Origin of the sequence: Nitrospira sp., from assembly GCA_030692565.1 — a bacterium.
Lineage (GTDB): Bacteria > Nitrospirota > Nitrospiria > Nitrospirales > Nitrospiraceae > Nitrospira_D.
Window position 1 is genome coordinate 57,672 of sequence record JAUYAO010000031.1, and the last position, 57,671, is coordinate 115,342.

The 57,671-nt window shown below is 60.2% G+C and carries 56 protein-coding genes (2 of these 56 cut by a window edge); 10 read left to right on the forward strand and 46 right to left on the reverse strand.

Features of this window, described 5'->3' with window-relative positions:
• The 5 genes from Q8N04_07730 to Q8N04_07750 form a co-directional block, all read left to right on the forward strand.
• Positions 1 to 233: the 3' portion of a hypothetical protein gene (locus Q8N04_07730; GenBank protein MDP3090549.1), read on the forward strand. Its footprint begins 22 nt before the window's first position; 233 of the gene's 255 nt are visible here — the last part of the coding sequence; its start codon lies beyond the left edge, outside the window; the stop codon is at positions 231 to 233.
• 279 nt (positions 234 to 512) lie between these two features.
• A complete protein-coding gene (locus Q8N04_07735; protein MDP3090550.1) occupies positions 513 to 743 on the forward strand; it encodes a hypothetical protein in 231 nt (76 codons plus the stop codon).
• The gene (locus Q8N04_07740; GenBank protein MDP3090551.1) at positions 740 to 997 is read left to right on the forward strand and encodes a hypothetical protein; all 258 of its coding nucleotides are present in this window, start codon (positions 740 to 742) and stop codon (positions 995 to 997) included. The genes Q8N04_07735 and Q8N04_07740 overlap by 4 nt, the downstream gene beginning before the upstream one ends.
• Before the next feature lie 12 nt (positions 998 to 1,009).
• Positions 1,010 to 1,189 carry a hypothetical protein gene (locus Q8N04_07745; GenBank protein MDP3090552.1) on the forward strand — a complete coding sequence of 60 codons (180 nt, stop codon included), beginning with the start codon at positions 1,010 to 1,012 and terminating at the stop codon, positions 1,187 to 1,189.
• A gap of 11 nt (positions 1,190 to 1,200) precedes the next feature.
• Positions 1,201 to 1,449, forward strand: a complete 249-nt coding sequence (locus Q8N04_07750) for a DUF2934 domain-containing protein (protein ID MDP3090553.1) — start codon at positions 1,201 to 1,203, stop codon at positions 1,447 to 1,449.
• Positions 1,450 to 1,559: 110 nt separating this feature from the next.
• Here the strand turns inward: Q8N04_07750 and Q8N04_07755 are convergent, their stop codons facing one another.
• From Q8N04_07755 to Q8N04_07820, 14 genes are all read right to left on the reverse strand, one after another.
• The gene (locus tag Q8N04_07755; protein ID MDP3090554.1) at positions 1,560 to 3,185 is read right to left on the reverse strand and encodes an NAD(P)-binding protein; all 1,626 of its coding nucleotides are present in this window, start codon (positions 3,183 to 3,185) and stop codon (positions 1,560 to 1,562) included.
• A gap of 9 nt (positions 3,186 to 3,194) precedes the next feature.
• Complete coding sequence (locus Q8N04_07760) at positions 3,195 to 4,184, reverse strand: thiamine pyrophosphate-dependent enzyme (GenBank protein ID MDP3090555.1); 990 nt, start codon at positions 4,182 to 4,184, stop codon at positions 3,195 to 3,197.
• Positions 4,185 to 4,196: 12 nt separating this feature from the next.
• Positions 4,197 to 5,450 carry a transketolase C-terminal domain-containing protein gene (locus tag Q8N04_07765; GenBank protein ID MDP3090556.1) on the reverse strand — a complete coding sequence of 418 codons (1,254 nt, stop codon included), beginning with the start codon at positions 5,448 to 5,450 and terminating at the stop codon, positions 4,197 to 4,199.
• Positions 5,434 to 6,036, reverse strand: a complete 603-nt coding sequence (locus Q8N04_07770) for a 2-oxoacid:acceptor oxidoreductase family protein (protein ID MDP3090557.1) — start codon at positions 6,034 to 6,036, stop codon at positions 5,434 to 5,436. The genes Q8N04_07765 and Q8N04_07770 overlap by 17 nt, the downstream gene beginning before the upstream one ends.
• 4 nt (positions 6,037 to 6,040) lie before the next feature.
• Entirely contained in the window at positions 6,041 to 6,388 is a 348-nt protein-coding gene (locus tag Q8N04_07775; protein ID MDP3090558.1) for a TraR/DksA C4-type zinc finger protein, read from the reverse strand.
• A complete protein-coding gene (locus Q8N04_07780) occupies positions 6,381 to 6,737 on the reverse strand; it encodes a YtxH domain-containing protein (protein MDP3090559.1) in 357 nt (118 codons plus the stop codon). The genes Q8N04_07775 and Q8N04_07780 overlap by 8 nt, the downstream gene beginning before the upstream one ends.
• Before the next feature lie 297 nt (positions 6,738 to 7,034).
• Positions 7,035 to 8,000, reverse strand: coding sequence for a TIGR00730 family Rossman fold protein (locus Q8N04_07785; GenBank protein MDP3090560.1), 966 nt, complete (start codon positions 7,998 to 8,000; stop codon positions 7,035 to 7,037).
• 422 nt (positions 8,001 to 8,422) lie between these two features.
• Positions 8,423 to 9,226, reverse strand: coding sequence for a DUF21 domain-containing protein (locus Q8N04_07790; GenBank protein MDP3090561.1), 804 nt, complete (start codon positions 9,224 to 9,226; stop codon positions 8,423 to 8,425).
• Between the two features lie 5 nt (positions 9,227 to 9,231).
• Entirely contained in the window at positions 9,232 to 9,480 is a 249-nt protein-coding gene (locus tag Q8N04_07795; GenBank protein MDP3090562.1) for a DUF21 domain-containing protein, read from the reverse strand.
• A 363-nt stretch (positions 9,481 to 9,843) separates the two neighbouring features.
• Positions 9,844 to 10,206 carry a cytochrome c gene (locus Q8N04_07800; protein ID MDP3090563.1) on the reverse strand — a complete coding sequence of 121 codons (363 nt, stop codon included), beginning with the start codon at positions 10,204 to 10,206 and terminating at the stop codon, positions 9,844 to 9,846.
• A 590-nt stretch (positions 10,207 to 10,796) separates the two neighbouring features.
• On the reverse strand, positions 10,797 to 11,681 hold the full coding sequence (locus Q8N04_07805; GenBank protein MDP3090564.1) for a YihY/virulence factor BrkB family protein: 885 nt from the start codon (positions 11,679 to 11,681) through the stop codon (positions 10,797 to 10,799).
• 30 nt (positions 11,682 to 11,711) lie between these two features.
• Positions 11,712 to 12,803 carry an AI-2E family transporter gene (locus Q8N04_07810; protein MDP3090565.1) on the reverse strand — a complete coding sequence of 364 codons (1,092 nt, stop codon included), beginning with the start codon at positions 12,801 to 12,803 and terminating at the stop codon, positions 11,712 to 11,714.
• A gap of 238 nt (positions 12,804 to 13,041) precedes the next feature.
• Positions 13,042 to 13,569 carry a hypothetical protein gene (locus tag Q8N04_07815; GenBank protein MDP3090566.1) on the reverse strand — a complete coding sequence of 176 codons (528 nt, stop codon included), beginning with the start codon at positions 13,567 to 13,569 and terminating at the stop codon, positions 13,042 to 13,044.
• 45 nt (positions 13,570 to 13,614) lie between these two features.
• Entirely contained in the window at positions 13,615 to 14,874 is a 1,260-nt protein-coding gene (locus Q8N04_07820; protein ID MDP3090567.1) for a cation:proton antiporter, read from the reverse strand.
• A gap of 192 nt (positions 14,875 to 15,066) precedes the next feature.
• Here Q8N04_07820 and Q8N04_07825 point away from each other — a divergent pair, with 192 nt between their 5' ends.
• From Q8N04_07825 to Q8N04_07835, 3 genes are read left to right on the forward strand one after another with little or no spacing between them, the layout of a single operon-like run.
• Entirely contained in the window at positions 15,067 to 16,815 is a 1,749-nt protein-coding gene (locus tag Q8N04_07825; protein MDP3090568.1) for a mechanosensitive ion channel family protein, read from the forward strand.
• Positions 16,812 to 17,744 carry a mechanosensitive ion channel gene (locus tag Q8N04_07830; GenBank protein ID MDP3090569.1) on the forward strand — a complete coding sequence of 311 codons (933 nt, stop codon included), beginning with the start codon at positions 16,812 to 16,814 and terminating at the stop codon, positions 17,742 to 17,744. The genes Q8N04_07825 and Q8N04_07830 overlap by 4 nt, the downstream gene beginning before the upstream one ends.
• Positions 17,741 to 18,934 (forward strand): outer membrane beta-barrel protein, encoded by a 1,194-nt coding sequence (locus tag Q8N04_07835; GenBank protein MDP3090570.1) that lies wholly within the window; start codon positions 17,741 to 17,743, stop codon positions 18,932 to 18,934. Before Q8N04_07830 ends, Q8N04_07835 begins: the two co-directional genes overlap by 4 nt.
• Positions 18,935 to 18,949: 15 nt before the next feature.
• Here Q8N04_07835 and Q8N04_07840 read toward each other — a convergent pair whose 3' ends face one another.
• From Q8N04_07840 to Q8N04_07975, 28 genes are all read right to left on the reverse strand, one after another.
• A complete protein-coding gene (locus tag Q8N04_07840; protein ID MDP3090571.1) occupies positions 18,950 to 20,203 on the reverse strand; it encodes a sodium:proton antiporter in 1,254 nt (417 codons plus the stop codon).
• Between the two features lie 179 nt (positions 20,204 to 20,382).
• Complete coding sequence (locus tag Q8N04_07845) at positions 20,383 to 21,309, reverse strand: mechanosensitive ion channel family protein (GenBank protein ID MDP3090572.1); 927 nt, start codon at positions 21,307 to 21,309, stop codon at positions 20,383 to 20,385.
• 49 nt (positions 21,310 to 21,358) lie between these two features.
• Complete coding sequence (locus Q8N04_07850) at positions 21,359 to 22,321, reverse strand: hypothetical protein (GenBank protein ID MDP3090573.1); 963 nt, start codon at positions 22,319 to 22,321, stop codon at positions 21,359 to 21,361.
• 142 nt (positions 22,322 to 22,463) lie between these two features.
• The gene (locus Q8N04_07855) at positions 22,464 to 23,441 is read right to left on the reverse strand and encodes a DUF481 domain-containing protein (GenBank protein ID MDP3090574.1); all 978 of its coding nucleotides are present in this window, start codon (positions 23,439 to 23,441) and stop codon (positions 22,464 to 22,466) included.
• A gap of 164 nt (positions 23,442 to 23,605) precedes the next feature.
• Positions 23,606 to 24,328, reverse strand: a complete 723-nt coding sequence (locus Q8N04_07860; GenBank protein ID MDP3090575.1) for a hypothetical protein — start codon at positions 24,326 to 24,328, stop codon at positions 23,606 to 23,608.
• Positions 24,329 to 24,336: 8 nt separating this feature from the next.
• On the reverse strand, positions 24,337 to 24,639 hold the full coding sequence (locus tag Q8N04_07865) for a lipopolysaccharide assembly protein LapA domain-containing protein (protein MDP3090576.1): 303 nt from the start codon (positions 24,637 to 24,639) through the stop codon (positions 24,337 to 24,339).
• Between the two features lie 40 nt (positions 24,640 to 24,679).
• On the reverse strand, positions 24,680 to 24,895 hold the full coding sequence (locus Q8N04_07870) for a hypothetical protein (protein MDP3090577.1): 216 nt from the start codon (positions 24,893 to 24,895) through the stop codon (positions 24,680 to 24,682).
• Complete coding sequence (locus Q8N04_07875; GenBank protein ID MDP3090578.1) at positions 24,892 to 27,786, reverse strand: cbb3-type cytochrome c oxidase subunit I; 2,895 nt, start codon at positions 27,784 to 27,786, stop codon at positions 24,892 to 24,894. The genes Q8N04_07870 and Q8N04_07875 overlap by 4 nt, the downstream gene beginning before the upstream one ends.
• Positions 27,783 to 29,129 carry a Na+/H+ antiporter NhaA gene (gene nhaA / locus Q8N04_07880; protein MDP3090579.1) on the reverse strand — a complete coding sequence of 449 codons (1,347 nt, stop codon included), beginning with the start codon at positions 29,127 to 29,129 and terminating at the stop codon, positions 27,783 to 27,785. The genes Q8N04_07875 and nhaA overlap by 4 nt, the downstream gene beginning before the upstream one ends.
• Positions 29,130 to 29,177: 48 nt before the next feature.
• A complete protein-coding gene (locus Q8N04_07885) occupies positions 29,178 to 29,747 on the reverse strand; it encodes a gluconokinase, GntK/IdnK-type (GenBank protein ID MDP3090580.1) in 570 nt (189 codons plus the stop codon).
• Between the two features lie 75 nt (positions 29,748 to 29,822).
• Positions 29,823 to 32,540, reverse strand: coding sequence for a glucosidase (locus Q8N04_07890; protein ID MDP3090581.1), 2,718 nt, complete (start codon positions 32,538 to 32,540; stop codon positions 29,823 to 29,825).
• A gap of 119 nt (positions 32,541 to 32,659) precedes the next feature.
• Positions 32,660 to 32,947: a hypothetical protein gene (locus Q8N04_07895; GenBank protein MDP3090582.1), complete on the reverse strand. Its 288-nt coding sequence runs from the start codon at positions 32,945 to 32,947 to the stop codon at positions 32,660 to 32,662.
• A gap of 30 nt (positions 32,948 to 32,977) precedes the next feature.
• Positions 32,978 to 33,139 (reverse strand): hypothetical protein, encoded by a 162-nt coding sequence (locus Q8N04_07900; GenBank protein MDP3090583.1) that lies wholly within the window; start codon positions 33,137 to 33,139, stop codon positions 32,978 to 32,980.
• Between the two features lie 38 nt (positions 33,140 to 33,177).
• Positions 33,178 to 35,016, reverse strand: a complete 1,839-nt coding sequence (locus Q8N04_07905) for a glycoside hydrolase family 15 protein (GenBank protein ID MDP3090584.1) — start codon at positions 35,014 to 35,016, stop codon at positions 33,178 to 33,180.
• Positions 35,017 to 35,055: 39 nt separating this feature from the next.
• Positions 35,056 to 35,631: a YihY/virulence factor BrkB family protein gene (locus tag Q8N04_07910; protein ID MDP3090585.1), complete on the reverse strand. Its 576-nt coding sequence runs from the start codon at positions 35,629 to 35,631 to the stop codon at positions 35,056 to 35,058.
• On the reverse strand, positions 35,568 to 35,933 hold the full coding sequence (locus tag Q8N04_07915; GenBank protein MDP3090586.1) for a hypothetical protein: 366 nt from the start codon (positions 35,931 to 35,933) through the stop codon (positions 35,568 to 35,570). The genes Q8N04_07910 and Q8N04_07915 overlap by 64 nt, the downstream gene beginning before the upstream one ends.
• 333 nt (positions 35,934 to 36,266) lie before the next feature.
• Positions 36,267 to 39,590, reverse strand: a complete 3,324-nt coding sequence (locus Q8N04_07920) for an AsmA-like C-terminal domain-containing protein (protein MDP3090587.1) — start codon at positions 39,588 to 39,590, stop codon at positions 36,267 to 36,269.
• 21 nt (positions 39,591 to 39,611) lie between these two features.
• Entirely contained in the window at positions 39,612 to 40,805 is a 1,194-nt protein-coding gene (locus Q8N04_07925) for a site-2 protease family protein (GenBank protein ID MDP3090588.1), read from the reverse strand.
• A 76-nt stretch (positions 40,806 to 40,881) separates the two neighbouring features.
• Positions 40,882 to 41,340: a cupredoxin domain-containing protein gene (locus Q8N04_07930; protein ID MDP3090589.1), complete on the reverse strand. Its 459-nt coding sequence runs from the start codon at positions 41,338 to 41,340 to the stop codon at positions 40,882 to 40,884.
• Between the two features lie 136 nt (positions 41,341 to 41,476).
• Positions 41,477 to 42,847 carry a glucose-6-phosphate dehydrogenase gene (locus tag Q8N04_07935; GenBank protein ID MDP3090590.1) on the reverse strand — a complete coding sequence of 457 codons (1,371 nt, stop codon included), beginning with the start codon at positions 42,845 to 42,847 and terminating at the stop codon, positions 41,477 to 41,479.
• Positions 42,848 to 42,873: 26 nt separating this feature from the next.
• Complete coding sequence (locus Q8N04_07940) at positions 42,874 to 43,545, reverse strand: cyclase family protein (GenBank protein ID MDP3090591.1); 672 nt, start codon at positions 43,543 to 43,545, stop codon at positions 42,874 to 42,876.
• 145 nt (positions 43,546 to 43,690) lie between these two features.
• Entirely contained in the window at positions 43,691 to 44,152 is a 462-nt protein-coding gene (locus tag Q8N04_07945) for a cytochrome c (protein MDP3090592.1), read from the reverse strand.
• The gene (locus Q8N04_07950; protein MDP3090593.1) at positions 44,152 to 44,550 is read right to left on the reverse strand and encodes a hypothetical protein; all 399 of its coding nucleotides are present in this window, start codon (positions 44,548 to 44,550) and stop codon (positions 44,152 to 44,154) included. The genes Q8N04_07945 and Q8N04_07950 overlap by 1 nt, the downstream gene beginning before the upstream one ends.
• A 30-nt stretch (positions 44,551 to 44,580) precedes the next feature.
• Entirely contained in the window at positions 44,581 to 45,018 is a 438-nt protein-coding gene (locus Q8N04_07955; GenBank protein MDP3090594.1) for a hypothetical protein, read from the reverse strand.
• A gap of 756 nt (positions 45,019 to 45,774) precedes the next feature.
• On the reverse strand, positions 45,775 to 46,458 hold the full coding sequence (locus Q8N04_07960) for a response regulator transcription factor (GenBank protein MDP3090595.1): 684 nt from the start codon (positions 46,456 to 46,458) through the stop codon (positions 45,775 to 45,777).
• Positions 46,455 to 48,428, reverse strand: coding sequence for a PAS domain S-box protein (locus tag Q8N04_07965; GenBank protein MDP3090596.1), 1,974 nt, complete (start codon positions 48,426 to 48,428; stop codon positions 46,455 to 46,457). Before Q8N04_07965 ends, Q8N04_07960 begins: the two co-directional genes overlap by 4 nt.
• Positions 48,429 to 48,632: 204 nt before the next feature.
• Positions 48,633 to 49,898, reverse strand: a complete 1,266-nt coding sequence (locus Q8N04_07970; protein ID MDP3090597.1) for a hypothetical protein — start codon at positions 49,896 to 49,898, stop codon at positions 48,633 to 48,635.
• A 51-nt stretch (positions 49,899 to 49,949) separates the two neighbouring features.
• On the reverse strand, positions 49,950 to 50,828 hold the full coding sequence (locus Q8N04_07975) for a hypothetical protein (protein ID MDP3090598.1): 879 nt from the start codon (positions 50,826 to 50,828) through the stop codon (positions 49,950 to 49,952).
• Positions 50,829 to 50,997: 169 nt separating this feature from the next.
• Here Q8N04_07975 and Q8N04_07980 point away from each other — a divergent pair, with 169 nt between their 5' ends.
• The gene (locus tag Q8N04_07980) at positions 50,998 to 51,222 is read left to right on the forward strand and encodes a hypothetical protein (protein ID MDP3090599.1); all 225 of its coding nucleotides are present in this window, start codon (positions 50,998 to 51,000) and stop codon (positions 51,220 to 51,222) included.
• Between the two features lie 393 nt (positions 51,223 to 51,615).
• Here Q8N04_07980 and Q8N04_07985 read toward each other — a convergent pair whose 3' ends face one another.
• From Q8N04_07985 to Q8N04_07995, 3 genes are read right to left on the reverse strand one after another with little or no spacing between them, the layout of a single operon-like run.
• Entirely contained in the window at positions 51,616 to 52,449 is an 834-nt protein-coding gene (locus tag Q8N04_07985) for a hypothetical protein (protein ID MDP3090600.1), read from the reverse strand.
• Positions 52,439 to 53,269 (reverse strand): trehalose-phosphatase, encoded by an 831-nt coding sequence (gene otsB, locus Q8N04_07990; protein ID MDP3090601.1) that lies wholly within the window; start codon positions 53,267 to 53,269, stop codon positions 52,439 to 52,441. The genes Q8N04_07985 and otsB overlap by 11 nt, the downstream gene beginning before the upstream one ends.
• A complete protein-coding gene (locus Q8N04_07995; GenBank protein MDP3090602.1) occupies positions 53,266 to 55,515 on the reverse strand; it encodes a trehalose-6-phosphate synthase in 2,250 nt (749 codons plus the stop codon). The genes otsB and Q8N04_07995 overlap by 4 nt, the downstream gene beginning before the upstream one ends.
• 48 nt (positions 55,516 to 55,563) lie before the next feature.
• On the opposite strand from Q8N04_07995, the gene Q8N04_08000 reads away from it, so the two are divergent.
• Positions 55,564 to 57,348, forward strand: a complete 1,785-nt coding sequence (locus Q8N04_08000; protein ID MDP3090603.1) for a glycoside hydrolase family 15 protein — start codon at positions 55,564 to 55,566, stop codon at positions 57,346 to 57,348.
• Between the two features lie 29 nt (positions 57,349 to 57,377).
• On the opposite strand, the gene Q8N04_08005 is transcribed toward Q8N04_08000, so the two are convergent.
• A protein-coding gene (locus Q8N04_08005) for a hypothetical protein (protein ID MDP3090604.1) crosses the window boundary here: on the reverse strand, positions 57,378 to 57,671 show its 3' portion. 117 nt of this gene lie beyond the right edge of the window; the window shows 294 of its 411 coding nt (coding positions 118–411); the start codon falls outside the window, past its right edge; its stop codon occupies positions 57,378 to 57,380.

Here is a 57,671-nt window from a genome sequence, read left to right on the forward strand (position 1 = left end):
TGCGGTTCTGTGTCGGATGCGGGTACTTCTGCGATGCCATTCAACCGGAAGGCGAGCAGGCCCCATGGATCGACGCCCATGCGTACCTCATGAAATACGGATTGCACTGGGACGATCTTGACCGAGTCGACGATACCTGCCCGCCTTGCGCGCGCGTGTTGGCATGCGCCAGGCGCGGGGCGGTGTCTGAGACGCAGGGGGAGAGAACCTGCGCCCTGATCGGACAGGAATAGCCTGACACGTGTCCCCGCGTGCGAACTCGTCCGAGCCGTGACTCGATGATACAAGGAAGGTTATTCGATGAGCCTGTGGCGCGAAAAACCTCATGAATAGTCCCTGCGCTGTAGCAATTGGCGTCGCAAAGACAGCGCCGACGAGATCGCTGACTTCACGCGTGATCGCTTCTACGCACATGATTTTTCGCTCATCGATCACAGTTTCGCTAGAGGACATTCGACCTGGCACAACCCCTGCTCGGGTAAGTGGCCATCGCGTTCATATTAGGGTGAAACATGAGACGTCCAGCCGTTCGATTGTGCGATGGGTGCGGACAGATGTTCGACGATGTGCAACCCGAAGGCGGGCAGGCCCCATGGATCGACGCCCATGCGTACCTCATGAAATACGGATTGCACTGGGACGATCTTGATCGAGTCGACGATGCCTGCCCGCCCTGCGCGCGCCTGTTCCAGGCGTCCGCGCACCATCCGCCGGCAGACGGCAAGGAGACGCTGACGTCATGAACCATCGAACGTCTTCCACCAGAAGTGGCGCGAGTGAGCATGCGACCTGCGCCCGGTGCCATGGCCTGATGGTGCCGGGTTTCACGGAATCCTTGTTGGTCGAAATCGCCGAGACATCTTCTGCGCTGGCCTGGCGTTGCGTGAACTGCGGCGAGTGGGTCGATGTAATGGTTGTGGCCAACCGGGACATGTGCCGCTCCGCCGAACCCAATCATGACTGCCAGCCCCTCGCCGGCCGGCGGCGGTGGAGGTGACTGCCCGACCTAGTGGCGGCGATGGGGGAGCTGACGGGCGTGCTCTGGAGCGATTGGGGCAAACCGGAACGGATCGCCGAAACGATCCGTCGCATCGGCAAAACCCCGGCGTTTCCCCTGCACTGCCTCGATCAACCGTTCACCCCACATCCGGTTCCGCAGACTGCGGAGCAGGTGTTGGCCGCTACCTAACGGAGGTGAGGATGACGTCCAAGAAATCGGGCTCTGGCGCCGGAGCTAAAAAGACAAAAGTTGCGATCACGAGTGGATCGGAAAAGGCCAGACCAACTGCACGTGACCTGCAGCCATCTGCCAATGTGGATGGCCTACACGAGCGGATCGCTGCCCGTGCCTATGCCCTCCATGAGGAACGAGGCTATCGGAATGGGTGTGATCTGCAAGACTGGCTGGATGCGGAACGCGAGATTATGAGTCGTGAACTCCGCACATGACATCCGACGCCCGAGCAATTCCCCCCGTGCCCATGACGCATGATGACCCCTCATGCGCTCCCAGAGAGCGATTCAGTGAAACTGAGGGGCTTGTCGTGATGCCGTGCGAATTATTTTAACTCCTTCACCATGTCGATCGCCCCGCAGGGACATTCCTCGGCGCAGAGTCCGCAGCCTTTGCAGTAATCATAATTGATTGCGAACCGGTTGCCTGTTCCCAGCTTGATGACGGCGTTGTCCGGACAAACGGCATAGCAGTTATCGCATTCGAAACAGTTGCCGCAGGACAAGCAGCGGCGCGCCTCCAGCAAGGCGGTATTGGCACTGAGCCCTCCGACTATTTCCTCGAAGGATGCGCGCCGCCGGGCGAGCGCCAGCACCGGTTGCGTGGACTGGGCCGCATCGGTGTAATACCAGGGATTCACACGGTCGAACGAGGCCAGGGGGTGGGACGGAGGCTTCACGTACAGGGTCCCGCGCAGATAGGCATCGACGTGGCGGGCGGCCTGTTTCCCATGGCCGGTCGCCATGCTCACGGACTGCTCACCCGGGACCATATCTCCTCCGGCAAACAGACCAGGATGACCGGTCATCATGCGTTGGTCGACGTCGATCGTGCCGTCGTCCGACAGACGCACATCCGGCAGGCTCCGCAGGAAACCGGTATCCGCCTTCTGGCCTAGCGCAAGAATCACCGTGTCTGCCTCAATCGTTTCGAACCGGCCGGTGGGTGTCGGCTTGCCGTGCTCGTCCAGTTCCATCACTTCCACTGTCAGATTGGCCTCGTCGGCCTTCGCGATGCGGCGGAGCCATTGAAACCGCACTCCTTCTTCCAGGGCCTCCGCGACTTCTTCCTTGAACGCGGGCGCGTGGGCTTCGTTCCGTCGGTAGATGATCACCGGCTCGACCCCCAATCGCTCGGCCGTCCGCGCCACGTCGATCGCGGTATTGCCTCCACCATAGACAGCCACTCGCCGCCCGAGTTTGAGGGGGAACGGACCTTCCATGCGGCTCAGAAATGTCGCGGCATCGAGCATCCGCCTGGCATCGCCCCCGGGAATGTCGATGCGCCTCGCGAGGTGGGCACCGACCGCGAGGAACGTCGCATGGAACCCGCCCTCCTGGATAGTCGCCTCGAGATCCTGAACGCGTGTATTGAGCCTGATCGCGACGCCCATCGCTTCGATGCGCGCGACCTCCCCATCGACAATGTCGCGTGGCAGGCGATAGGCAGGAATCCCATACCGCAGCATGCCGCCAACCTTGTCACCCGCCTCATGGATCGTGACGGCGTGGCCCATCCTCGTCAAATGATAGGCGGCCGACAGCCCGCTGGGCCCGGCTCCCACGATCAACACGCGCTTCCCGGTCGGCGGCGCGCACGGCACTTGCCACCCATGCTTGATCGCTTGGTCGCCGAGAAATCGTTCCACGGCATGGATGCTCACGGCCTCATCCAACTGGCCACGATTGCAGGCGTTCTCGCAGGGGTGGTAGCAGACGCGCCCGTGAATCGCCGGCATCGGATTGTCTTCCATCAGCCGCCGCCAGGCTGCTTCATAAGCCCCTTCTTCTGCATGATAGAGCCAGGCCTGAATGTTTTCGCCGGCAGGGCAGGTATGATTGCACGGCGGCAACCGATCGACATAGACCGGTTTCATTGTACGCCAGTTCCCCGTGTGATTGGCCAGGCTGCTGTTCGGATCAAGCGTGATGGCAAACGGTTTGTGATGCATGCGATACCTTTATCCGATCAGTCCGTAGGCGGCGATGTTCGCGTCGGCGATCGATTGGATGGCCGCAATCGCCTCCATGTTCGCCTGCGGCTTGAACAAATGTTTGAAGCGGTCTTGCAGTTCCAGGTAGCGCTCCACCGGGACTTTGTGCCGAATCAACGTCCGGCCGACGACATGTCCTGCTTGCGCCTCGAACAACGGAAACAATCCGGACTCTACCGCCATTCGCGCTACTCGAATGGTGTGCGCGGGGTCGGACCCCCAGCCCAGCGGACAAGGCACATGGATGTGAATGTACCGCGCCCCCTGGAGACCCATCGCGGTGGTGACCTTCGCTTCCAGATCATGGAGGTCCGCCACCGAGGCGGTGGCCACGTAGGGAATGCCGTGCGCCATCGCGATGCGGGGCAGGTTCTTGCCGGTTCCCAATAAATTGCCCGGCGCCTCGCCGACCGCCTGTGTCGTATTCGTTCGCGCAAAGGGCGGCGTGGCCCCCGAACGTTGAATGCCGGTGTTCATGTAGGCTTCATTGTCGTAGCAAAGGTACAGCACATCATCATTGCGCTCGAATAGGCCGGACAGGCAGCCAAACCCGATATCGACGGTTGCCCCATCGCCTCCCTGGGCAATGACTTTCACCTCGTCTCGGCCTTTTGCGCGTAAGGCCGCAGCGACACCGCTCGCCACTGCCGGCGCATTCCCGAACACCGAATGCATCCAAGGAATCTGCCAGGCGCTCTCCGGATAGGGGCTGGAGAAGACTTCGAGACAGCCGGTGGCATTGATGGCGATCAACCGATTATGCGACGCCCGCATCGCGGCATCGACGGCATAGCGCGCGCCCAACGCTTCTCCGCATCCCTGACAGGCGCGATGGCCCGAGTTCAGGGAATTCGTGCGATCCATTCGGGACTGCACCGTGCGGGCCGCCTCGTCGAGTAGGCGATTCCCCGCCGTATAGGTACCGGTCTGATAGAACTTGATGGGTTGCGGCGACATCGTTCGTTCCCCTTAGATCACCTTGGTCCCGATGGCATTCACAGCGCGAAGGAGCTGCTCAGCCACCGGTCCTGCCCGCCGCTGCTCGCGTCGCCGCGCGAGCTCGTTGTCGATCACGGTCCTATTCAAATCCAGGAAGTGCGGCTCACTCAGCCGCTCTGCGCGGGCATCCTGCACCATCTGCTTCAGCGATGATTTCGGGATAGACCGTCCTCCCAATCCCGCAATGACCGTGTGGACAGGGATCGGTAATCCTTGGAGAGCCCTCTGGACGTCGGCAGACACGATCCCTCCGATGCCCACCGCCAAGTCTTTTTCGACCACGATGACACGCCTGACGCCTTCCAGCTCGGCGCGAAGCTGCTGCATCGGGAAGGGCCGATAGCATCCGATTTTCACGCAGCCGGCCGCGATTCCGTCGAGACGCAATTCGTCGATAGCATCTTTGATCGTGCCGATCACCGATCCCAGCGCGACCACCGCCACGTCGGCCTCTTCCATACGATAGGGCGAGCAGAGGCCTCCGGATGGACGCTGGAACTGTTGCCCAAACGCGCCGGCCACTTCTGGGATGAGTGCAAGCGCCCGGAGCTGTTGCAGGTGCGCCAGATACTTGACCTCTGTAAAGGCTTCCGGTCCGACCATCGCGCCGATCGAGATCGGCACAGTCGGATCGAGCACCTGGACCGGCGAGAAGGGGGGAAGGAATGCATCGACCAGACCTTGAGTCGGCACATCGACCGCTTCATAGGCGTGCGTGAGAATGTACCCATCCATGCAGACCATGACCGGGCAGCTCAGTTCCTCCGCCAGCCGAAAGGCCTGGATATGGAGATCGGCGGCTTCTTGATTCGTGTCGGCATAAAGCTGAATCCAACCGGCATCGCGCAATGCCATGCTGTCGGAGTGGTCGTTCCAGATATTGATCGGCGCGCCGACTGCTCGATTGGCAATGGTCATCACGATCGGAAGTCCGAGCCCCGCCGCGTTGTACACCGCTTCAGCCATAAAAAGGAGGCCTTGGCTGGTCGTGGCGGTATAGGTCCGTGCTCCCGTCGCCGAAGCCCCGATCAGGACGCTGAGCGCCGCGAACTCAGATTCCACATTCAGATATTGGCAACGACCGACATCGCCCTGTTTGACCATACGCGACAGGCGTTCAACGATATGCGTTTGCGGTGAGATAGGATAGGCGGCGATGACCTCCGGCCGGCACAACACGACCGCGTCGGCCACGGCCTGCGATCCTTCAATTTGCGCGAGCATGGGGTGTGACTCTCCCTGGTTCGTTCAAGTACGCGGTGACCTGATCATACGCCTCTCTGGCGGCGGCGGCGTTCGCCTCCCCCAGAGCGCCGGGAAACTTATGGCGAATCGCCGATTCGACGGACGCGAGCGTGATCCACCCGGTGATCGCGGCGAATCCGCCCAGCAATGCCGTATTCGCGATGGGCCGTGTGAGATGTTTCTGCCCGATGTCTGAGGCCGGCAAGGCGCACACATGGCCCCCTGGTAAGCGGCTCAGAAATTCTTCGAGCCCGAGTTCGTCCAAGCTGAAGGTCGAATTGAGCAGGACATATCCCGATGGTGCCAGGCCGCCGAAGACCTCGACATGGTGGAGTAACGTCGGATCCTGCACGATGATGACATCGGGATGCGTCACGGATTCGCGCGTGCGAATAGTCTGCTCGTCGATGCGGCAGAAGGCCATGACCGGAGCCCCCATCCGCTCAGATCCAAAACTCGGAAAGGCCTGGGCATGCTGGCCGCCGGTGAACGCCGCGATCGATAGCAGCTCCGCCGCCGTGACCACGCCTTGCCCGCCCCGACCGTGAATGCGAATTGCATGCATCTAACTACGCTCCCACCGTCTCTCTTGCCTGGACGCAGGCGACATAGAACATCGTCGCCGGCAGCGCCAGCAATCGGCCATCAGGGATGTCGCCGCGGCACTGCTCACAAAAGCCATACTGACCCGCGCTGAGCCGGACCAACGCCTGATCGATCGCCTCAATCTCTGTCTTGAGCCTTGTCTCCATCTGGTCAAGGAACCGAACCAGCTTCTCCTGCTGACCGCGCTCTTGCACTTCTGGCTCAACGTCGGTTTCTAACCACAACAACTCGTCTTCAGTTTTCGCCGCCCGACGAAACAGCGCCTTCCGTTCTCCGATCAATTGTCTGCGGACCTGCTCGAGATCATGCATTGGGTGTGTCTCCAGGATGAACCGCCGTGGGCGGTCGCGTACTCCGCAAGCTCTTTTCTTTCTGAAACGCGTCCTTGCCAGCCTCGAAGGCTTCAATGAATACCGCTGTGCTCTTCGCAAAAGCCTGCTTGCCCGATTCCATACGGGCGTGAAGGCCACCCCGAACCGCGTCAGCTTTCGCCAAGACACCCTCTTCAACTTCCTGAGCCAGTTTCACAATCGAACGTCTCGTTTCCTTCCCTGACCTGGGCGCAATAAGCACTGCGGCGATGACCCCGCATATCGCGCCGCTCAGAAATCCTACGAGCACCACTCCGGTTGATGACCGCTTTTCCGTTCGGTTTTCCACCACTCCCCCCTCAACAGCAAGAGATCGTCCTCTCTGCATGGAAGAAATACTCCCGCTCTTGGATTAGCGGAACAAGCAACAGCGCACGTACCTGAACTCTTCTGCAAGAAAACAACCAGGGCGGCGTACGATATGCCTAATATTTTCTAGTAACTTAAGAGAGGGACTGCCCGGAAGGGAGAATCGCTGTGGGGCATTTCAGGTCTCGATGCAACTACGGCCTGCGGCAAAAGGCGACAGGGGATAACCATCGTGTCGATCCATAGCAAGCGCGACAGCCGGAATCCTCCCGAACAGCTATACCACGGAAGGCGGGAAAAGCGGTTCCCCGGCGGCCTCATGCCAACGCAGAATCCCGTCCCAGATGTCCTGCGCGGTTTCCGCGAACCAGAAGAGTTCACGGTCCTCAACATCGATAACGCCCTCCTCAACCAGAAAATCCACATTGAACGCCTGGCGCCAATACTGCTCCCCGACCAAGACGACAGGAACCGGTTTAATCGTTCGCGTCTGCACCAAGGCAAGCGTTTCAAATAGTTCATCCAACGTGCCATACCCGCCGGGGAATGCAACCAATGCCTTCGCGCGCAAGAGGAAGTGCAGCTTGCGTATGGCAAAGTAATGGAACCGGAAGCATAGCTCCGGTGTGATGTAAGGATTGGGATACTGTTCTGAGGGAAGATGGATGTTCAATCCAATTGTTTTAGCTCCGACATCATAGGCGCCCCGATTCGCGGCCTCCATAATCCCTGGGCCGCCGCCGGTCACGACGACGAGTTTCTGTCCGGAATACCCCTGATCGCTCTCAGCCACCAGCCGCCCGAACTCGCGGGCTACATCATAGAATCCGCTCTTTGCCAGCAAACGTTCTGCAATGCAGAGACGGCGTGCCACTTCGGGATTCATCGGATCGGCTGCCTTTGCTACACGCAACTCTTCGACCTTCCGCATCGCGGTCGCCGGTTCATGGATTCGCGTGCCTCCAAACACCACGATGGTCTGTTGGATCTCATGTTGATCGAGCAGGAGTTGCGGTTTGAGATAATCCAATTGGAGGCGTACCCCGCGCGCTTCATTGCTCTGCAGAAACTCCACATCTTCATCGGCTTCCCGATAGCTGGAGTTCTCGAGAATGGCCTGGATGCGCTTTTGCGCATCGGGGTCTTCCTCGACTGGTTTCGGACTCTGCCACGGCAGCGATTCGCGACGTCGGGACGGATCCGGCGGCATGGGCGCTTGCACTTTCTTCGCTGGGTCCGGCATATCGCAGTCTCCCTCCCTGTGCTCGTCGTCAGCACTCGTGTTGTTTTTCGTCTCGCGCACGGACCGGCAAACGCGCGCCTCGACACACTTGAGCTCAGTATTTTACATCAGGCCATACAGTGATAACATGCATTCGCCTGCGCAACGCAGTAACCCCGATGGAGTACGATCAAAGATCCGATACGCCATCAGTTTGACCCGATCATTGATGAGGAACCCAGTCAGCGCATAGCTCCAGACAAAGCGCGTCCAGTTCCACAGGAGCGGAGGCATGAACAGGCCCTACACGGCGATCAGCGGCGCGGCGATCTGAGTTCCGAGCACCGCCGCGAACAAGATGGGGGCCGGGTCGCCCTTCCTACGATCCCGGACACAGTTCCATAGGCGACGGGGATTCAAGAAGGCCGCACATTACAGAAAGATCACTGTGGAGGGAAAGCTCGAATCGCGCCGACCTCCTTTCTCGGAGACCGCATGACAATGCCACGCAACAGACGTCCCAGGAGATCACTGCCGGTGATCAGGCGAGGCTGATCTGTCCACAGCAGAATCGTGTCATACGTGATGATGTGATCCCCGGGGGCTGCGGTGTCGAAACTGAGCTGTGCCACAACTTTTCCGAGTGGCTCCTTGCCATTGCGGATAATCACAGGCCGGTGGCAATAGTCGTAGGGATCCGTTGGCTGGTCGGTAAAGAACACATGCCGGAGAAACCCGTCGGCGTCCATCATCAGGTGAGGCTGATTGTGTTCATCGGCGATCACCACCCACGTTTTGCCGGATGCATCGATCTGATTCAGCAATGGATCGTCGGAGGACTTCGTGAAGGGAGGAAAATGCGGAATGCCGTCCCGCAGAGGAAGATGAATGATGCTTGCCGGATCGATCGGCACGCCTTCCCGCTCGACGGGAATATCGTCGATCGTCAGAAAATTGAGAGAGCCGATGGCTTCGATTCGGTCCACCTCCGACTCTTCCGCAAGCATATGGCGCCGGATGATGTCCTTGAGTTCCGATTCACGGAAGTACCGAATGGCCTCTTTGCCGAACCAGGCGTCTAACATCAGCGCCGAAGGCTTGACCACCGGGTAGAGCAGCGTCCGGTAGCCGCGTAATAGGGGTGAGAAGACGGAGGCCATTTTCAGCGCGTGCCGAGAGAACAGGCCTTGCGGCACAATTTCCCCAAAGATCGTAATGAAAAACGTCGAGAAGAGAAACGCCGCCACGCCGGTCAGCAGGAATTCGATAGCAACGTGAGCAGGACATTGACACTCACGTTACCCCAGGCAATCGTAGCCAGCACGCAGTTCGGGTCCCGGCGCATTGCCAACACCGTGGCCGCATCCCGATTGCCGTCCGCCGTCTCCGCTTCCAGCCGAAATCGGCTCAGGCTGAACACCGCCAGGTTCGATCCTGCAAAGGTCGCCGATTGGCTGAGACAGAACGCAATCCCGATCCAGATGAAGACGTCGTTTGTCATCGTCCCTTTGTCATATGGCTGACGTTGCGCTGCTAAGCAGAGCCCATCTCTTTGCCTGGAGATGAGAGAGATGTGGGGTGATCGCCGGGACGGGAAGCGCCCTCAACACGATACACGCGCCAGCACATGCTGCATTGTCCAGACCGACGCCTTGCGACGTCACTGCCAGAGCGCCCTCCCCGCTCCTCGACTCGAGCACTCCAAGGGCGAACGGCCCGCACGACAACGCCGCGAAAGCGGCGATGACTATGGCTGATTGAACAGAGCCGCTCTCTTCTCGTGCTACGAACAGAACACGAGAAAGCGATCTCTGCAGGCAGACGATCATCCAACACAACCGAAACCGTACACGGCCTCGCCTCGCTAACTGATCGGATTAAACGGAGACAGCATCCGCACATACCCGACGATGTCCATCATCTCACGTTCGGACAGCCGATCCCGCCATCCATGCATCGCACTGAACAAGACTCCACTCGAGATGGCCGTCAGGAGTTCCGCATCTGTCTTGTTTCGCACGCCTGGGGAGTTGAAGTTGGCCGGCGGGACGATCAAGTGCTGGGCATCCGGTCCCAGCCCATTGCCGTTGCTCCCATGACATCTGGCACAATGCTGTGCATATAGTACCTGCCCGCGTTTGAGATTCGACGGTCCCACTTGCGCCGCGACCCACGAGCTCACACACATTATCGTCACAATGCTGCAGAGAATTATGAATCTTCCCATCGACCATCCTCCTTCTTGGCGCTGAAACGTACCGCGCTTGCTGAATGATCAGCGCAAGTCTCATGCTATCAGGCCGATGGCCTGTCCTGACATCGCATACCCAAGTCTAATTGGAAGAAAGCGATTTTGCGATGTGCTGTCTGTTTGCACGTCAGGCAAAAGGCCCCACACCATTCAGGCCGGCTGTTGCGAGATGCCTCGATAGGTGAGAAGGGCGTGAGGTCAGAGTTCTGGGGCGCAAAGGCCGCCGTCAGCAACGCCAAGATCAACGCGAAAAATACAAATCCCATCACATACCTCCGCACCGTGAATATACATTCGTGTCGTACACGTCCCCGTCGCGGAAACAGTGGGAAAGAAGAGCGTCTGCGGCGACCCTTCCCACGAATATCAACCGGACGAAACCTGTGGAATTGGCGCTCTGGAGACAGGTTGAATCAGCATTGTATCGATCACCTGCACCGGGTTACGAAGCTCCGCAAAGAAATCGCACGACGAATTGGAGCCCGCGCGCACCTGCATCTGCTGATCGCTCATCCCAGCAGTCAGGCCGTGTACGCTCCCCTCGCTCCATGGCGCGTCACAGATTGTCAGGAGGTTGTCGGCGCCTTGCGCGCCGCGCGCTCGGCGAGCACATGGTAGGCCCAGCCGACCTCGGCTCCGACGATAAATACCGCGGCGGCGTAATAGAGCCACAGCAAAAAGAACAGCAGTCCACCGAGTGCCCCATAGAGCGCGATCGCATCTTGGGCGAACACGACATACCACGCGAACCCCCACATCGCGAGCTGATAGAGCATCGTGCCCGTCACAGACGCGACGAGGAGCGCTCGGTGGCTGAGCGAGCTGGCCGGCGAGAAGCGATAGAGGACATAGAGCAGCGTACCGGTCAAGACTACGCCGAGCAGCTTGCTGGCGACCGCCAGGCTTGGTTGCCGCAACAGGCTCAGGAGGGGCAGCTCGTTCCCGAAAGCATGCACGAACGTGAGGGCCGCCACCGCTCCGATGGTGAGCGCGAGCAAGGCCGCCGTCAGCAGCATCATGAGGATGTCTCTCCCGATTCCTTCCAGGAAGCCGCGCGGTTGGCCGGCTTGAAAGACCAGGTTGAGGACGATGCGAACGGAGCCGAAGAGGGTGCTGCTGAACACAAAGAACGACAGACTGCCGGCCGCCCCCAACAGGCCTCGATTAGCCACAATCGCGCCTAGGTTCTCCGCGAGGGCCTGTTGGGAACGAGGGAGGATTCTTTGCACGACCGATTGAACTTCGTGCACCGCGCGCTCAGAGTCCAGCACCGTGTAACCAAGCAGCGAGATCATCAGCAGGGCGAGGGGAACGGAATAGAGCAAGAGGTTGAAGGCCAGCCCGCTCGCGAGAAACAGCCCATTGTCGGCCACAAACTTGCTGACGGTCTCCTTGACCATGAGCCAGGCAAGCCGAACGCCAGATGCCATAGACCTGGGATGTATGCGCATGACGAGGCGGTCCTTCTGAGACGGGAAGGCTCAGCGTTCGGTCGTGGTGATGACGAAGGCTGCCTTCTCCGCGCGATAACTGTCTATCAACGCGACACCCACCGCCACCACCAAGGGACCGGCCACAATGCCCACCAGGCCGAAGAGCTGAATCCCTCCGAGCACACTGAAAAACGCCAGCATCGTATGCATCTTGGAGGCGCCCCCGACCACAATGTTCCGCACAATATAATCCAGTACGGCAATGACAAGTCCGCCAACCGTCAGGATGATCACCTTGAGATAGGCTCCCTGCACGAACAGATACAGGGCCGCAGGTACCCAGACCAGCGTGGCGCCCAACACCGGCAGGTAGGCCAGAATCGCCATCACGGCCCCCCATAAAAGCGCCGAAGGAAGTCCGACCATCCAGAAGGCAATCCAGCCGATGGCTCCCTCCAACGCCGCCACCAGTGTGTTGCCATAGACCGCCCCGGAGACGACGTCACCGAATCGACGGATTACCAGGTGCTGCCGTTCCGTGGGAATCGGGACGACCTCTTGAACCCACGTGAGGAGCGTCTCGCCATCCCGGAAAAAGTAGAAGGCGGACAGGAGGATCAATCCCAATTCAACCAGGCCCTGCAGGACATTCCCGGCCACTTGCGTCAGCCGCTCTACCAGGGCCTTGCCCAGCTCGGTCAGATTATCTACCAGGAGCGCGCGAAGATCCACACCGGTCACCCGCTGGAATTCCAGAAGCGGGTCGACCATTGCGGCAATCGCCGGATAGCCGCGCCAGCGTTCGAGGAGGCCCGGCTCTTCTTGTAAGGAGGCGACGAGCGCGAGCGAGGTCCTGGCGAGCTCTTTGCCGATCAAGAAGGACAGGGCGACGAGGGGAAGAATGAGCCCGACAGTCATGGCAAGGCTCATGAGGACCGCGCTGAGCGTCTGGCGTCCGCGCGTGACTCGAACCAGTCGCTGGTAGAGCGGGTACAGGGCGTAACAGAGGACCCCGGCCCAGGTCAGAGCGGAAAAAAACGGGCGGAACGTGGCGAACAGCAGGTAGCTGATGCCCAGCAACAGCGCCACTCGCACCAGGCGGATCGCCTGCTCACTCCCCTGTTGTGACGGCTCGCTCACCGGTGCGCCTCCCCGATTGCATGAACTAGCACGGGACAAAAACTCAGGCCGAGCCAGTGCCGCTGTTTCTGGCAGACAGCCCCGGATCTGTCACGCGCCGTTCCGTCCCTTCCACCCTCCCACGGTCGCCCCCGTAACCCTGCACGCGATTGCCGATTGTGACCTGACGCAACGCCAGCAAACGGTTGCGCTGACACGGCATCTCGCAATGTGATGTTCCGGTGGGACCTCGCCCGCGCTATTCCACTTTCCCCCTGAAGACCAACTCGCGAATGCGGCAGTGCGTACACCTCTCCAGAAATTCCTTGAGTTGTTCGTGCACGCATGCTCGCTGGACCTCTTCCGGCAACTTGCTGGCGTCTGGATGGAACGTGAGTGCATAGGGCTCGACCTTCACGGCCCGGAGTGTTCCACCCTGAAGAAAGCGCATATAGGTCGCGGCGGCATCGAGTGTCCGGGCCCCGATATAGACTCGCTCCATACTCCCTTGCGCGGTGTGCAGAGGGACCGAGAGGGTGAAGAACCCCGTTTCCACGTGAAGCGTCACGTCATCAAGTGACAGCTGGGAGACCGGGACGGACACGAATGGAACAGCCTGGATAATCTTTGTTGCGCAGCTCTCATCCAATTCATCCCGTTCTTCGAGTCCACGGAGCCCATCCCCTACTGTGGAAGCCTTGGTCTGACCGTAGGCAGGATGCACGGGGTGAAGGAGAATCATCCATCCCACCAACCACAGGATCAGCAGCGCATCAGTCTTTATCATAGGCGTTCCCCTTCACTCTATCCCTCCTGGTTCGGCGCTATTCTGTCATGACGCCGTGTCCGTTTCGACCGGCGGACTCCAGCGCTGATAGATCATGAGCACGATCGTCATGCCCACCACGCCCATCACAATCACGGTCAGCGCGTACATCGGAAACAGCTCGGTTCCGGGAATCCCGCTCGCCACCGGAAGAAACGCCATGACGGCCGTGGCGACACCGCGAGGGAACATGGCGGCGATCACCAACCGCTCGCCCCCCGTCCAGGCACCGGTCATCCGGCCCAAGGCTTCTGTGGCCATCCCGCGCACCGCGACGACAACCACGAAGAGCCCCAACCCGGTGAGCGCGATGCTCGTTGTGAGCGCGGAGAAATCCAGCATTAACCCCAGCAGGACATAGAAAAACGTCCGCACGAGAAACGATAATTCTTCGTTGATCCGCTTCAGGAATACGTCCAACACGAACTTCGCCTGGTCCAATTCGTAGCCGATCAGGGCCCGAATCGGTTTGGCCAGCCGTCCGACCAGATACTGCATGTTGCTCAGCACAAGGCCGAACAGGAGAATGGTGATGGCTCCGTTGGCCCCGATCAATTCAGCTACATAATACAGGACCAGGATTGCCGCCATCGTCAGCATATACGAAAGGGCCTGCCCCTCCAGCCAGGCCAGCAGGCGCGCCCACAGCGCTCCAGCCAGCACCGCCAACATCATGGCATCCCAGAACGCATGGAATAGTTCCCGAATGATGACGCCAGGGCTCCCCGATTCCTTCATCGCGCCCATCAGCGCTAAGGCCACCACCACGACAAAGACTTCCGAAATGGCCGAATCCAGACTGAGCAATACTTTGGTCTGCTCACGGAGCGAGGACATGTTCGAGGTGACGGGAATGATGATGGCGGCAGCCGTCCCGCCCACAATCGATCCAAGCAACAGGCCGTGCAACCACGTACCCTCCATCCACCACACATAGAATCCCATGATGCCCAGGGCCGTCAGAGTGAACACGGTGACCGAAAGGAACAGCGCCAGCGGCGTTTCGCTGACCACCTTCATGATATGGAGATTGATGCCGCCATCGAAGAGGATGATGAGCAGCGCGAGGGTCCCAAAATAGGGCGCCAATTTCATGACCAGGGCCGGTTCGGCAAGATGGAACACCGGCCCCAGCAGCACGCCGAACCCCATGAGGAATAACACACTGGGTATGCCGGTCCGCTTGAACACCAGCTCACCGGCCAGGCCGACCAGAATGATCAATCCGGTCAAGCCGAGCACCGATTCGACGCTCAACGATTCCATGAAACCAAGACCTTTCGAGCAACACACAGTTTTCGTAGCACGGGGCATTATGCGGGAGGGCCTCCACCGGCGCAACCGAAGAGCGTCGGAATGCCCGACCGGGCGATCCGATCCATGTTGACTGTGGCGCAGCGTCTTTGAGTGTGCCACAATTCCTTCCAAATCGACTGGATCTCGCTGGAGGACTCAGCAATGACGAACTCGAAGAAAGAGGGTGTGAGCTTGCTCAACCGGAGACCCTACTTCTGGACGATCGCCGTATTCTGTTGGCTCATCTTCCCCTGCTCCGGGTGGCACAGCCTGCACGCCGAAACGGCCGCCCCCACATTGAGCCAGGCTCCGCTCCCTCAGCCTATTGGCGCGCCGGTGGTGTTGGGAGAGGATACGCTTTTTTTGATCTACGACAAGCTGGGCCCCTTCACCCCGCAGGAACGGGCTCAGGCCATCACAGACCGGTTGACTCGCCTCGCCAAAGATCCCTTCACCAGCGTGCACTCCGTCACAGCCACGGATCAAGAACTCACGAGCGAGCTCGTGCATGGCGAAATGGTGGTGATGACCATCACCGACCGCGATGCCCAGCCCACCGGCAAGAGCCGGCAGGATCTCGCAAGAGACTACGCACAGAAGATCCAAACGGCGCTCTCACAATCCCACGAACAGTTCTCCATACGCGCCCTCATCATCGACGCCGCCTGGGCGCTGCTGGACACCGCCATTCTCATCGTCCTTCTGGTCCTATTCCACAAAACATTTCCAAAAATCTACGCCAAAATCGAGGCCTGGCGCGGGACCATCATCCGCCCGATCAGGATCCAGCGCGTTGAATTGCTGTCGGCTGATCAGATTGCGACGGCACTCACAGCGCTAGCCAAGACTATCCGCATTGTGGCGGTCTTGGTCCTGTTTTACGTGTATCTCACGACCGTTCTGGGCATCTTCCCGTGGACCCGAGGCATCTCAGCCGCGCTCTTCGGGGCTGTTGTCTCCACCTTGCAGGCCATTGGCCAGGCCTTTGCGACCTATATCCCCAATGTCGTGTCGATCGCGGTCATCATCGTCGTCACCCGGTACATCCTCAAAATGATTTCGTTGTTATTTGTCGGGATCGAGCGAGGAGCCATCACACTCACGGGGTTTCACCGGGAGTGGGCCGAACCGACCTATAAGATCGTCCGGTTCCTGGTGATCGTGTTCGCCGCCATCGCCTGTTTTCCCTACATTCCCGGATCACAGTCCGAAGGGTTTCGCGGCATCTCCGTCTTCTTGGGTCTCCTCATCTCGTTGGGATCGGCCGCTGCCATCGGCAACGTCGTTGCCGGGGTGGTCCTCACCTACATGCGCCCGTTCCGCGTCGGCGATCGCGTCAAGATTGCCGATACCATGGGAGATGTCATGGAGAAAACACTCCTCGTCACGCGCGTCCGGACGATCAAAAACGTGGACGTTACAATTCCCAATGCCATGGTCCTCGGAAGCCATCTCATCAATTTTAGTTCCGTGGCCAAAGAGCAGGGTCTCATTCTCCATACCAGGGTGACCATCGGCTACGACGCCCCCTGGCGAACAGTCCATGCCCTGCTGATCTCAGCCGCGCGGGCGACGACGCATATCCTCGCAAGCCCGGAACCCTTCGTGCTGCAAACCAGCCTGGACGATTTCTATGTGACCTATGAAATTAACGCTTATACCGATCAAGCCAATCTGATGGCGACGATCTACGCGGAACTGCACCGGCACATTCAAGATCAGTTTAATGAAGCGGGTGTCGAAATCATGTCGCCACACTATGCTCAGATCCGTGACGGCAACCAGACCACGATTCCAGACCAGTACCTGCCCAAAACCTACCAGGCTCCGTCGTTCCGCTTGGGTCCGCTGGGCAACTTGTTTCGCGCCGGTCCAGATCCAGAAAGCCCCAAGGGAGGGCCGAAACCATGACAACCTCTCTCCAGCGGTTCATTGAAAGCTGGTTGTTCGATCCGACGGTCGGCAAGCTGGTCTCTACCACGGTCGCGATCCTCCTGGTCATGGCACTGGTGCGGATATCCCGGAGAGTGCTGAATCGCTACGTGCAGGAACCAGGCAATCTGTACCGTGCCAAGAAGATGGTGACGTTTCTTGGATACTTCACGGGGCTGATTGCCATCTCTCTGATTTTCAGTGATAGCCTTGGGAGAATGGCCGTGGCCTTTGGCGTCGCCGGTGCCGGAATCGCCTTCGCCTTGCAGGAAGTCATCGCCAGCCTCGCCGGATGGGTGGCCATCTCATTCGGCAACTTCTACAACACAGGCGACCGGGTTCAGCTCGGCGGCATTAAAGGGGACGTGATCGACATCGGCATGTTACGGACGACGATGATGGAGATCGGCCAGTGGGTGAATGCCGACCTCTACAACGGGCGTATTGTGAAAATTGCCAACAGTTTTGTCTTCAAAGAGCCGGTGTTCAACTATTCCGGCGACTTTCCCTTCTTGTGGGATGAAATCACGGTCCCGGTGAAATACGGCAGCGACTACCGCTTCTCCCGTGAGATCTTTCAACGGATCCTGGTCGAGATCACCGGAGAATATTCCACACAAGCCAAGGCGAGCTGGACGGAGCTGATTCAACAGTACCGAGTGGATTCAGCCGAGATCGATCCCCGCGTCTTCCTCGTCGCCAACGATAATTGGATGGAGTTCACGCTTCGCTATGTCGTGGACTACAAGAAGCGGCGGATCACCAAGGATCGGCTGTTCACCCGCATTCTGGAAGAAGTGGACCAGACCAACGGTCGCGTGGCGCTCGCCTCCGCCACCTTCCATCTCGTCGAAACCCCTGAGATCAAAGTTCAGCTGGTCGCCCCCCCACAAGGTCGCCAGGCTTGATCGCGTTCGGACGCACGACAACCCATTGCCAAGGCCTGCGATGGATTGGATCGTTCTGGCTTGCCCTGCTCCTCCCTGTAATCAGCCTAGGTCTAGCCTTCGGCGAGGAATCTTCCGTCTGGTCGTCCGATTGGCACTATGGCGCGACGGTTGATCTGAGCTACGCGCTCGACTTCAACTTTCCTGACAACCACCGTTGGCGGAGCAAGAGTACCACTCCACGCGTCAATGAACTGGCTCCCAATATGGTGCAGGGATACGTTCGCAAAGACGTCTCCGAAACATCACGCTGGGGCATGGAACTTGGCCTGCAAGCAGGCTATGACACCAATGCATTGGTACCGGATCCGAATCCCGGCAGGGGAAAGCCCGTCGGTGGAGCGGACACGCTGCGCCACATTTCCCGGGCGAATGTATCGTACTTGGCCTCCGTCGGCCACGGCCTGACCCTCACCGCAGGACTCTTCAACAGCTTCATCGGGTACCAGTCGATCTATGCGAAAAACAACCTGAACTACACCCGCACCTACATGGCCGACAACGCGCCCTACTTCATGTTCGGTCTCGGCGCGCAGTACCCACTGAGTGACACCCTGCAACTCGGCCTCTATGTGATCAACGGCTACAGCTATCTGTCCCATCAGAACGACCAACCTAGCTACGGCACACAAGTGGTCTGGAAACCTGCTGCCCGCCTGACCGTCACGGAAAACCTGTACTACGGCCCGGACCAGTCGAACACGGCCATCGAATTCTGGCGATTCTTTTCCGACAGCATCGTGGAGTGGAGAGACGGGCCGCTCATCCTTGCCGCGGCCTACGACATCGGCACGGAGAACGCCGCGGAACTGCCGGGCCAACCCCGGACCTTCTGGACAGCGGCGGCAGTGTATGCGCACTGGAACATCAGCGGCCCCTGGAGTGTGGCTGTACGCCCGGAACTCTATTGGGACCGCAATGGTCGGATTTCCGGATCCGAGCAACTATTAAAAGCCATGACGACCACCCTGGAATACAAATGGACCCACCCCTGGCAGACGGCTCTTCTAAGACTGGAACATCGCTACGATGAATCCTCGGGCGCCGGCGGCGGGTTTTTCAAACGCGGGGAGATCTCGCCAGGCGTCATCGGCTTGGCCCGGGAGCAGCACCTTCTGCTCTTCTCGGTCGTGTGGTCGTTAGATAAATGACCACTGATGCCCCGGTCATTTCCGTGTCAACCTATTCTCTTGGCTCCCTCCCATAGAAAGCACTCGATTGATCGTCAGCCCTTGAACCAAAATCGAAAAGACCACCACCGCATAGGTAATCGTGATCAGCGCGTCGCGCTCCTGGCCGACCGGCAGGGACAAGGCTAACGCCACGGAAATCCCGCCGCGGAGCCCGCCCCATGTTAGAATCGTAACGGTCCGCTCGCTAAACTCCCGGGCGAAGCTGAAGGCTTTCACTTGCACGAAGACGCTCAACCAGCGCGCCGCGAGCACCAGCGGAATGGCGACCAGGCCAGCCAAAAGATATGGCCGCTGAAAGCTCAGCACCAGCACTTCCAATCCGATCAGCACGAACAGCACGGCGTTCAACAATTCATCGAGCAATTCCCAAAAATTGTCGAGGTGCTCTCGTGTGGTGTCGGACATCGCCCATTGCCGGCCATGGTTTCCAATCAGCAAACCCGCCACGACCACGGCGATCGGTCCGGACGTATGGAGAAGGTCCGCGAGGGCGAAACTCCCCATCACCAACGCCAGAGTAATCAAGATCTCGACCTGATAATTATCCACTGACCGGAGCATACGATAGGCGACGTAGCCGAGGGCCAATCCCAGCGCCGCACCCCCGAGGGCCTCTTCCGCAAAGAGCGCAAAGATGTCGGTCACGCTCACCGAGGGTTTCGGTAAGAGGTTGAGGACCACCAGGAAAATCACGACGCCGACTCCGTCGTTGAAGAGCGATTCGCCGACGATCTTCATTTCGAGGGCCTTCGGAAGACGCGCCTGCCGCAACACACCCATGACGGCAATCGGATCGGTCGGCGAAATCAGCGCGCCGAACAGCAGACAATAGAGAAAGGGCAGTGGCAGCCCGACAAAATCAAAGAGCCAATACCCCAGCAAGCCGGTGATGAGACTCGAGAGGATCGTCCCGACGACCGCCAGCGTGCCAATTACCCACTTGAGGTCCAGCAATTCGTCCAGTTTTACGTGGAGCGCCCCGGCGAACAACAGAAACCCCAGCATACCGTGCATGAGCGCCTCGTTGAAATCGATGGCGCCGATGAACCGTTGGGCTTCCGCTTCGACTCCAAACCCCAGCTTGCCCAGTACGAGCAACACGAGCGAAAAGACCAGCGCCACCGCCATCAGCCCGATGGTAATCGGCAGCTTCAACAGCCGATGGTTGACGTAACTGAACAACGCGGCCAGGCAGATCAGAATAGTCAGCGTATGAATTAACGGCACGGCATCTCTCCTTCGGCGAACCCTCTCTGGTGAGCGACGCTCGCCTTTGACAGGGGTAACTGTTCCTTCAGCCGCTCAGGCGATACGGAGACATCGCCTGGGCCGCATCATCCGAATTCTCTCCATGGACCGCATCCCATGGCATCTGTGCGACAGAGAGGCTCAGCTGAGGCGCCAGGCTAGGATTTCGCTATACTTGCTCCGGCGACGACCTCGACTTTGAAGGGGGCGCTGGCTTCCCCCATATACCAGGTTCGATGCGGGAACGGAATCTCGATCCCCTGCCCGTCAAAGGCCCTCTTCAGTCGCCGGCGGTATTCGCGTCCCACATTCCATTGTTCCAACGGCCTGGTCTTGATCCGAATACGAATGACGACGGCTGAATCGGAAAAATCGTCTACGCCGATGATTTCGATGGGGGCGACGAACTTATCGCGAAAGGCAGGGTCTTCCCGTAGCTCTTCGCCGACCTGGCGCATGACGTCGGCGACCCGATCCGTATCCTCTTTGTAAGCCACGCCCATGTTCAGTACGAACGCCGACCATTCCTTCGTCATGTTCGAGAGCGTCGTGATCGTGCCGTTCGGGAAGACATGCACCACTCCTGAAAAGTCGCGCAACGTGATCGTGCGGAACGTGATCGATTCGACCAGGCCGCCGGTGCCGTTGATGACGGCCACATCACCCAGCCTGATTTGATCCTCCAGAATGATGAAGAAGCCGCTGATCAAATCCCGGACGAGATTCTGCGCCCCAAAGCCCACGGCTAGGCCGAGAATCCCGGCCCCCGCCAGGATCGGTCGGATATCCAGTCCGATCTGGTCCAGCACTTCGACGATAATCACGGCCCAGATGAGGCTGATCACAATGGTGCGGAGAATCCCCGTCAGCGTCGCAGCCCGTTTCCGGCTGGTGTCGGAGTCCACGTCCCCCGGCATACCGGTTCTGGCTACCAGAGATTCCAGGTGTCGAATGCCCAGCCGGAGAAACCGCATCGCGACAAGCCCCAGGACGACGATCAATGCGATCTTGGCGCCGGCCTTGCCGATGGTCGCTCCCATCGAAATCAGCCAGGGCGTGAGTTCCTGCAGTGTCCCTGTATCCATATGGGCTCCTTCATCAAGTAGGTTAGGGGTAAAACAACCTGCCGCGTTGTCAAAATTCCCTGATCATGCGGAACCCGATCTGCGGAATTGCCAGATCCTGCGTGAATCGCGCGCCGACACCGGCTTGTATCATCCAATGCCTGCCGAGTTCGTAATGCACCTGCGGCATCACGAGAAACGTCGTGTGGCCGTTTATGACCTGCGCGTGGTTGACTTCGATGCCGGCCACCAGCCGGTCCGATACATCGGCAAAGAGCGTCACGTTGGCCAACATCTCCGTATTGCGTCCGCCGATCTGACCTCCATGTTCAAAGCGGGGCCCGACCATGGCGAACAGGCTCCAAGTCTGGTCGAACCGGTATCCGGCCAGATACAGCCAGGACGTCGTCCACAGGCCGGGATCGCGGTCGTACTGAGCAATGACCTGGGCGCCGTGAATGAATCGATGGTCGAATCCGGTGCCGAACGTGAGTTGTCCGGCCGCTTTGTATGCTTCAAGCGACGCATTCTCCATCGGCGCCTCAAACTCGATCGAGATCCCATCGGCCACCGTATACTCGATTTCAGGCGCCCATTCCATCCCCTGCCTATCGGAGCTGCGCCTCGCGAGGCCCAGCGGGTCCGGCGCATGGTCGACCGTCTTGCTCGTTCGCCTCAGAGGGACCAGGCCAAGAACGTTGATCTCACCGGCGCCGCGTTTTTCCCCCAACGGCCGTACCAGGTCGAACACCATCGGCTCCGGAATCCGGGGCCCCTTTTCTTCTCCCGAGACCCGTTCAATCGTTTCGACCTCGCTGGCCGGATACGACCACACACGAAAGTCCGCCCGTCCGAAACCCTGTCGCGGCATCGCCGGTTCCGGAGAGAAACGCGTCAACCACCGGCCGTCTGTATTCATGAACAGGATCGGACGGGCACAATCCGTTTGGGACTGTTCAGGACCGTAGATGTCCGCCTCGACCGGGTCCGCTGCAATTACAATTGCGCCCAGCGTGGCCGCACACAATGCCATGACAACAGGGGTCATGGAGCGAGCGCCCGTTGAGGTGATAGCCGGACAGGGACAAGCCCCTGCGGTTGCGGCTCCGCTGACGGGCATCCGTTCGCGCTTAACGAGGCCGGTCCTTCCTGTCGATTGCACCCTAAGACTCCCGCTAACTCTTGAATTCAAATCCGACTCCGAAGATGACGGCCTCGTCGGTCCGCTTTCTTCCCGGCGCAGGAGCGTCGTTGTAACGGATGTCATACTCCACGTTGAAAAACAGATTATTGAACAGCGTGACGCGAAGCCCCTGGTCGGCAAAGATGCGCAACGCCGACCGTTGATCGAAGTCGAGAAACCCCTCGTGCTTGTGGAACAGTTTCACCCGGTCCGGAATCAGCAAAAACTCGGTGCGCAAGGACCAGCGGGCCGACGGGGTTTTTATCGAAGGCGCATTCGTATAGTGCTCGCTCACATGCGCCAGGCCTGTCACGACCGAGATCGACACCCGCTGCGTGTCGATGAACTGATACCCGAGTCCGGCGCCGATGGTGCTTCGGAACGACAGGTTTTGAAAGGTGTCCTTTTCCATCAGGCCTTCGGCGCTGGCGAAGAGCTTCTTGCTCAGGAAAAAGTCGTATTTCAGAGAGGCGAGGGAATTGCGCACCGTGACCCGGCTTCCCACCTCTCCGTAGTTGTACTTGCCTTCAGCCAGCATGCGATGCCGATCCGAACGAACCGTCCATCGGGTGGAGGCATTGACGGCTTGTGTTTCGGTGTTCCCCTGGGTGCGATTGCCTCCCACGTTCAGCGTTCCATGGTAGCGGATCGGCGGCGGGGGATTGATCGCCTTTACGGCATCGAGAGCGAACGGGCCATCGACCCCGATTCGGCCGGCTTCGACGGTCGTATGGTGTGTGTAGAGCCACTCAGTCCAGCCCGTTTCTTCGACCTTGTCATGCAACTGGATCGTGAGCGGTTTGTCGGCCGAGAGACTCTGAATTTCCGGCCATCGAATTTTGACTTCGCCGCTGTGCGCCGTACTTAAGATAAGGATCTCTTCCTCCATCCTGACGATCGTGCCGGTCAGGCGGTCACCATTGCGCAAGTGCACCTCGTCGGCCCAGCAGGGCGAAAACAGAACCGTCACGGTAAGCCATCCTGCCGCCAGTACAGAAAACCGGGGCAAAAGAATTCTCAATGAGGTCCCGTGAATAGATCGTGCCGTCATGAGTGGAATCAGTCGTGTCTCCAAGTAGCGGGGGTGCCGGCAAGGATTCTGCGCCATGCAAGATATCTCAGCGGGCATGTCGGCTAAGGGGGATCGATCAGGTCCGTCGAACGAAACGAGAAGAAAAAGAACACGACGTACTGGTTGTAATACGCCGAGCCGGTGTACTTCGGCGTAGCACGTACGAACCGCCCCGAATGGTTCTCGTAGACATCCAGATGCACCCGCACATGCGCCAGTTGATCTTGTTCCTGGTAGATCGTGATCTGCGGGAGTGCGAAGGGAATGATGACGCTTTGGATGGGCGGAAGGCCGAAAAAAGTTTTCCCCTGATTCGTGCCCATGGATTCCACCTTGACGCGGACGAGATACGGCGCGTCGTCTTCCGTTTTCTTGATGGAATACCCCAATTCTCCCAGCCGCGCGGAAGCGGCGTCCCGCACATAGGCCAAATCCCACGAGGGGGAATCGATCACCGCGAAGCTGGCGTCCTCTTCACTCACATGCATATGTGCCCGGTCGGTCTGCAGCCCGCTGACCTCCACCATGACCGTCGTGCCTTCCGGCAGCGGCACGGTGAGGTCGGCCAGCGACCGTTCCACAGCCTGCGTCAGTAATAGCTGTTCGATCGCGCTTCTCGGTGTCCGAGAGACTTCTTGCGTTAGCGCACAGTCGACACTGAGCGCAGCCAGGGCAGCGACCAACAGACCTCGCCCGATCTGCGGAAGCGGCTTGCCGAATCTGGGTGGACGAGCCCAGCGGCCCGACAAACCATTGCCTCTCTCTGAGCGGACCATATCCGGCATAATGTCATTCACGGGGCCGGAGGGGAAGTCTCGTGTGATCCTCTGGCGATCCGTTCCAAGTCACGAATTCGCTCGCCTTGCGAGCGGACAGTCTCCTCAAGCTGCCTGGTTTGTTTCGCACGCGTGAATCTGGGACCGAGCGATGCCAGAAACGTCAGCAGCGCGCCCAACATGGCGGAACCAAGAATGATCAGCACCAGCGACGTATCATAGTCCCATAGGAGAAAATGGACGGTGACGGCCACGGTGTTCTGCAGCGCGAAAACGGCAATCAGAATGGCGAACAGGAAGGCAATGAATAGTGTGGGCATGTCAGAATCCTCTTCAGCAATCTGCCGGACTCGATCGATCTCAGCCCGGGCTCCAATATTCAATGGCGTAATAAATACTCCAGAGAAGCAATCCCACCACAACCAGGATCAGCCAAAACGGAATACGCCCGTCATGCTCTGTAATCCCCGCGTGCCGGTACAGATAGGGCTGTCCAGGATCCGAACTATCCTGCCGCTCCGGCCCCGATGGACCGGAACTCGACTCGTCCGCTTGTATCACGTCTCGATCTCTCATGGTTGCCGCCCTTCATTGGCGGTCTCAGCCGCCGGCCGGGCCGTCTGCCGTTCGTCAGGCTGTCGCTGAACGACGTCCTTGTCCAGCTCCCCCCGTCTGGCAGCGGGCGAAAGCGCAGCCCAGATGCGCGATCGGGCCTGCTCCCGATCCGTCTCCTTCAAGCCGGCCGCAACCAACTCCGCCTCGTGCGCCTTCACGCGGAGCGATTGGACGTAGTGGACGATATCCCATATCTCCTCCGGACTGAGCTGCTCCCAGAACACCGGCATGGGCGTTCCCCCGATTCCCGTTATCACGGTTTTATACAGATGCTCGCCATCGTGCCCGAGCTTCACGCCTCCGGACAGACCGGCCGGCAGCGTGAAATTCGCCGGCTTCAACGGTTGCCCCCACACATCTTTTAAGATCGGCGCCATCGGCCCATCTCCTTTTCCCTCGGCGCCATGACAGAGCATGCAGTTCGCCCCGAAGAGGGCCTTCCCCTTCTCGAGCGACACGATCGAGATCGGAGGCTCCGCCGCGATCGTCATCGACGGCGGGACGACCTCGTCTCTCCATCGGCCAGAAAATGTCTTGATGTACTGCACCACGGCCCGCCGTTCGTGGTCTGAAACTTCCTGCCAGGCCGGCATGGCCGTCCCCCAGAGTCCGTGGGTAATGGTGCTGTAGAGATCGATGTCGGTCGGCAGTGAATCCTTGCCGGAGGTCGATCGAAACTTGAAGATCCCGGTCGTGAAATCTCTCGGACGCGGAGTCATGAATCGTGCGGACGGTCCCAGGCCATCACCCTTGCCCCCATGGCACCCGAGACAGCGGCGTTCGTACACCGACTTTCCGAGCATCAGCAGCTCGTCCTGCGATTGAGGACTGGCATTCAACACCTGGCCGGACGAAACCTGTGTTGCAACGAACCCTTCCCGCCAATCGCCGATGCCGGTCCCGAGCTTTTGCACATACAGCACCAAGGCCTTGCCGTCGTCGTTCAATTCCGGCGCATCGCCGGCTTTGGCCGGTTCGAACAGCCAGGGGAACACCGGCATGATAGAGTCCGGCACGACTTCCCGCGGGTTCCAAAAATGGGCGGCATGCCAATCGTCGCCATATTTCCGGCCCACTCTGGTCAGGTCCGGACCGATGCGTCGCGTGCTGAACAGGTGTGGCCGGTCATAGGCATATTCGCCGGCCTGCGACACCGGCCCCCAGCGGAACGACTCTCCGGTGACGGGACGCACGTATTGCGAATGACAGTACCAACAGCCCTCGCGGATATACACCTGCCGGCCCTTCAGCTCTTCGGGCGTATAGTCCGCCACCTGGATCGCCGACTTTGTGACGGGGTCCTCGACGGTGGTCGTGCGCGTTTCAGTCATCAACCAGGGGGTGACGCCCTGCACGCCGACGGCAAGAAAGAAAAACCCGAACCCCGCAACCAGGAAGACCGTGGAGGGGCTTTCGATCCAGCTTCCCTTGGCGACAACCTCTATCGGCGTATCGGCCGGGCGGGCGGCCTCGAACACCTCCGGCTCCAACGCCTCCCCCTCTCGCGCAGTCTTGTAGAAATTGATGACCATCAGGAGCAGCGCCACGTCCATTGCCACGCCTCCCAGTGTGCGCGCGACCCACCAGGGCTTCATCTCTTTCACCGTATCCACGAAATTGGCCCCGTACTCGAGCATGGAACCCTGGACGAACCCTTGAGCAGACAGCCCCACGACCATCACCGTGAAGCCGGCGACGGTCAACCAGAAGTGCCAACTCGCCAGCTTGTCGCTCCAGAGCTTCCGGCCTGTGACGCGCGGCCAGACATAATAGGCGGAGCCTACCGCCCACACGACGAAGGTGCCGAACACGGTGAGATGGGAATGGGCGATCACGAAGTCATTGAAGTGGGTCAACTCCTGAACCCGACGCAGCGCCTCGACCGAGCCCTGGAAACAGCCGATCAGATAATAGACCGCTCCCATCATCAGAAACTTGGCTGCATAGTTGTCGCCTCCGCCCCCGCCGGCGACAGTGCCCCATCGTCCCAGCATCGTACCGAAGAAATTCACCACCACCGTCCAAACCGGAATAATGAGCAGCATGCTGGTCACGATCGAGATCGTCTGGGTCCAGTGCGGAATCGGACTGTACAGATAGTGATGCGTGCCGACAAACGGATAAAAGAAAGCCAGCCCCCAGAATCCCAGCAACGACAGCTTGTGACTATATAACGAGCTCTTGGCGCTGAGCGGTAAGAAGTAATAGACCAGCGCCAGGCCGGCGGGAGTGATCCAGAGCCCGACGATGTAGTGGATGTACAACCCGTGCATGGCCGCACTGTTGACCCCCGCAATATCTTCGGCATAGGTCAACAGCACATTGCCGAGAATCAGGTTCATGATCGTCCAGATCAACGCGGCGGTCGTGTACCACATCGCGACATAGAACCGCCGCTCGGTCCGCCGAAAGACGGTGCCAAGCACCTGCACGGTGATCAAACCCAGGATAACGAACCGGAGCAGATTGAAGGGCCATTCGAACTCCCCGGCTTCGAGTCCCATATTGAACCCGAACAGAAACGAGGCGTTGCCGAGAACCAGAAACCCGTTCCATAGCCACAGGAGCCACCAGCCCCACTCCTCTTTGTACATCCGCACCCCGCAGAGACGCGGCACGATGTAGTAGAGGAGCCCGAGGAAGACGGTTGAGAACGATCCGAAGATGACGCCATTGACATGGATCGGACGCAACCGGCCGAATGTCAACCAGGAGATGCCATCGAGAAATCCCGGATTGTGAAACTTGATCGACACCACCACCCCGACGATCGGAAAGAACGTTAACCAGATCAACGCCCACCACAACCAGGCCCTGATTAGCGGTCGATTAATCACTTCTTGATCGTTCATCGTCTTCCCTCCATGTGAATCCGTCTCAACAACCACCACCCGATGGTCCCCGCCACCGCCGAGGCGGTCAGGATCCCCACTTTGGCCGGGGCGTCGAGCGGCGTTTTCCCGAACGCCAGCCCTTCGATGAACAGCGACATCGTGAAGCCGATACCGGCCAGAAATCCGATCCCGATGATGTGGCGCCAGGTCAGATCCGGCGGCATGGTCGCCAATCCGACACGAATCGCCAGCCACGACGCCACGATCACCCCGACCGGCTTGCCGATGACCAGGCCGGCCAGGATGCCGAGCGCGACGGGATGACCCAATGTCACGACCGGATCGCCTTCGAGCGTGACGCCGGCGTTGGCCAATGCGAAGATAGGCAGAACCACAGCCGTCACCCACGGGTGCAGGGTCTGCTCCAGACGTTGGAGAGGAGTGCCCACTTCACGGACCGCCTGTTGCAAACGGGAGGCCACTTTCTGTCTGGTCTTGTTGGCAAGCGGAGGGCCGCCCGGCTCCATCGCCTTCTGAAACCTATCGAGCAGCGCACGGCTCCGCGTGATGAACTCCTCGCCGGACAACCGTGTTCGCGCCGGAATCGTGAACGCCGCGAGCACGCCGGCGATCGTCGGGTGGACACCGGAGAGGAAGAACGCCAGCCACAAGCCGCCGATCCCCAGCATCCCGTAGACGAGCGGATGGCGAATACCGACGACGTTTGCGCCGATCAGGGCAACCAGGAATCCGCCCCCCACCTCCAAACTCACCCAGGAGATCGTCGAGGTGTAGAAGAAGGCGATGATCAGGACCGCGCCTAAGTCATCGCCGATGGCCAGCGCGACGAGGAACACCTTCAGTGCCAGCGGCACCCCTTTCCCGAGCAACGAGAGAATCCCGAGTGAGAAAGCGATGTCCGTGGCCATGGGAATGCCCCAGCCCTTGGCCCCTTCCGTCCCCCCGTTGAACGCCGTATACAGCAGCGCGGGAAGGACCGCTCCCCCCACCGCGGCGGCGAGAGGCAACGCGGCTTGTCGCAGGGAGGAGAGTTCACCGACCAGCACCTCTCGTTTGATCTCCAAACCGACGACGAAAAAGAACATCGCCATCAACCCATCGTTGATCCAGAGGACCAGCGGTTCCGTGAGTACGAAGTCGCCCGCCCCGAACGTCACCGGCAGTCGCCGGAACGCGGCATAGGCATCCGCCCACGGCGAGTTGGCCCAGACCAGGGCGATGAGCGTCGCGGCCATCAGCAGAATGCCCGCCGCCGACTCCGTATGGATGAATGCCCGGAACGGTTCCACCATCGGTTGGATCAACGCGTCACCCGCCCGGTTGTGATTTGTTTGCGACATCGTCTTTTCTCCTGTCCAGTCTCGAACAGCGGATGGCGAAGAGCTAAATTAATTATTGTGGCCCACAACCGCAAGCAAGAGTGTTCCGCTCGCTGCAGGCCATTCACGACCGGCTTTTCGCCGCCTTGTAACCCAGTTCCGAACGGATCTGATCCACGATCCGGTCGGGGCTTTCCTCGACATCGATGACCAGCGCCCGGTCCGGGACCTCAAGAATATCGAACTGACTGCCACCAGGTCTCGATGCATGAAGTGGCCTTCCCGGACGGCCAGCCGTCGGGTCAGGAGGTCGATGTTACCTTTGAGGTAGACCAGCCGGACCCGGTCTGCCACACCTTCGAGCAGTACCTCGCGATACAGACGCGTGAGAGCCGAACAAGCCAGCACGACAGGCCGTTGTCCTTCAATCCATCCCCCGATCAATTGACGAAGCTGCTGCAGCCACGGGCGGCGATCCTCATCGGTCAGTGGCACGCCTCGCTTCATCTTTTCGATGTTGGTCGATGGATGAAACTCATCCGCGTCGTGGAAGGTCCATCCCAGCTTGTCGGCCAGCAACCGGCCGACGGTCGTTTTCCCGGCGCCTGAGACGCCCATAATGAGCACGACCTGCGGCATCACATGCTCCGCCTCTGTATCCCTCACTCCCGACACCAGTCTCCGCCCTCCAAATCCTTCGGATGCTCTTGCCCCTCATCCGTTTCTCTTAACCCTTCCCTCCTGCGTATGCGTCCGGCGGCTTTGAGCCAGATCCTCCAGACATCGGATCACCAGCGCCGTCCATCCGGTCTGGTGGCTCGCGCCGCAGCCCCGTCCCGTGTCGCCGTCGAAATATTCGTGGAACAGTTGAAGGCCACGCCAGTGCGGATCCCCGGCGAACCGCTGATCGTCTCCCTGCCAGGGTCTCGCTCCCCGCTCGTCCGGGAGGAAGAGGCCCGCGAGGCGCGCGGACAACAACGTGGCAATTTCTCCCAAAGACTTCTTCTGCCCTGAACCGGTCGGATACTCGACCTGAAACTCGTCACCATAGAAATGGTGGTACCGTTCAAGTGCCTCGATGAGGAGATAGTTCGTCGGAAACCAGACCGGACCTCGCCAGTTCGAGTTGCCGCCGAACAGGTCGGAATCGGATTCGCCCGGCACATAGGCCACTCGATACTCGTTGCCCTCTGCCTGAAACACGTACGGACGTTCCAGATGGACCCGCGACAGCGAGCGAATCCCGTACGGCGACAAAAACTCGCTTTCGTCGAGGGCATAGCGCAGCACCCGTTCCAGCCGGTTCCGCGATGGGATAGCCAGAAGCAGTCGATCGTGCGAAAGGTCCTTCGCCGACTCCATGTATGAGATTTGTTGAGCAAGGTCCTGCCGGTTCTCTAAAAACCAGCGCATCCGCTTCGTGAAACCCGGGAGGCGGTCGAGCGCGGTTCGCTCCAGAACTTCCACGGCAATGAGCGGAAGCAGCCCGACCATGGACCGGATCTTCAACGGAACCGGTTCGCCGTTGATATGAAGATGATCGTAATAGAACCCCTCACCTTCCTCCCATAAACCGGTTCCGTCGAGATTGTTCATCGCATCCGCGATCGACACGAAGTGCTCGAAAAACTTCGATGCCACGTCCTCGTAGGCCGGATCCTCCTGAGCCAGTTCGAGAGCCATCGCCAGCATCGTCAAGCAGTAAAAGGCCATCCAAGCGGTGCCGTCCGCCTGCTCGAGATGTCCGCCGGTGGGAAGGGTTTTGGACCGGTCGAAGACGCCGATGTTGTCGAGCCCGAGAAACCCGCCGGAAAAGAGGTGCTTGCCGCGAACGTCCTTGCGATTCACCCACCAGGTGAAATTGATGAGCAGCTTCTGGAACGCACGGGCGAGAAACATGCGATCCCGCGTCCCTCGTGGCCCCGACATCTTGTAGATGCGCCAGCAGGCCCAGGCATGGACGGGCGGATTCGTATCGCCAAACGCGAATTCATACGCGGGAATTTCGCCGTTCGGATGCATATACCACTCGCGCAGAAACAGGAGCAGCTGAGACTTGGCGAAATGCGGATCAATGCGGGCGAACGGAATCATGTGGAAGGCCGAGTCCCAGACGGCATACCAGGGGAACTCCCATTTGTCCGGCATCGAGAGGACATCGCGATTGTAGAGATGCCTCCAGTCGCTGTTGCGACCGGTGCGCCGGCTCGCGGGCGGAGTCGGCTGAGCAGGGTCGCCATCGATCCAATCCTTGACCGCATAATGATAGAACTGCTTGGTCCAGAGGAGCCCGGCACAGGCCTGACGGGCGACATGCCGCTCTCCTTCGGACAGGGCCGACGGGAGCGCGGAGGCATAGAACTCATCAGCTTCGCGGATCCGCTCGTCGAACAGGCGGTCGAACTTTTTTCCGAACGGCGACTTGGGCGCATCACGCTCGGACGACAGCCGCAACCGTACAACTGCCTGATGACCAGCCGGCACGTCGAGACGATACAGACCTGCCACCTTCGTCCCGACGCCCGCGGGGTTGACGGCCTCAGTTCGTCCCTGGATGAGATACTCATGAAACGCATCCTTGGCGTAGGGCAAAGGATGCTCCGCCCCGAACAGGCGCATCACATTGGTTTCGTTCTCAGTGAAGAGGAATTCCGGGCCATGCTGTCCGGCAACCGGGTCCGCGACGAATCGATACCGTCCCAACTCGTGGTGATCGGCGAGCAAGGCCGTTTCGTTGCTCCGTACGATCTGCGGCTTCGGTCCATACCCCTCTCCGGAACGGCCCCAGGCCCAGGTGTTGCGGAACCAGAGGGTCGGCAACAGATGGATTGTTGCCTGATCCGGCCCGCGATTGGCCACGGTGAGCCGGATCAGGACGTCGTCGGACGAGGCTTTCGCGTATTCTGCAAAGACATCCCAGTACCGGTTGTCGTCGAACACTCCCGTGTCGGCCAACTCGAATTCTGGCTCGCCCTTCCCGCGGTGACGGTTCTCTTCAACCAGCCGCCCATAGGGAAACTCGGCCTGCGGATACTTATACAGAGCTTTCATATAGGAGTGCGTCGGCGTCGAATCGAGGTAGAAGTAACATTCCTTGACGTCTTCCCCGTGGTTGCCTTCTGGGCCAGACAGGCCGAAGAGACGCTCTTTCAGGATCGAGTCCCGTCCGTTCCAGAGAGCGAGCGCGAAACAGAGGCGAGCGCGCCGGTCGCAGATCCCCAGCAAACCGTCTTCTCCCCATCGGTAGGCGCGACTGCGCGCATGGTCATGGGGAAGATAGTCCCAACAGGTCCCGTCGGCTGAATAGTCTTCCCTGACGGTTCCCCACTGCCGTTCAGAAAGATACGGCCCCCATCGTTTCCAGTCGCCGACTCGCTCCGCATCCTCGATGAGACGCTTCGCCTCAACACCCGGCTGTCCAGTCTTTCTCATATCCGTTCCCTTCGTGCTGAAGACCGCTCAGGAAACACCGACCCTCCACAGGACATGGCTCCAAACACCCGGGGGTTGTCGCGTGTCGAACCGACGCCTGTGTCGGCCACCTGCCGCCGTTACTTGAATCTGGCCGAGGCGCTGTCGACTGCCGACTTCAATTCGCTCCACGCGCCTTCGGCACCGGTCTTGAGGATTTCCCACGCCTCTTCACCGGCGGCACTGATTTCGCCGAGCTTTGTCTGCGCCGCATCCCGCTTGGCCTTGAGCGAGTCGAGTTGCTTCATATATTCGATCTTGGCGCTGGCCTCGGCCTTGTCCGCCTTGGCTTTGAGCACATCGATCGTGGCACCCCATTCACGGAGTTGCGCCTCCATTTTCTCGATATACGCAGTTTTCAGATTCATCGAGGCACTCCTTTCGTCATTGAGCCGCATTTATCCACCTGCATCTTTGACCCGCTCGGCTGCGTCTTTCGCTCTACCTTGCATCGCCGTTACGATTTCCTCCGTCGCATCCTCGATCCTCTTCGCTCCCTCCGCACCCGTCTCGATTTCCTTGGCCTCCAGCTCCTTGGCGTTCTCACTCGTCTTATTCAATCAAGTGACTCATGAGGAACCTCCTGCCACCTCCTCTCTCATACCGGATGGCCGCCCTTCTTCAACAGCCTCGCTAAGTTGACCCCGCTCGAGATCACGCCGATATGACTGAATGCCTGGGGGTAGTTGCCGAGAAAGGCCCCGGTCGATGGATCGATTTCTTCCTGCAGGAGTCCGAGTGTGCCCGCTCTCGCGCAGAGAGAGTCGTATAACTCAAGTGCCTCATCCAGTCGGCCTTGCTTGGCCAGATTATCTACCAGCCAGAAGCTGCAGAGCAGGAACGCGCCTTCGTGACCGGCGATGCCATCGGGCGATTCCTCCGGCAAGTACCGGTAGAGCAACCCCTTCCCCGCGCCCAATCGCTTGACGATCGCGCGGGTCGTCGCGATCATTTGGGGATGATCCGCCTTGATGACTCGGCGTAACGGCAATGTCAGCAAACTCGCATCCAGTCCGCCCCCGCCTAAATGTTCCGTGAACGACTGTAGTTTCTCATCCCAGGCTTCTTTCATAATCGCCTGCCTGATCTCATCTGCCGTGTGTTGCCATGTCTGAGAAGGTCCGGGGAGCGAGAAGCGTTCTGCCATCCGGGCGGCGCGGTCCAACGCCACCTGGCACATGGCAGCCGAGTAAGTGAAAGGCCGCCCACTCGTGCGGACCTCCCAGATGCCATGGTCGGGCGTCCGCCACTCCTGCGCAGCGGCATCCGCCAGTTTCCGGAGCCGTTCCCAGAGCGGAACGGGAATGGCCCCATGATGCACGGCCCATTGATGGGCGCAGTCCAGGATTTCTCCGTAGACATCGTGCTGATGTTGCGCGGCCGCCGCGTTACCCCACCGAACCGGTCCGGAGCGGCGGTACCCCTCCAATTCGCCGTCCTCCCGTTCGGCCGGAGGCATCCGCCCATCGAAGTCATACATCACGCGCGGCATACCGTCCCGGTCCACGGCATCCAGCACCCAGCCGAGAAATCCGGCCGCTTCGTGAGAGAGACCGACACGATGGAGGGCGTAGACGGAGAAGGCCGCATCCCGCACCCAGGCATACCGGTAGTCCCAATTGCGGGACCCGCCGATGAGCTCCGGCAGTGAAGAAGTCGGAGCCGCGACGATCGCGCCGTTCTCAAAATGGTCCAGCAGCTTGATGGTAATGGCCGACCGGCGAACCAGCGCCTCCTGAGGACCGTGATACGTCAGATGCGCGAGCCACCGCCGCCAGACGGCTACCGTGTCCCTGCGGAGCGCGGCCTCGTCGAAGCGGGGAGCATGCGCAGCTCCTTGCCTCCAACAGAGGAGCAGGTGGAGCGATTGCCCGGCCTTAATCGTCACCGACGTGCGCAACCCGGTCAACGGAACCGTGGAGTAGAGGTGAAGGGTCAGATCGGGCTGTGCGCGGCAACGAATGCGAATCCCACCGTCACGGGGATCCGCCTCAGCTCCGCCACGAGGCTCGAGGTGAATCGTCAGGTCTATGCTTCCTTCAACGACCGTGGCAGTCCGCAGCAATTCTCGCCGCGTCGCCGACACGTCCTCCGAGAGGTCGGCTCCCGCCACTAAGGGACAGAAGTCCGTGACCCGCAACAGACCGGTGGACGTTCTCATCTCTGTCACCAACAGGGCGGTATCGTGTTCATAGAATTGGCGGGACTCCAGCACGCTGGCAGGCGCGACGGTGAAATGGCCCCCGTGCGTTTGATCCAGCAGACTGCAGAACAAGGGTGGTGAATCGAAACGAGGCAGACACAACCACGCCAGGCTTCCGTCCCGTCCGATGAGCGCTGCCGTGGCTCCGTCTCCGACAAGGCCGTAGTCTTCGATCGGCAGATAGCCGTCGAGTCGATGAAGCCCGTTCAGTGCCGATTGCCGATTTGCTGCCATCTCGTCTTCCTCCTCATGCGTGTATCACGGTCGACAACCTCACCGTTCCGCTCGCGCCGGCTGATCGAGCCTCTCCCAATGTTCAAAGACCCAGCCCGCTTCCGCGCCCACTAGAAACACCACCGACACGTAATAGAGCCAGACGAAGAAAAAGAGAAAGGCGCCCACCGCCCCGTATAAGGCTATGCTGGCCTGAGCGAAGTGCACGTACCAGGCAAACCCCTGCCTGGCAAACCAGAACAGGACGACCGCCACGCCTGCGCCCACGCCCAGGGACCCGAGCTTCAACGTCTTGACCGGAGAGAACCGGTAGAGCCCTAGGATCAAACTGCCGCCGAGCATGGTCGCTATGACCGGATGGAGCACTTGCATGCCCTGTCCCCACAGAGCCCCTGCCCAGGGGACCTGCTCACCGAGATTGCCGATGATGGTCTCCACCGACGCGAGGCCGATCGCCACGATCAGCAGACCGACGCAGAAAGCCATCATGAGCAGATCCTGGGCCGTCCCGCGCAGGAAACTCCTGGCGGGGCCGGCTTGGAACACGATATTCAGCACATGCCGGATCGAACCGAACACCATCGTGCTGAACAGCAGAAACGAGATAAATCCCATGATCCCAGCAGTCCCCGATCGGCGACAATGGCGCCCACGTGCTCAGCAAAGATCTGTTCCGACCGGGGAAGAAATTGCCGAATGACGGATTGCACTTCTTCCAGAGCCTGCTGCGACTCCAGCACTGTATAGCCCAGAATGGAAATCGCAAGGAGCGCCAGCGGAATCATATACAGAAGCAGGCCGAAGGCCAGGCCGCTCGCCAGAAATAATCCGTAATCCCGGTCGAATTTCAGGATCACCTCACGGGTCATTGTCACGACCAAGACGGCGGTCTGGCACACGCTCATACGTACGGACATAGCCTATCCACCTTCCAACACGTTTTATTGTCGGCGGTCGCGCGCGTTACCAACCCGGCGGAGGAACAGCCACCAACAGCGATTCCGTCCGGTAGCTTTCGATCAACGTGATCCCCACGGCCACCACCAACGGACCGGCGATGATCCCGACCAATCCAAAAACCACCAGCCCTCCCAGCACAGAAACAGCAACGTGTGCAGATGCGATTGTGCTTTTGCCAGAAGCACGAGCGCGAGATCTATTTATGCCGTTTACCCTTTACATGAAACGCACAGTTGTCTCATGGATACCGCACGATCCGGACTTCACTTCCTTTTCAATCACACCGAGACTTACGGAGTAGTCGGGACAATCAGCTGCTGAGGAAGCATGAGGATATTCGTCAGCACGTCGATGGCCAGGCGGGGATAGCCTGTCAGCCCCTTGGCGATGGACTCAAGCGGAAGATACCGGATATCGGGATCGCTCCGAGGGCCCTTCACTTCGAACAGGGCCGTGGACAATCCGGGGCGATCGCCCGCGAGCAGCCGACCGAACAGCGGGATCTTGCCGATCAGATCGGAATAGGCGCCGAGCGGACTCACCGCGATGGCCAGATCGAGTTCATCCGCCGGAAGATCAAGCGTGCCGGCCCCGGTGATCTTCACCAACGGACTGTCGAACACGATGTTCCGGGACGTTAATACTCCGTCCAGTACCGTGACTGTGGCCGTGACCGAGTCGAACGGGATCCCGTCATGATCGAGATCCACCTTGCCTTTCAGCAGAGCCGGCAGATTCAGGACCTTCAGCACTTTGGGCAGCACCGTGCCGTGCAGAACACGCCCCTTGTCGAGACGCAGCGTCAACGGACCGCGGCTGTTCAAGGTGCCGAGAAAGGGAGCGGCTGAGGACAGCGTCCCGTGCAGACCTCCGGTCAACGAGAGCAACCCCCGGAGAGGCTCCGCCTCCGGGTCGATGATCGAAAGGATCTGGTGCACCGGCATCCCGTCGATCTTCATCTCGGCCTCGATCCCGATCGGCATTCGAGGCCGGATGGTTGCCACGATCCGCCCGGAGAGATTGCCCTGCGGAGTCTCTCCGATCAGATGCGCGAATTCCGCCTTCCCCTCGCCGACGTGAAGATGACCGGAAAGCATCGTGAACAGCAGCCGATGGTACCGGGCTTGCTTGACCAGCGCGGTGATCTCGGCGCGACCGGATTGAGCCCATTGCCGAACTCGATCGCGCGAACCGTCGTCGGGCTCTGCCGTGCCGCCGTCCGAAAACAGCCTGCTGAAATCGAGGCGTGAGGATTCCACCGTGAGTGTCGGTACCGGACGCGTCGCCCAGTTCTTCACCAGTCCCCGCACCATCACATCACTGTCCCCGAGTTTGAACGACACCCGTTCGATCATGGCGTCGCGGCCCGCCGCCTGCGCCCGGAGCGACACCTCCCGCAACCGATCCCGCAGGCCGTCAATCGTGATCGCCCCCTGGTGCAGCTCGACGAACCCTGACGAAGTCCACGAGCGCCAATTCAAACCGCGCCCCGTTACCGTGATCGCGCCCTGGAACATTCCCTCTGTCCCGGGCGGTATGGTGAACCCTTCAGCCAGTCTGGCGAGCGGAAGAGGGCTCACCTTCACACGCACGGTGAAATCAGGCCGGTTTCCCAGGCGCAGATCCGCCTGCCCCTCCACACGGGCCAGAGGCAACACTAGCGCAAGACGGCGTGCCGCCAGCCGGTTGCCCTTTATCAGCGTCCCCTCGATTTCCAGCGCCGCGGCCACGCCGCGATGTTTTCTGATTGCGGGCGGCACCACGACCTCCAACTCGGTCATGTCGATGCGGCCTTTCCACCCGGGAGAGGAGACAGGACCGGACAAGTGAACGGTCGCATGGGTCGGTCCCTCCAGCAGGACATCGGACGCCATAGAGAGCTTCGCTGACAGAAACCGGCGCAATTCCGCCCCCTCAGAGGACATCTCCACGGTCACATCCTCAAAGCGAGACGTCGCTCCCAACTGCACGGCGCCTTGAGCATCGAAAAGGATTGCCCCCACACTCCCCCGCACATGCTTGAGTTCTATGAAGCCGGGCGTAATTCCAACGGTTCCGTCAAGATGTTCAGCCGAGAGGTTCCACTCCGGAAGGCGCACGCCCAAACCATGAACGGTCATCTCGGCCCTGACGAGATCGATGTGCGGAACCGGCGCAAGCGGCCCGGCGATATGGATCGACACCTGCACATCCCCCTTCGGATCCGCAATCGCGTTCAACGCCGTCACGCCGGCGGCGGTTCCGCTGAAGGCCTGCAGCAGCTCGAACAGGGCCCGCGTCTTCCCAGTACCGGTCAATTGAAGATCCAGAGCCGGCTGCACATCCAGATGAGACAGCGCCAGCGTGCCGTCCGAAACCTGCAACGCCCCAACGCCGCCTGCCAGGTTCATCGCATCCACCCGATCCGGACCGAAAAACACGGTGCCCGACAGGTTCCGGACGGGCGTCCGGTCGGTTCCGAACAGCCCGCCTCCCTGCGAGAGCTTGGCTACCCCTTTCCAGTCTCCCTGTTCCGGCCGATCCATTCGCCCGCTGAGCGTTGCGGACACGAGTTCGAGCGTTCCCGCTAATTCATGCTCGATGACGGCCGAGCGGACGCTCGGAGGAATCCACGCGCTCGGAACTTGCCGCAGAGCAGTCTCAAGCCCGACCGGCGACGTCGAGAGGGTCGCCGAATAGGCGGGATGCTCCGCGCCGAGGTCCTGAATCCGTCCCTGGCCGCGAACAACCACCCAATCCATTCGCGCCTCGACATGAGAAATCTCCGCGTCATATCCCGCACCCCCCGGCATGACGAGAGCCCGGGCAGACAGGTCTGCGTGCCACGGCCGTTCCTCGCGCGAACCAGGCCTGTCGGGCGCATGAATCCATGGCGCCAGATCGAACCGGTCAATCGTGATGGAGCCCTCGAATCGAACCGGAGGCCGGTCGGCATCGAATTTCGCGGAGGATGCGGAGAGCGCCTCCATGGAGAGAGTCCCCGCGAGCGTCATCGCAGCCGGCGCTCCGGCTTCGTCGACCTCTCCCGTGAGTGCCAGCTCCGCCTCGGTTCGCAGAAAATCGCTGTCCAGCGCCCCCTTCATGTTTTGGAGTCTCATTTGGTGGGGCGTCTCCCGCCCCTGCTCGTCCACGATAAGGATGCTCCCTCCGGTCAGCTGAAGGTCAGGAAGGAGCCACCGCAACCGGAATCCCCCTTCGCGGCCGGGTGCCGCCGGTGCTGGCTCGCCGGCCAGTGGAACATGCCAACCTCCCTCCCGATCCCTCCGGAGGACGAACTGTGGTTCGACCGCGACGACTTTGACGACGGCGACCTGTTTTCTCAGCAAGGGTAGGACACGCAACGTAAGCGATCCCTGACGGACGCGAACGGTCGCATCCGGCTGCCGATCGTCCCGCATTACCAAATTCGAGAATTCAATCACGAGCCTCGGGAAGAGGCGGATGCGGAGATCGGTAACCTCGATGCCGGTATCGGTCTTCAGACGCTGCATAATCATTCCGCGCACCACCCCGTGATTGAGGAAGAGGGACAGGGCTGGGACGACCGTAGCGAGCACAACGGCAACTACAAACCAGCGCGGAATCCGTGGAGTCTGAAGGTGTTTTGGTTCCATATTGTCTTGGGAAGTGCGCCTTCAGTCGGGCATGCCGTCAGTGGGCGGCTTCTGTGACGCGACCGCTGCCGATGGCCAGCTGAGGCCGGTTTTCGAGCTGTCATCCAGTTCCATTTTCGCGGCGAGCACGCGTAACAGATGGTCGCGCGTGATCAGGCCCAACAGCCGGTCACCGGCGACAACCGGGACTTGATTGATGTCCTCGCCTTCCAGGATCTGCAACACGTTCAGGATCGGCGTCCCCGGCGCGACCGTCCGCACTGTCGCCGGAGGCGTCATGGCCTCGGCAACCGATACCTCCGACCAGCGCTCCTGCGGCACCGCTTTGACCTGATGCAGGGTGACCAATCCGTCCAGCCGGCTGCCGTCGGTCACGAGAAAGCATCGCTGCCCAGTCTTGAAGATATGTTCCTGTACCAACGCGGCGAGGCTCATCCGTCCGGTCACGGCCGGACAGTCTCGGGCCATCACATCTTCCGCCACCAACCCGGTCAACGCGGAGCGCACGCTGACTTGCACGACGCTCTCCTGCGCCGCGTTCAGAAGAAACCACCCGATGAACGCCAGCCACATCCCGTTGAACCAATTCACGGTGAAGCCGGTCCAGATGCCGATCACCATAAAGGCATATCCCACTGTCTGGCCTGTACCTGCCGCAATACGCGTGGCCTTGCTCAGACTGCCGGTAAAGTGCCAGAGGATAGCCCGGAAGATCCGCCCCCCGTCGAGCGGGAAGCCGGGCACGAGATTGAACAGCGTCAGCATCAGGTTGATCGACGCGAGCCAGCCGGCGAGCGCTGAGATCCGTTCAAACTCATCGCCGGCCAGAGAGGCGATCGTCCAGAAGCCGGCAGCCAGCAACGCGCTCGCCATCGGGCCGGCGACCGCGATCTGAAATTCCGTGAGCGGCCGGTCCGGCTCGCGGCCGATCTGAGCGACGCCGCCGAAGACGAAGAGCGTGATGGAGCGGACCGGAATGCCCTTGGCCAGGGCGACGAAACTGTGCGCCAGTTCATGCAGTAGAATCGACGAGAAAAACAGGAGACTCGTCAGAATTCCGACCGCATAATGCTCACTCTGTGTCCAGCGGGGATGCGCCGACGCGAACCGCCCGGTCAGGGAAAACGTGATGAGAAAAAAGATGATGAACCAGGAGTAATGGACGCCGATCTCGATCCCGCGGATGGTCGTCAGCTTCACGGATTGTCCGATCATGGGTCACCTCTCGATATTGGGTATGGCCGTGCCCCCGCACCGCCCCCGTTGCCAACGCGATACGCTGTTTCAGCGGTTACCCGACCGGCACATCGAGCACGTACAATTCCCCTTGCATCTCCGGATGCAGATCGCACCGAAAGGCGATCTTTCCCTGTTGATCCAACGTCAGGCGGATGAACAGCGTCTTGCCCGGATCTATGTGAAATCCTTCGATGCCTGTTCCGAACGCCTCGATACCCTCCCCTCCACCCTGAAGAGCACGGCCCAGGAAGAGCGGTGAGATGAAGCCATGTGTGACGGAGTCCTCGTTGTGGACGACCAATATCATTGGCGCTCCCGCGCGAATCACTTGCATCTTGGTCCGCACGTACATGAAGTCGTGGATGGTGATCTCGATGCGCGGCTCCTCCACGGCCATCGCCTCCCGCACAGCCGTCGGCGCCCAGACGACCCACGCCGCGACGGCAAGAATAGAAACGATACCGACGATTCGAAACCCTGTCCACAATGCGCAGATGCTGCCCTCTTTCATATTGCAACCTCCTGGGGGTAAGGGACCGGTCAATGAGGGTTGTCCCGCATTCCTCGATGTACATCCATCCTGCTTGGGCGGAACGCCTGCACACCGATGACGAGGGCCAAGGAAGTCAGGGGCATCACCGGTCTCCTCAATGCAAAGCGGGAGGTCCGTCTGAACCGGCAGCATATTCGACCAACGGCACGGCCCCCTCGGCCCACACCGCGAGAATCGGTTCCACGATCCGCCACGACTCCTCCGCTTCGTCATCCCGTATCGACAGGATCGAGTCGCCGCTCATGACATCAAGAAGCAACCGCGCATACGCCGGCAGGCCTCCCGATCCGAACGCGCTGTCCAATTCGACCCGCTCGAGGTCGAACAGATCACAGGGCCTGTTTACATTCAGCGACAAGGCGATCCGGTCCGGCGCTAATTCGATCCTCAACATGTTCGGCTCGGGATCGGACTCCCGCCCGAAAGCCAGGTGCGGCACCGGCTTGAAGTGGATGGCGATCTCCCGGCGCTCGCGCCCCAGGGCCTTTCCCGAGCGGAGCAGGAACGGAACACCGGCCCATCGCCAGTTGTCGATGGACAGCACGACCTGCGCGAAGGTTTCCGTCTTCCGTCCGGAATCCACGCCGACTTCATCGACATAGGGACACACCTCCTGATCTCCGACTCTGCCCCCTCCGTACCGGCCCCGAACAGTCTGCCTGACGACCTCCTCCGTAGACAATCGACGGACCGACCGGAACACATCGACCTTCCGGTCCCGCAGCGTCCGTTCATCCAGGGTGTGAAGGGGCTCCATCGCGATCAGCGCAAGCAGTTGAAGCAGATGGTTCTGGACCATGTCGCGCAGCGCTCCGGTGCTGTCGTAGAACGAAGCGCGGCCTGCCGCCGTAATGGTTTCGTCCCAGACAATCTCGATCCGTTCGATATGCTGTGAGTTCCAGAGCGGCTCGAACATGCGGTTGGCGAACCGCAGCCCGATGATGTTTTGGACCGTCTGCTTGCCCAGGAAGTGGTCGAGCCGGAAGACGTCCCGTTCGGGGAAAGATTCGTGCAACAGCCGGTTCAAGGCTTGCGCCGACGCCAGATTCTCGCCGAACGGTTTTTCCAGCACGATCTTACTGCCGGCCGGAAGGCCCAGCGCGGCCAGTGCTGTGACCGTCGGCTCAAACAGCGCCGGGGGGAGGGCAAGATAGATGACGATCGGATCGGAACCGGCGCCGATAGCCTCAGCCAGTCGTTGCCGGTCCGTCACATCGACCTGGCGATATTCAGCAGACGAGAGCACGGCGTCGCGCGAAGCGGGAACGGCCTTGGACGCCGATTTCGACAGCTTCTCCCGAACGTGCTGCCGGAACTTCTCCGTATCCCAGTCATCGCGCGCGAGTCCGATGATCCGGAACCCCTCGGGCAGCTCTCCTTCCTGGTGAAGACGCACGAGGGCCGGAATCAGGAACCGGGACGTCAGATCACCCGACGCGCCAAGGATAACAAGCGTGTGAATCATATTCTGGTCTGCCTCATCCGTCCGGTCTATCCGGTTTGTTTAGTCCGCCTGGTACGCAGGGGTTTCACGAGCGCACGGGCCGGGGCGCCGTCGCTCCGCGCAATCTTGATCGGTAGACAGAGCAACTCGTATGAGCCGGCCCGCACGCACGATAGATTCAATCCCTCAATGATCCAGATGCCCGCCTCCAGCAAGGCGCGATGGATGGCCACGGTGTCCGATCCATAACCAGCGACCGACAGATAATCAATCCCGACCGTACGCACACGACGCTCGGCCAGCCAAAACGCGGCCTCTTCGCTGATGGAAACAAAATCTTTGCAAAAGGTGTCCGTCTGCCAACACCGGGAAGAATTGCGGGTCTTGAAGAGCACGCGTTCGCCCTGCCGTATTCGATGCAGCCGCAATTCATCCGGCTTGATCAACTCCCTGTCCTCGATCTCGATGACCCGGGCCGGCCCCATCGCGGCCTCGATCGGCATGGCCTCCATGCCCTGCCCGGTCCGGATGAAATGCAGGGGGGCATCCATATGGGTTCCGGTATGAACTCCGAATGAAACTTCGGTCAGGTTACAGTCGTCGCCCCGATCCAGGTCTTGCACGCGCGTCACACGCACCGGTGGATTGTCCGGCCAGCGGACCATCCCGTCGCGGAGAGGGACGGTAATATCAATCCATCCTCCGGATCCGTTAGGCATGGGTGCGAGGCTGCGCTCCTTTCCTCTTTTTCTTCCCTCGAAAGAGCACCACCACTCCGATCACCCCGATGATGATGGCAAGCAGACCGAGCAAGCCAAGCGGATCCATAGGCAAGCCTCCCGCAATCGTCTATACTCGTCCGTCCTATTTCGCTCCGCAGAAACTTCTCACATAGGCAAGAATCTTCCAGGCTTCTTCCTCCGTCACCATTCCCGGCGCAAAGGACACCATCCCCGTTCCCTGCACGCCGTTCTTCACGACCCAGAAAAGCTCTCCATCCGTGCGCGCCTTCTGGAATGCGCAGTTCGTGAAATCGCGCGCTCCCGGATCGAGCATCGCACCGGCCATGCCGTCGCCCTTGCCGCTCTTGCCGTGGCAGTTGAAGCAGGTGCCCTTGCTTTCATAGAGAGCCTTCCCCTCTTCCACCACTTTCGGGGGCGCGCTCTTGGCGTCTTTAAACAACGGGGTGGCGAGCTTCTTCGCTTCTTCCAGTTGCGCCGCCGGCACGCGCGTCTTCAGTGGATCCTTTTCCGGGGCGGCGACCGCCAGGCTGGCCGAAATCAGCACCACAGTAGTCACACATAGCGCATATATCCGCAGTTGCATCAGTTCCTCCTTGGTTTGGTTACTACGTCCTCTTCATCACTCGCCGTTTCCGTGATCGGGACGGCGGTTCCGGTTCGATGCCTTCGCGCCACCATGCGTCCCAGACTCTCCCCCCCGACGAAGGCGTACGCGTTATGACCCAACCGCGCGCCCTCGGGTAGACGCCGCAGTTTTTCTCGCGTTGCCGCCCCCACGACCACATGGTCGACCACCAGCGGGTCCTTGAGGCGCGCCACGACATCGGCGACAGCGCGCCGCCACTTTTTCTGCCCCAATCGCTTGAGCCCACGATACCCCACATAGTCCTCGAAGGTATGTCTCTTTTGATACAGGAGATGCCCGAGTTCCATCGGCAGAACGGCATGCTCCGAGATCACCGCGCTGCCCAGCCCGCTCAACGGCCGCGGGCTCCGGTGTGACGGCGGGCGTTACTTCCCCATGCTACCGACTCTCACGACGCCCGGGGAGATGACTTTGCCACCGGGCAACGCCGATTCCATGCGAAGGTTGTAGTTGACCACTCCGGCTTTCGCAAAGCAGACACTCGCGCTTTCGTTCGGCTTGATTGTGGCCGACTCCTGCACAGTACCGACGATGTTCGAAAATCCCCGCTCACAGGACAGGTCTTCATGGTTGATATTGACAAAATCGACCCGCACCGGAAGCGTTCTGGCATTCACAAACCTGACCTCGTCCCCGAGATTGACTATCAAATCAGCTGGTTCCGGTCCTTCGATGATGCGGATGTCGCGCACGGCACCGGACCGGGTTGTGGGCGGATGGGAACAGGCTGCGGCCAACGCGGTGACCATGACAAGGCTGAAGAAAAACAATGGACGGAAACGTGGCATAGATGAAATCGACATGGCATCCCCCTTGATTGTTGGTTGCAACATTTATCCTACCTTTATTCGAAATAGAACCATGCCACGAAAACGTCAGCCTATACAGAGGGGAAAGCCCTACAGAGTGGCGAGGCACGTCGGGAGAACCCTGACGCCAGCAAAACATAAACATTCGGTCACACCTCCGTTTGTTTGATTTGCCTGACGGGCCAGTCCCAACTGTGCCGCTGAAACTGTCGCCGAATAGGCCGGATGCGTCGATCCAAGTCCCTGAACCAAGCCCTTCCCGCGAAGGTTCAGACGGTCCAGCCGCGCCTCAACTTGAGACAGGGCCACGTCGTAGCCCGCGCCGGCTGACACGATTAGCGCATGTGCCGGCAGATCCGTGAGCCATGGTTGATCATTCCCTCAAGGCGCACCCGCGGCAGAATTCACGTCGAGTCAGGAGAGTAGAACGGAGATGCGATCGAGAGAGATCCTGCGAGTACAACCCAGGACGGTTTCTCCGGATCGTAGAAATCGCCCGTTAGCGTGAGGTCGGGATACTTCCGTATCGAACGCCTGTACGACGGATGTCAGGAACTTTCAGGCCATCCTCCTCCGCCGTGAGCGTCGGATCCTGCGCGAGATCGCGCTTGCGCTCCACCACGACAGGATGGACGAGTTTCGCCTATCAGCCGGATCGCCAACAGGACAGCGGGGGAAATCATGACAACAGAGAGGTCGCGTCCGGAACAACCTGGCGTGGTCGTGGGGACCGCTTGCGAAGACACTGGATTAGTCGGACGGAATGAGCTGCTCCGGCGTGAGCAGGCCGGACACCACCGCATACCGGACAAGTTCCGCGCGGGTGCGCACGCCCAGCTTCTCCAGCAACCTGGCGCGATACGTCTCCACCGACTTGACGCTCAATCCCAACTGTTCGGCGACCTGTTGATTGGTGTATCCCTGCGCCACCCGGCGCAGTACCTCGGATTCCCTGCGACTGATGGTGCCGAGCGGCACGAACGTCTGCGGTTGGCGCTCGCCTTCCGAAAGACCCAGCGCTTCTTCGCGCTCAGACGGCAGGCCGATCGCAAGATCGACGAACATGCGTCCTTGAGCGACCGCTCGAACTGCCGACAGGAGATCCGAATCAGCCGCGCTTTTCGTCACATACCCCATGGCCCCGGCCGCGAACGCCATGCGCACGTAGGACACTTCCGCATGCATGCTAAGAACAAGCATCTTGGTCTTAGGGGACGTTTCGCGGATATTCGCGATGGCCTCGTGTCCGGAGTGCGGCCCCATCGACAGATCCACGATTACAATGTCCGGTTGAGTTTCCAGAACTTGCCGAACGGCCGAAAATCCGTCTTCGGCTTCTCCCACTACTTCGAGATCCGGTTGGGCGTTCAAAAACATGGCCAAACCGGTCCGCAGGACCGCATGATCGTCCGCCAGCACCACCCGCACCTTCATGACTGACCTCCCTTGAGCGGAAGACGGACATACACCGCCGTCCCTTTCCCGGGCAACGACTCGATCTCCACAGTTCCCCGAAGCAGCGCCGCACGCTCTCGCATGCTGGCGATGCCGATGCCGGCGGCGGACTTGCTGCCGGCCGCATCAAACCCGCACCCGTCGTCTTCGACGACGAGGCTGATCGTAGACGGGCCGCAATTGAGCACGACCCCGACGTGCCGAGCGGCCGAATGCTTCATCACGTTGGTCATCGCTTCCTGGACAATTCGATACAGCGCGGTTTCCACCGGGCCAGGGGGACGAGGTTGCTCCTCACCCTGGATATAGAGATCGACGGCAATGCCTTGGGTCAGACCATATTCGCGTGCATATTGTCGCAGGGCCTCGTACAGACCCAGGTCGTCGAGCACGCTCGGCCTCAGCCCTCGGGCGATGCGCCGCAAGTCTTCGACGGCGGTGGAGGCTGTCTGCCGTAAGATCCGCATTCGGGGCACTGTCGACTCCACGCACCCTTCGCCTTCAATGGAGCACAGCCCGACAGCCAGCGAGGTGAGGATTTGCCCGATGCCGTCATGAAGCTCGCACGCGATCCGCCGTCGCTCCTCCTCCTGGGCGGCGATGATCCGTGCGACCCACTGGTTCTTGGTCGCCTCCGCCCTTTTCCGCTCTGAAATATCCTTCACCATGCCCAAGGCGTAGCGCGCTCCTCCTCCACCATCGAGTAATCCACTCACAGTCAGGTGCCCCCAGATCGCCTTGCCGGTCTTGGTGAGGTACTGTTTTTCAAGCTGATAGGCCTGCAGTTTCCCCGTGAACACCTGCTCGGCCAATCGACGGTCGGCGGCGGCGTCTTGCGGATGCGTGATATCGCTGAAGGTCTTGCTCGCCAGCTCAGCGGGGCTGTAGCCCACCATCGAGCAGAAGGCGTCGTTCACTCTCATAAACCGGCCGTCCGGCCCGACAAGACCCATGCCGATAGGCGCGCTGTCGAAGATCCGTCGGAAGCGCTCTTCGCTTTCCCTCAGTTGCGTGGTCATCCGCCTGGATTCCGTGACATCGTTGACCACAGCGAGCCGCGCCCGCCGGCCGTTGCTCATGAACGAGTAGAGCCCGATCTCGACGTCGATGATCGACCCGTCTTTCTTGCAGTGGCGCCACACCCCTTCGATCCGAAGGCTGTCTTGCGCCAGAGGCACGGCTTCCAGAAACTGCGGCACGTCTTCGGGCGGCCGAATGTCCTTGGCGGTCATCCCAAGAAACTCGTCTCGCGAGTAGCCGTAATGACGGACGGCCGTCTCGTTGACGTCCAGAAAAGCGAGTGTGTCCAGATCCACGATCCACATCGGATAGGGGGCATGATCAAACAACAGCCGGTAGCGTTCCCGGCTCTCGTCCAGCAGCCGCTCCGCCTGACGGCGTTGGACCAATTCGGCTTCGAGCGATTCCACGGCATGTGAGAGATCCACCGTCCGCTGCCGGACTCGGACTTCCAAGACGGCATGAGACTCCTGCAGCGCCTGATGCGCCTCGCGTCTGGTCAGGCCGAGCTCCAGCGTAATCCACAGCAGCACGACCGCAAAGAAGCGGTTCGCCAGATCGATCCAGGCCGCGGTGCCGACGGAGGACAGCATGAATCCCGCGATCGTGAGCCCCGTGCATCCCACGGTGACCAGAACGGGAAATCGTGTTCGCAGCGACCACAGCGAAAAGTAGACCACTGCCGCGTAAAGGAACTCCGGGGCCGCCCCCAGCGGCAGCTCCAGGTCCAAGACGAACAGCCCGAGCATGAGCGCGATCAGCGCGCCCTCGAATAGGCCGCCGCGCTGCGCATAGTGCGCACAGACCGCCAGCAGGACCTGTGGCCATCGTCGCCCGGCACTCCTCTCGGCATCGTTCTCGCGCCCGCGGTCCTCCGGCCCACCCGCGGATGGGTCCGGCCGGCTCCATAAGAATAAACGAGACCCCATGGCAGCAGCCCCTCCGCCGATCAGTCCAGAGCGGACTCCGAGACAAGACCGGCCCGCTCGTACGCTCAGGCCGGTCAGCACACTGTCCGATGACGAGCACCCGTTTGAGCCGGGATGTGAGCTGATTGCACGGGGGATCCCCGGAGACCGGGATCGGATCGAGCCCGGTATATTTCCCTGCGACACATCCAAAACGGACGGCGCTTACCGGCTGACCCGCACCGCCTTCACGATCTGCGTCTGCTTCAGGCGATCCAAAAACCGCTCCATCGGTTCGGCCGGAGGGACGATCTCGACTGCCTGCCAGCCCTCGCTCAAGGCGCCTTTGCGGCCATGCATATCACGCACCCACTGGTCGATACTGTCCTGGCTGGTCCCTTCACTGAACGTTACCCAAAATAAGAACGGAGGCTGTTGTACGGCTTTCGCTTCCGCCACCGGCGGCGATTGAGACGGAGCAGTCTGCTGCGCTACGACCGTCTTCTCACGATCCGGGACCACCGCCTTCGACACGTCGGGGCCGACTGTTTTCAGGCGTTTGCTCAGTTCCTGATTATGTTGTTCCAACTGAGCTCGTTCGCGGGCAAGCCGCTCGTTCGCGATCACGAGGCTATGAATCTCGGCTTCCAGCTGCTCCTGCTCACTGAGGGCTTTGCTCATCAGCACGCGCGTCATACGATCGGTATCTCGGCCTGTCCCCTTCCGCCGTTGTTCGATCTCCTGCTTCACGGTCAGCACGCTGGACGCGACGGTTTCCTGGGTCGAGGACAATTTGGCCATCGTCCGCTGGAGTTGCGCCATTCCCTGTTGCTGCGCCTGAATCGTATCGATCGCTTTCGATTGCATCTGCGCAAGTTCGCCGAGTTGCCGATCAAGCTTGGTCACTTCAACGAGCGGGGCCGCCCAGGGGACTTCTGCCTGCGTAACGGTCAACGGCGGCTTCACCGGCGTCATCCAGCCGGTGAACCGATCGGTAACTAGTCCGGCCAACGTGACGGCCAGCAGGATCTGTGTGAACACAAGTGCCCGGCCGCCAGTGCGGGGAACGGTGAGCGGATGCGGGACCGTGCCTCCGGCTACGCTGCTCCATGCTTGCCGCGCCCGGCTCCAGAACCCCTGCACAGGTTGAAACACGGCATTGACCGATCCGCCGCGCGCAGTATTATGAACGCGGAGTTCGACGGCGGCTCGTGTAAGGGCAATGCGACAACTCCTGAATCCATACTCGGGAGCGGACAGTCCGCCGAGAAGCACACCATCTTCCGATCGCAGATGAACACTGTCAACGGAAGTCTGACTCTGAACCTGCAATGTGGCTTCGGCGCCCGCACTTTCCAACAAGCCGACGCGCCGCTGATTCACAAAGACATGGATCGGGTCAGATCCGCCGCAACCGGATCGCCGGGGCCCTGTCCGTATGGCATTCAGCAGGTGCTCGCGATAGCCTGAAAATTCGTGTTCGGAATCCATATCCTCCTCCTTCCCATTGCTTCCCACCGGCTTAACTTGACTCCACTCACCTTACGGCAGGAGCTGGAAAACCACGCGTGGCTTCTCCGTCACCGAAGCCCCGTCGAGCCCCAGATCCCAGGCCAACTGTAGACAATCCAGGCACAGAGCCAGATGCCAGATCCGGTATTCAACCCCGTAGCCCTCCAGAAACATGTCCTCCCACTGATGCCGGAGCAGGCAGGGATAATGGTCGGGCTCGCTCTTCCGATAATGAGCCTGCGCAAAACGCAGCAGGCGTTCGGCCTCGCCGTTGAACCGGTGTCGCTGCTGTTGCTGTTCGGTCAGCCCTTGCACGTCGGCTTCAGTGAAGCCGATATCATCAAGCGTGCGCTTCCATCCGCTCTCCCGCCATCGTTGAAAATTCTTGTAGATGCGCGGGCTCTCCGAACCGTTCAACCGGAGCGCCGTAATCACCTGGCCGGGTCCTAACCCATAACAATGATGGTACAGGGCAATCAGCGCGTCACGGCTGACGACTGCGCGCCCTACCAGTCCGTCAAGAAAGCGGCCAAGCGGCGTGAGCAGGTCCTTGTGATAGCAGAAGGGCTCCGGCCGGCTATGCTGTCTGGCTACCATCGAATCCAGCAGGAAGAGCGGACGGCAGGGCACCTCGCTCCGGCCCGACACGAGAAACTGTTCGAGATATTCCGCCCCCCAGCGCAGCACGAATTTTTCATGGGCGACATCGTCGCTCCACTGGCCGGTTTCCCGAAGAAAGCGTCTGGTATAGCCGGCCGCCCGGTCGAGCAACAGGGGCAGCGATTGCGAGACAACCCGGTCGAAGTCCTCGGCAGTCGACACCACTTCTTCAAGACGGCCGACAGCCGTCATGCGATCCGACATGGCACGGTCTCTATTGAGCATATGGGATTGTCCAATGGAATTCATTGTGTCTCCTTCCCGATCTGCGCGCATTGGACAAAAGCGGCTATTCATTCGGCGCTTTTGTCCGTTGTACCGACTGCGGCCCGCTTGATAAAGATTCGATATCGGTTATGCGTGGGGCATGACCGGAACAATATTTTCACCTTATTTTTCATTTATGGAGGTTCCTCCTATGACACGCTTCAACGGATTGATGGCCTTGGTGGCGTTCCTCAGCTTCAGCACGATGTCCACGCTCGCCCTGGCCGATGAGGATAAGAAAGAAGAGAAGAAGGACAAGGGCGGCCACGTGGTCGTGTTCGGCGACGATAAGAAGGAAGAGCACAAGGACAAGGGCGGCCATGTGGTGCTCAGCGACGACAAGAAGGATGAGAAGAAGGACCAGGGCAGCAAGTAGGCCGGTCCGGCGGGGCGCGGCGAAGCGCCGTGCCCCGCACCGTATGCCTGCACCGGCACCTCCATAAAGCTCTCGCTCGTCCCCCGCCGACCCGACGGGCATCGACCAATCGACAAGCCAAAACAGATCACAAATAGTGACTGAGCCATCGGCACCGCAGCGCTCCTCTTGCACGACGAAGTTATGACACGCAGATCTCACGAGCGGCTTCCGATTCACGGAATCGGCTCCGGGCGCCGCAATCCCGGCGGACTCTGAATTTATCTTCCCGGCCGCTTCACATCCCGGATCGCGCGCCTGATCAGCAACACGACCAGCATGAGAAAAATCACTCCTCCGACCAGCACGATCCAATTATGGATAGTCATCATGCATCCCCTTGGAGGCGCGCGATCAACCAGCCGCCCGGGAGCCGGCCGGCACCTGCTGAATCGCTCCCGTCTTCAGATCATAGACAAAGACCTGCTTCGCTTGCTCCGGCGTAACCGGCAGCAGGTTGGTGGCAAACGACTCGAACCTGACGTAGCGGCCGTCAGCACTGATCGTCGGATTGACGCTGGCGTTGTTGGCCTGAGTCCCGTCGTTGCCGACAGACACCCGGCTGGTTCGTCCTGTCTGCCGATCATGCACGAACACGTCGATCACTCCGTTGGTGTCGCCCGAGACAAGATTCGAGGCCAAAGACTCGAAGACGACGCAGCGTCCATCCGCGCTTAGCTGCGCCGACTGGCTGAAGTTGTTGGCCTGGTTGCCGCTGCTGTCCACCGACGCGCGCGTAGTCAGGTCCGTCATCCGGTCATGGACAAAGATGTCCCGTTGGCGATTCGTATCGTCACGCACCAGATTCGTCGCTAAAGATTCGAACACCACGACCCGTCCGTCCGGCGTGAGCGCGGGCGAAAAACTCCCGCCGTTCCCCTGAACTCCGCTGCTGCTGATGGAGACACGCACGGTTTGCTTGGAATCATTGTCGTAGACGAACACATCCGTCACCCCGTTGGTGTCGGTTGTCGTCAGGTTCGCGGCGCGAGATTCGAAGGCCACATAGCGCCGACGACCCGTGACCGGGACATCCTCCTGTCCGATCGGCCTACCGGCATCTGTTTCCGCCTGGAGCGCGCGCCCTTCGACCGGGCTTGCTGCAACGGTCTGGACGGGATTGTTCTGATTCCCGCAACCCGCGAGGGCGAGACAGCAGGCGCACAGGACCAAAGCCTTAGCCGTCATGCTCCGCTTCCTTGTGTGGAGTCATCGCCGGTCGATCGGCGTGCTGGCCCTGTTCCGGTGTCCGATCCAGGCGATGGATCAGAAACCGCAGGACATCTTCGATCTCCCCTTGATGCTTGATGTACAACTTCGCACGGGACCCGGCGTGCTGTCCAACCCGCACACCCATAACCAGCCCCTCCGTCAGTCCAAACACATCCTCGTCCGTCTCGTCATCTCCGATGAAGAAGAAGCCTGACTGGCGAAGATGCCGCATCAATGCGAGGGCCGCCCCCCCCTTGCCGCCTTTCCCCGGAGGCAAGAGATTGATCGATTGTTTCCCGATGACCAGACGAGGAGCCGGGCTCAGCTGAGTCAGCAGCGCCAGCACAGCCAGACGGACGCGGTCCTGGTCTTCATGTTCCCGATAGTGCAACGTCAGTGAATACCGCTTGTCCTCCACATCAATGCCGAGATCCGCCAACTGCGGCGCCAGCTCCCCCTTGATCGCCGCTCTCCACCCGGCACAGATCCCATCGGCCCACAGGAGCGTCACCGATGGCGTCAACGGACTTTCCAACCCGTGGTTGCCGATCAGATACGGAACGGCCCCGTTCACTCTCGGGGCCAGGTCGCTGAGCGCCCGTCCCGAGATCACGGCACAGGGAGCGCGCTTGGCCAGCTCCACCAGCCATTCATGGATCGAGCGGGTGAGTTTGACCGACTCACGATCCGGAGAAATCTTGGCCAGCGTCCCGTCAAAATCGAAGGCGTAGAGCATCGGCCCGCCGGCGAGGGCTCTCATCGCTTCCCGTCCCTCAGGCGAGAGCAAATATATCATGCCTGTCCTCCTGTGATCGTCCGCACATCCCTGGCCCCAGTCTGGCGCACGATGCGGGCGCGTTGCCGCATGCGGGCGGCATCCATCAGCATCCGGCCGGCCCAGCGGTACACGTTAAACTCCTGGACGATCCCGCGCATGCTGCGCATCCGCGCCCGCTGTTCGGTCGGCGCCATGGTGAGCGCCAGATGCATGGCCGCCGCGCATTGATCGATATTGTACGGATTGATGAGCACCGCTTCAGGCAGCTCCGTCGCCGCCCCGGTGAATTGGCTGAGAATCAGCACGCCCTGCTCGTCGTCGCGCGCGGCGACGAATTCCTTCGCGACGAGATTCATGCCGTCATGAAGACTGCTGACGATGCAGAAGTCCGCGCCTCGGTAATAGACGCTGACATCCTGCGGCTCGTGATGCTCGATCCGCACTTGAATGGGGCAATAGCCTTCCCGGCCGAATCGCGCGTTGATGCGTTCCGCCGACGCCAGCACATTCCGGCTGAACTGTTGATACTCCTCGATTTTCGATCGGCTCGGGGCGGCAATCTGGACAAACGAAAAACGACCGATCCATTCCGGCTGCAGTTCCAGTAGTCGTTCCACCGCGAGGAACCGCTCGAGGATGCCTTTGGTATAGTCGAGCCGCTCGACGCCGACGCCGACGCGATGGGTGTGTGGAAGCGTATTCAACGTGCGAATGCGGGTTTTGCACTCGGAGACCGGCGGCAGCTGCGCCATCTGCTGCCCGGGCCATGCGATAGAGATCGGGTAAGGATTTACGGCCGTCATTTTCCCTTGATAAGAAATAGTGGAGCTGTCGCGGTCGATTCTCGTTTCGAGTGACCGGTCCACCGTCTCGATGAAGTTGCTGCAATGAAAGCGCGTGTGAAATCCGAGAATGCTGCTCCCCAGGAGCCCTTCAAGAATGTCCCGATACCAGGGACAGATGGCATAGCGCTCCGGGTTGGGCCAGGGAATGTGCCAGAAGGTGATGATCGTCGCGTTCGGCAAATGGTCGCGCACCATTTTCGGCACCAGCGCGAGGTGATAATCCTGGACGAGCACGACCGGATTATCGGTCTTGGCCTCCTCAATGATGGCCAGGGCGAACCGCTCATTGATCTCTTTGTAATGCTGCCAGTCAGAAGAACGAAAGACTGGCCGGACGTGAGCCAGGTGGCAGAGCGGCCAGAGGCCTTCGTTGGCAAATCCATAGTAATAGCCGGCCTCTTCTTCCGCTGACATCCAGATCCGTCTGATTTCGTATTCGGGATGGTCCGGCGGTACGCGGACATGGCCCCGCGCATCAACGACCTCCCGATCGGCGGTCCCGCTGCCGTGCGCGATCCACACCCCGGAACAGGCGCGCATGACCGGCTCCAGCGCGGTGACCACCCCGCTGGCCGGCACCTGCACTTCGAGCTGCTGATCGTGCCAATTGTGAATATAGGGTTCACGGTTAGAGACGATGAGCACTTCGTCGCCCGCGAGGTGGTCGTGGAGAATGGTCTTCAGTGTGGCAGGTGTCCAGCTCATCTGGCTTTCGTCCCGCATGCGTTTGTCCGCCTCGAGATCGTGTATGAGGGCGCGAAGATCCTGGGCGACCGGATGCATGTCGGCGCCGGGCTTCGGCTCTCCGATCAAGGCGACCAAGCCTTCCCCCCGAAGCATCGACCGCACACCTGCGATCCATCCCCGCCAACTCAGATGCGCGACCAGAACCGTCACCAGTGAGATCACGCCGCCGATGACGGCGAAGAGATAAAAGAGATACCATTTGGTGTCGCTGCTACGCCGCTCGATCCAGCTCATGTCGTGGACGAGCATGAGGCGCCCCCAGTCCCTGCCGTTCCCTTCGATGCCCACGGCGGCGACATGAACAGCCCCCTGGGAGAGACGCAGGAGGGCCGTCTGACCTGCTTTGAGCGTACTCGCACCATCACAGGATATCGAGTCGGGGTACGTGAGAGTCTTGTAGATCAATTTGCCGTCACGGTCGCAAAATCCGACGGCGTACAGCCGTTCGTCCTGAATGATCCGATGGAAGTAGTTCAGCAGCTTGGTCTTCGACTCTGTCGCCAGAAGATCGACCAGAGGACTTTCGACCATGCGGCCGATCAGGGCCGACCGGATTTCGAGATCCCGCACGAACCATTTGAGCGTCAACGTATCGACAAGAGGAATAACGGCATAAGCCAGACCCGCCAGCACCAGGGCCAGCGGCAACAGGAATCGCAGCGATAACCGCATCGTTCACCTCTCGTTTACATCGGACAGCAAATCGCCTATGGTGAAGGCATGTATCCCTACGGCCTTGTCGGCAATTGCCAAACCTCGGCGCTGATCGGCTTGAACGGCAGCGTGGAATGGATGTGCGCGCCCCGCCCGGACAGTCCTCCGGTCTTCGGCCGGCTGCTGGATCCGGACGGCGGGCATTTTTCGATCTCGAGCCCCCTCGCGCCCTCCGGCCTCAGGTCCGAGCAGCGCTATCTGCCGAACACGAACATTCTGATCACCACCGTCACGTTGCCGAACGGCGACGCCTTCCGGATCACCGACTTCTGTCCGCGTTTCGAACAATACGGCCGTATCTACCGGCCGTCGGCCCTGTTCCGGATGGTCGAACCGCTCCAGGGCACTCCGGCGATCCGGGTCAACTGCTGTCCGGTTTCCGGCTGGGAGAAGACTCCGGTGCAACCCGTGCGAGGCAGCAACCACCTCCGCTACGAGATTCGCGGTGACGTCCTCCGGCTGCTGACCAACATGCCGCTGACCTACCTCTGCGAAGAGATCCCGATGGCGCTGACACAGAAATTCTATTTCGCCATGACCTGGGGACTCGGCATCGAAGACGATCTCATCAAGGTCACGCACGACTTTCTGGAGCAGACCGCCCGCTATTGGCGCATCTGGGTGAAGAACTGTTCGGTGCCGCTGCTGCACCAACAGGAAGTCATCCGCTCGGCCCTGGCGCTCAAGCTGCACTGTTTCGAAGACACGGGAGCCATCCTGGCGGCCCTCACGACGAGCCTTCCGGAACAGCCGGGCGGACAGCGCAACTGGGATTACCGGTTTTGCTGGCTGCGCGATGCCTATTTTGCGCTCACGGCATTTCATAACCTGGGCCATTTCGAAGAGATGGAAGCCTTCCTGAAATTCCTGCTGAACATTGCGCATACGCATGAACATTCCCGCGACCGGCTACGGCCGGTGTACACGCTCAGCCAAGGATTGCCGCTTCCCGAGACGGAGCATCCGAATTGGTCCGGCTACCAGAACAGCCGACCGGTGCGCAGCTACAATCAGGCCGCGGAGCACGTGCAGAACGACGCCTACGCCGAAATGATCCTGACCTTCACGCCGATCTTCTTCGACGAACGGTATGTCGATTTGCGCACGCGAGATCTCGATGCCCTGCTGGCGCATCTGGCGAAACTGTGCGTCCGCAGTATCGGCCAGCCGGATGCCGGTCTCTGGGAGATTCGCAACGGCTGGCAGGAGCATTCCTTCACGAATCTGCTGTGCTGGGCCGGACTCGAACGATTGGAACGGATCAAACAGGCCGGGCATCTCCCCTCCGTCTCGACCGGCCTCACGGCCGGACGCATCCAGGCGGAAGACGCCTTGCTCCGCGCCGTCCGCGAGGGAGCCGTTCGGAACGGTCCCACCGACCCCAGTTTCGACGCCGCGCTGGCCCAGCTGCCCATCCTCGGCTACCCGAATCGCCCCCTGTGCGAGTCGACGGTCACCCACATCACCCGCGAGCTGTCGCTCCGCATCGGAGGCGAGGATACCGGCTTCTTCTACCGCTATGTGCGGAACGACGACTTCGGAAAGCCGGAGGGTGCCTTCGTCATCTGCTCGTTCTGGATCGCCCAGGCCCTCGCTCGCCTGGGATGCGTGGACGAAGCACGGACGATCCTCGACCGCGTACTGACGGCGTCCAATCATGTCGGGCTGTTTTCCGAACACTTCATTCCCTCCACAAACACCCAGTGCGGAAACTTTCCCCAGGCCTACTCCCACGTCGGCCTCATCAATGCCGCGTTCGCCGTCAGTCCTCCCTGGAGCGATGTGCTCTGAGCGAAGGAGGTTTCTTTACTTGCAACTCATTACCCGCCACTCTCCACGCGAATGGTTGCTGTCGGAGTAATACGCCCTCGTGGATTATCCGGCTCTAGCCAGACGTTGTACTTCAAGTCTCCACGACGGACGAAGCAGAGACTGACCGATTCGCCGGGCGGAATCGTGACCAGGTCGTTAATCTGCCCAAAGAGTGTTGTGATGCCATGATCACATCCCACTTCATCAAGCAGTCTCATCGTCAGAAATCCCAACCGAATCGGGTTCGAGCGGAGATTGGTCCAACGTACCTCTTCCCCAGGGACGGCGTAGAGAAGGCTCGG

Excerpts from the sequence above, each read along its gene's own strand:
- nhaA (MDP3090579.1), bottom strand. The coding sequence starts at position 29,129 with ATGTCGCAAACAAATCACAACCGGGCGGGTGACGCGTTGATCCAACCG.
- Q8N04_07960 (MDP3090595.1), bottom strand. The coding sequence starts at position 46,458 with ATGAAGGTGCGGGTGGTGCTGGCGGACGATCATGCGGTCCTGCGGACC.
- Q8N04_07850 (MDP3090573.1), bottom strand. The coding sequence starts at position 22,321 with ATGGCATTGTGTGCGGCCACGCTGGGCGCAATTGTAATTGCAGCGGAC.
- Q8N04_07985 (MDP3090600.1), bottom strand. The coding sequence starts at position 52,449 with ATGACGGCTAAGGCTTTGGTCCTGTGCGCCTGCTGTCTCGCCCTCGCG.
- Q8N04_07920 (MDP3090587.1), bottom strand. The coding sequence starts at position 39,590 with ATGGAACCAAAACACCTTCAGACTCCACGGATTCCGCGCTGGTTTGTA.
- Q8N04_07760 (MDP3090555.1), bottom strand. The coding sequence starts at position 4,184 with ATGTCGCCGCAACCCATCAAGTTCTATCAGACCGGTACCTATACGGCG.
- Q8N04_07905 (MDP3090584.1), bottom strand. The coding sequence starts at position 35,016 with ATGGCAGCAAATCGGCAATCGGCACTGAACGGGCTTCATCGACTCGAC.
- Q8N04_07765 (MDP3090556.1), bottom strand. The coding sequence starts at position 5,450 with ATGCTCGCGCAAATTGAAGGATCGCAGGCCGTGGCCGACGCGGTCGTG.
- Q8N04_07895 (MDP3090582.1), bottom strand. The coding sequence starts at position 32,947 with ATGAATCTGAAAACTGCGTATATCGAGAAAATGGAGGCGCAACTCCGT.
- Q8N04_07735 (MDP3090550.1), top strand. The coding sequence starts at position 513 with ATGAGACGTCCAGCCGTTCGATTGTGCGATGGGTGCGGACAGATGTTC.
- Q8N04_07965 (MDP3090596.1), bottom strand. The coding sequence starts at position 48,428 with ATGGGGTCTCGTTTATTCTTATGGAGCCGGCCGGACCCATCCGCGGGT.
- Q8N04_07885 (MDP3090580.1), bottom strand. The coding sequence starts at position 29,747 with ATGCCGCAGGTCGTGCTCATTATGGGCGTCTCAGGCGCCGGGAAAACG.
- Q8N04_07890 (MDP3090581.1), bottom strand. The coding sequence starts at position 32,540 with ATGAGAAAGACTGGACAGCCGGGTGTTGAGGCGAAGCGTCTCATCGAG.
- Q8N04_07775 (MDP3090558.1), bottom strand. The coding sequence starts at position 6,388 with ATGCATGATCTCGAGCAGGTCCGCAGACAATTGATCGGAGAACGGAAG.
- Q8N04_07860 (MDP3090575.1), bottom strand. The coding sequence starts at position 24,328 with ATGCCGGATATGGTCCGCTCAGAGAGAGGCAATGGTTTGTCGGGCCGC.
- Q8N04_07740 (MDP3090551.1), top strand. The coding sequence starts at position 740 with ATGAACCATCGAACGTCTTCCACCAGAAGTGGCGCGAGTGAGCATGCG.
- Q8N04_07910 (MDP3090585.1), bottom strand. The coding sequence starts at position 35,631 with ATGGGATTTATCTCGTTTCTGCTGTTCAGCACGATGGTGTTCGGTTCG.
- Q8N04_07820 (MDP3090567.1), bottom strand. The coding sequence starts at position 14,874 with ATGGAATCGTTGAGCGTCGAATCGGTGCTCGGCTTGACCGGATTGATC.
- Q8N04_07755 (MDP3090554.1), bottom strand. The coding sequence starts at position 3,185 with ATGCATCACAAACCGTTTGCCATCACGCTTGATCCGAACAGCAGCCTG.
- Q8N04_07785 (MDP3090560.1), bottom strand. The coding sequence starts at position 8,000 with ATGCCGGACCCAGCGAAGAAAGTGCAAGCGCCCATGCCGCCGGATCCG.
- Q8N04_07795 (MDP3090562.1), bottom strand. The coding sequence starts at position 9,480 with ATGACAAACGACGTCTTCATCTGGATCGGGATTGCGTTCTGTCTCAGC.
- Q8N04_07955 (MDP3090594.1), bottom strand. The coding sequence starts at position 45,018 with ATGTCGATTTCATCTATGCCACGTTTCCGTCCATTGTTTTTCTTCAGC.
- Q8N04_07865 (MDP3090576.1), bottom strand. The coding sequence starts at position 24,639 with ATGCCCACACTATTCATTGCCTTCCTGTTCGCCATTCTGATTGCCGTT.
- Q8N04_07845 (MDP3090572.1), bottom strand. The coding sequence starts at position 21,309 with ATGGATACAGGGACACTGCAGGAACTCACGCCCTGGCTGATTTCGATG.
- Q8N04_07815 (MDP3090566.1), bottom strand. The coding sequence starts at position 13,569 with ATGATAAAGACTGATGCGCTGCTGATCCTGTGGTTGGTGGGATGGATG.
- Q8N04_07940 (MDP3090591.1), bottom strand. The coding sequence starts at position 43,545 with ATGCCTAACGGATCCGGAGGATGGATTGATATTACCGTCCCTCTCCGC.
- Q8N04_07995 (MDP3090602.1), bottom strand. The coding sequence starts at position 55,515 with ATGCGGTTATCGCTGCGATTCCTGTTGCCGCTGGCCCTGGTGCTGGCG.
- Q8N04_07825 (MDP3090568.1), top strand. The coding sequence starts at position 15,067 with ATGACGAACTCGAAGAAAGAGGGTGTGAGCTTGCTCAACCGGAGACCC.
- Q8N04_07915 (MDP3090586.1), bottom strand. The coding sequence starts at position 35,933 with ATGTCCGTACGTATGAGCGTGTGCCAGACCGCCGTCTTGGTCGTGACA.
- Q8N04_07970 (MDP3090597.1), bottom strand. The coding sequence starts at position 49,898 with ATGGATTCCGAACACGAATTTTCAGGCTATCGCGAGCACCTGCTGAAT.
- Q8N04_07830 (MDP3090569.1), top strand. The coding sequence starts at position 16,812 with ATGACAACCTCTCTCCAGCGGTTCATTGAAAGCTGGTTGTTCGATCCG.
- Q8N04_07750 (MDP3090553.1), top strand. The coding sequence starts at position 1,201 with ATGACGTCCAAGAAATCGGGCTCTGGCGCCGGAGCTAAAAAGACAAAA.
- Q8N04_07805 (MDP3090564.1), bottom strand. The coding sequence starts at position 11,681 with ATGCGCATACATCCCAGGTCTATGGCATCTGGCGTTCGGCTTGCCTGG.
- Q8N04_07875 (MDP3090578.1), bottom strand. The coding sequence starts at position 27,786 with ATGAACGATCAAGAAGTGATTAATCGACCGCTAATCAGGGCCTGGTTG.
- Q8N04_07770 (MDP3090557.1), bottom strand. The coding sequence starts at position 6,036 with ATGCATGCAATTCGCATTCACGGTCGGGGCGGGCAAGGCGTGGTCACG.
- Q8N04_07980 (MDP3090599.1), top strand. The coding sequence starts at position 50,998 with ATGACACGCTTCAACGGATTGATGGCCTTGGTGGCGTTCCTCAGCTTC.
- Q8N04_08000 (MDP3090603.1), top strand. The coding sequence starts at position 55,564 with ATGTATCCCTACGGCCTTGTCGGCAATTGCCAAACCTCGGCGCTGATC.
- Q8N04_07945 (MDP3090592.1), bottom strand. The coding sequence starts at position 44,152 with ATGCAACTGCGGATATATGCGCTATGTGTGACTACTGTGGTGCTGATT.
- Q8N04_07935 (MDP3090590.1), bottom strand. The coding sequence starts at position 42,847 with ATGATTCACACGCTTGTTATCCTTGGCGCGTCGGGTGATCTGACGTCC.
- Q8N04_07870 (MDP3090577.1), bottom strand. The coding sequence starts at position 24,895 with ATGAGAGATCGAGACGTGATACAAGCGGACGAGTCGAGTTCCGGTCCA.
- otsB (MDP3090601.1), bottom strand. The coding sequence starts at position 53,269 with ATGATATATTTGCTCTCGCCTGAGGGACGGGAAGCGATGAGAGCCCTC.
- Q8N04_07925 (MDP3090588.1), bottom strand. The coding sequence starts at position 40,805 with ATGATCGGACAATCCGTGAAGCTGACGACCATCCGCGGGATCGAGATC.
- Q8N04_07800 (MDP3090563.1), bottom strand. The coding sequence starts at position 10,206 with ATGGGAAGATTCATAATTCTCTGCAGCATTGTGACGATAATGTGTGTG.
- Q8N04_07975 (MDP3090598.1), bottom strand. The coding sequence starts at position 50,828 with ATGAATTCCATTGGACAATCCCATATGCTCAATAGAGACCGTGCCATG.
- Q8N04_07930 (MDP3090589.1), bottom strand. The coding sequence starts at position 41,340 with ATGAAAGAGGGCAGCATCTGCGCATTGTGGACAGGGTTTCGAATCGTC.